This is a genomic window from Oceaniferula flava (genome assembly GCF_016811075.1).
Classification (GTDB): Bacteria; Verrucomicrobiota; Verrucomicrobiia; order Verrucomicrobiales; family Akkermansiaceae; genus Oceaniferula; species Oceaniferula flava.
The window spans coordinates 286,479-344,149 of sequence record NZ_JAFBGL010000003.1; the positions used below are offsets into that span (position 1 = coordinate 286,479).

The window sequence follows — 57,671 nt, forward strand, 5'->3', positions numbered from 1 at the left end:
CTGGATGGTCGCCGGATTGATTTGTATCTTGATCATGCCGCTCGGTGGTTTGGCGCTGATGGGGCAGGAGCTGGAGGAGGGGAATCACGAGCTTTTGTTGATGACTCCGTTGACTCGGTGGCGTGTGGTTCGTGGCAAGTTCCTTGCGATGTGGGGGCTGTGTTTGGTGACCTTTGTGTCGCTGCTGCCCTACATGATCGTGCGCTATTTCATCGGCGGCATCGATGCCTGGCGGAACATTGTGATGTCGCTAACGGTGATTTGCGCCTCGGCGGTGGTGTGTTCGGGCGCGATTGGAGCTTCTTCTTTTCGCACCATTTTAGGCCGTATCGTGGTGATGCTGATGTTTCTCTTTTCGCTGGGGCTCTCGGGGGTGGCTCCGCTGATGTGGAGTTCCAGCCAGACCGATGGCTGCGGGATTCTTTACCACCTCAATGCCCTGGCCTTTGGGTTGTGTTATGTGATTTTTGGCCTGAGTCTGGCGCGTTCGCGGATTCGGTTGGTGGTGCATAACTACGAGGTGAAACCCAGCTGGATGGTGATCGGGTTGCTAATTTTCACGCCTCTGGTGGTCTCCATGGCGACGGCGATGACGATTGGTTACGGTGGCTTTGTCGGTCTGCTGGGAATGGCGGCGGTGGCTTGGTATGCCGATGTCACCCCGACTGCTCCCAAGTGGGTGGCTGCGCCCGTGCCGAACATTCCGCCCCAGCAGCCGATGCCGCCCCAAAGGTGAATCGCGCGTCATTCTGGGTTTGCCACGTGGACTCACCGCTGCTAGCTCTCAGCGCGGATGCACATGCGATTCACAGACGAGGAGCTGCTCACCCTAGCGGAAATGTTGACGCTGGCGTGCTGGGCGACTTTTTGGAACCATAAACCGGGGGCCGATGAAGGCGTGGCGCGCTACGACGACATGTTGGAAAAAATTCTCACCCGCCTGCAGCACAATGGCCAGGGCAAGGAGGTGGAGCACGACCCCGAACGGCAACGACTCAGACTCAGCAAGCAGAAGGAAGAAGGATCATTCTACGCGCAATGCTACGATGAAATGCGCAACGAGACCTTCTGGGAAGAACTGGTCGCCCGCATGGCCGAGCGCGAGCTGCTGGCGAAGTATGGCGACAAACATCTCAACGCCCTCAGCGACGAGGAACGCAAAAAGATCACCGAACCAGTGAGCAAAAAATACTGGGAAGAGTTCTCCAGAAACGGCATCGGCAACCTTCATGTCATCGCCCGCCGGGAAATGGGATAGTTCACGGCTGCGTTCACCTGCCTGAGGTGCGGGGGTAGGGCAGATTGGCTCAATCTGCCGGATGGTAGCTGGGATGTTGGCACATGGGGAAATGGTTTACGAAGCCACCGTCCCCTCACTGGTCATGCCGAGGCTTAGCGCTCCGATCCGGAGGATTGCGGCCAATCCTCCCTACCATGATGTCGCTCGTGGTGGCAGCTGGTTAGGTGTGTCACGGTCACCTGCTTGTGGTGCGGCGGTAGGGCAGATTGGCTCAATCTGCCGGATGGTGCCTGGGGTGGTGGCGCATGGGGGAATGGGCTACGAAGCCACCATCCCCCTCACTGGTCGCGCCAAGGCTGAGCGCTCCGATCCGGAGGATTGAGGCCAATCCTCCCTACCGTCTGACATCATGGGCGGATGCTTATTTGATGCAGGTGATCGGCTTCTTGGGTGATGTGAATTGGCTCATTCAAAAACGCTTGGATCACCTTGATGTTGGTTTTGACATGATTGCTTGGGCTTAGCGTGATCATGCTGCCATCGCCTGCCAGGGCCATTGGGAGCAGCAGCTGATCGGCGAGGTGCGTTCCGACCACAGCGCCTGAGTTGAGGTAGTTTTTCATCGATTTGGCGGCGGCTCTCGCGACGCGTTCCGATGATTTTCCGTAGGTGCCGTGCGAGGTGACCATCTCGGTGACATGGCTGAATTGCATCATCGCCGATAGGCAGTTCCCCGGCGCTGAGGAGTCGCTGGCATCGATCGTTTCGCCACAGTCGGGATCCCAGCTCAGCGACTTGCAGGCCGCGGTGATTTCGCGCTCGGCGACGCTCTCCTGCACGTGAGCGAGGTGACACAGCACACGCCGCGATTGCTCCTCGCCTCGCTCGTTCAAATGCAGCGGTTTCAGCTCGGCGCAGGGTGAAATTCGGCAGCGGATCGCACCTCCACCGGCCGGCGCAAAACCATGACGCTGCAAATCCAGCTCCACCTTCGCCCCCATCTTGGTCAACTGGGGGAGGAAAACGTGTTGGAGAAAGCAGGCGCTTGGAGCCAGGGGATTATGAGTCCCTCCTTCTAACAAAATTGTCGACCCCTCACCGGCGCGCAGCAGGGCTGGAATCAATGTCTGGGCTAGCAGCGTGGTGCTGCCAGCGGTGCCGATCTTGAAATGGTAGTCGCCCGCAGTGATCGAGCCGGGGTTGAAAATGAGCTCGGTAGATCCCATCTCCGCGCCATCTGCCGAGCCGCCGGAGATTTCAAGCGCTGCCTGCACGCAGGTGAGGTGCTGGCGCATGAGACCTGGCTTTTTACGCAGTCCGCGAATGTTGGAAATGCGAAAAGCTTCCCCAGTGATCATGGAGAGCGAGAGAGCGGTGCGGAGGATCTGACCTCCGCCGTCTTGACCGTTGAGTGTTATCATGGTGTTAGAAAAGATCCGTCAGATCAAACCGACCTGACGGATCTTGGTTTAGTTAGTCATCCGCCTTACTGGCATCCTTAATCACGAAGCGGGCGTCGAGCTTGGCCACGGTGTGGGCGAGCTCAGCTTTTTCCACGCTTTTGAGAACTTCGCTGAAGTCCTTGTAGGCATCGGGTGCTTCGTCACGGGGATACTTTCGGCAGTTGCTGAGGATGTCATGGGCATCGAGTTCGGTATCCACTTTTTCCTGATCGAGCGATCGGAATGCCTGTCCGCGTCCCAGACTGCGGCCGGCGCCGTGGTTCACCGAGTAGCAGGATTTCTCCGCTCCCGGCAGGGCGGCCATGACTACCGAGCCGTCGCGTGGGTTTCCAGGCAGTAGGATCGGGTGTCCGGTTTCGGAAAACGGCGTGTCTTTCAGGCTGTAGTGACCGGCAGGGAAGGCACGGGTCGCTCCCTTGCGGTGCACCCACTGGAACTGATCATTAACCTTCTCCTGACGCGCGATGTTATGGCTGATGAAGTAAACCAGCTGCCCGGTGGTGCCGGGGAGGATTTCTTGAAAAGCTTCTAACACCAGCGCGTTGATCAGCAGGTGGTTGACGGTGGCGAAGTTCGCTCCCAGCGACATGTCATCAATGTAAGCATCGGCTTCGGGTGTTCCCAGTGGCGCGTAGCAGAGGTGTTTGTCGTTGGCTGGGAAGGGGGTTCCCCAGGTATCGAATTTCTTCTGCAAACTACGGAACTGCGAGCTGGCGAGGTCGTGACCGAAACCACGAGACCCGCAGTGCGAGAGGAAGGCAATATTGCCGTCCGTTAGACCGAAGGTTTCGGCTGCGGTGCGTGCCTCGGGGGTGTCGGTGATGCTCACCGCTTCGGCCTCACCGAAGTGATTGCCTCCGCCGTAGGATCCGAACTGCTGCACCTTGCCTCGGAAGCGATCCGCGTAGCCGCCGCTGAGCATGCGGTCGAGCCGATCTTCCAGCGCGGCCTGTGATCGATCGTGACCCACGTGGAAGCTGTCTTCGCAGCGCTCTGCCCACTCGGGTGGGATCCCGATGGCTTCGCAAACTTCGTGAGACGCTCCTTGAGTCACCGCGAGCTTGCCGGTTTCGGCATCGATACTGCGTGATTTTTTTGCCGACCGCTGACCTTTTCCAGCCCCGGTGGGAGTGCGTTCGCAGATGGCGTTGATCAGGGCGCGGCGGGTGCTTTTGTCAGCAATCGCCTCCTGCGGCACGTTCATCTGGATCAGGCTCATCGAGCACTTGATGTCCACGCCCACGGGGCCTGGGTAGATGTGTGTGGGCGAGGCCATCACACAGCCGATGGGTGCGTCGTAGCCGACGTGGGCGTCCGGGTTCAGCACCACCTCGGAAACGCCGGGGGCGGAGCGGGCGTTGAGGGCTTGAGAGAGACATTCGGACCCGAAGCCTTCACGGATCGCCTCGGTGCCGATCACGGTGATCGGTTTACCTTTGTTATCGCGTGCGGGGAGGAAGCCGGTGGCTTCGCCGGTAGGGTGGATTTTCATGATTTTGTTAGTGGAGTATGAGTTGATTGGAAAGTGGTGACAAGGAGTTGAGAAACATTCTACTGCTCTACCAGGCTGAGCTACTGCGCGCTTTGTTAGAAACGGCAGGCCGGATTCGAACCAGCGACCAATGGAGTCATGTAGTTCCTCTGGCATTCACCAGATGGGTTTGATTTGGCTGTGGTTGGCGACAACCGGTGGGTGAGACATTTTCAGCTTCGTTAGAAGCCCACGGGGTTCGAACCCGCTCAAGCGTGTTTAGCGCTCTTGTCCGATGTAGTCTCACCCGCATTCGCCAGGTGATTGGATTTGAAAAATTTTGGTAATGGATGGCAACAAGGGGGAGTGAAACGTTTTCGCGCTCTGCCTCTGAGCTACCGGGCCATAATTTGAAAAATGGTGGGCCCGGGTGGGACTCGAACCCACGACCTCGCCGTCCATAACGATGTAGTTCCACAGGCATTTGCCAGCCATTACCAAAAGAATCTGTTTGCTGTGAGTTGCTGGCGACAAGGGAGTCGATGTGACGTTTGACATAGGGTAAGATGTAGTCACGATCTGCATTCGCCAGCGAGGTATCCGTTTTACGAAGTTTCACACACAGGTGTTAGATAGCTTGTTTTTTCATAGGTGTCTTGATGATGGTTTGATTGATTTCACCGATCCAGTGATCGGGGTGAAGTGATTTCGAAGCGAAGGCTGCGATGGTTTTGAAGACCTGGTCGGAAAATCCGCCGATGTTCAAGATGTCAGCACGTTCCTTCGCCTGGGTGGTTTCGTTCGGTGTGATATCGATGCAGACCATGCGGGCCTTGCTGTTACGCTGCTTGATCTGGTTCCACTCGCGCATGGTATTGGTCGCTCCGCCACCGAAGTATCCGTAGTGGGGAGAATCGATCCATGATTCGTTATCGGAAACAAAGATGACCATGTCCACTGGGCGTCGGTATTTGTTGAGCCAGGCGAGGGGCGCGCTGCAGTTGGTTCCTCCACAGGGGAGGCTGGCCAGCTTCGTCGCATTTGTCATCACCGAGTCGCGTGGGTTGAGATTCACCTTCACCACATCGTTCTCGAAAGGAAGTACGATGGCATTCGGGTTCTTTCTCAAGATCGCAGCGGTGGTGAGTGCCGCGACATCGAGGCAGCGGGTTTTCGACGTGGAACCCTTGCGGTAGCCGGTGACCGATCCGTGCATCGAGCCGGAAACATCCGTGCAGACAACGACGTTTCCCTTGATCTCAGGAACATTTTCCAAGGCGATTTCCATCGCATCCTGAAGGGCGTTCTTGATTTTGTTAGGAACATCATCCCCGGCATTGAGATACGCGGCCATGAGCTGATAGGGGAAAGCGCGAGCCTGTCTGATGAGTCGTGGATTCTTCAGACGGTTGGCGATTTTTCCACTCATACCGATCATCTTAAACACGCCCTGACGGGCAAAGGTGTTCAGGTTCATACGAGTCATCTGCCACGGCGCATTCTTGGCAATGGTGAGCCAGTCACGCTTTCCAAGCTCAAGCGAGGTGAGCATCTGGAAGGGGACCTTGGGAGGATTTCCCTCACGTGTGAGCTTCCAGTTTTCATACTGACGGATCACGGAAGGAAGGTTCTCCTCGCTGTAGGCCCGACCAATGAGGTAGGCGTAGAAGGCTTCACGCTGCGCGTTTTTAGGGCGAGGGTGCACCATCTTGATCACATCTGCTAGAGATGGTGACTGACCGATGGACGCGGCGAGCAGAGCTTCATCGTTAACTCGATTCAACCATGCCTGCACCATACGCTTGGGCGCACTTCCGAGCGACTTCCGACCGGTGATTCCGGAGCGAACGATCTGCACGAAGTTTCGCAGCATCTTGCCGTTATCGATGACCTGAGGGAAGATCTCGGCCAGCAGGGCGACATCGCGATTAGCTAACAGAGCACAAAGCAGGGCAGGGGTGTCCTTCATGTAGGCTTTGCGTCGGCTGTAAATGGCGGTCTTCGCGAGGAAGTGATCGTCCACCTGTCCGGCAAGCTCGATGATCTTCTCTAACTGCTCACCGGCGGTGGCGTAGAAGGTTCCGTTCAGGCAGCCGGTGGCCACGTATTGGGCCAAGGCGTGCTGGGGAGTGAAGGCGTAGGCACGACCTCCTGCCAGGTTGGTGGCATTGGTTTGCGGCAATTTTTTTCCGCGAGTGGATTGGAATAGGTTTTTGTTAGCCATCTTGTTTGTGGTGGTGGTTGAAAAACATAATTGCAGAGGCTGTGCCAAGTTTTTGATTGGGGTGTCTTGTCTATGTGTAACTAGTTAAAACAGAGGCGTATATGGTTGTCTTTGTTTTTTTATCGTGTAGTAGGGTGAAGGTTGTTTGTGAGTGTAAGGTAGAAAATTATCTGTATATATAGAAAATTATAGCGTATGAGGTGTTCATGAAAAAGCGTGTAGTGATGGGTTTCCTGGGGACCAAATTGGACATGGGCTTCGGTCCGGATCGTTGGGAGCGGTGGCGGCCTACGGTCTCGATCTGCTCGCAGGAGGGCTCGATGGTGGACCGCTATGAGCTGCTGTATGAGCAGCGCTATCAGAAGTTGGCAGACCGAGTGATGGAGGACCTCCGTCAGGTATCACCCGAGACCGACGTGCGCGGGCACATCGTGGGCATCAGGAAGCCCTGGGACTTTGAGGACGTGTTTGGTCACTTGCATGACTTCCTGAAGGGGTATGATTTCGATGTGGAAAAGGAGGAGTATGAAGCGCACATCACCACCGGAACTCACGTGGCACAGATCTGTCTGTTCCTCCTCACCGAATCTCGACACCTGCCGGGGAAACTTTTGCAAACCGGTCCGCCAAGAGGCCGCAAAGCCAAGACCGGTTTCGGCTCGGTGAGTCTGATCGATCTCGACCTCTCGAAATACGACCAGCTGGCCACCCGCTTCAATGCCGAGCAGTTAGAGGCACTGGATTTCCTCAAGTCCGGCATCGCCACGCGAAACAAAGCATTCAATGAGCTGATCGAAAAAATCGAAGTGGTCGCTCTCCGCTCGGCTGCACCGATCCTACTCACCGGTCCCACGGGGGCAGGGAAGTCTCAGCTGGCGCGGCGTATTTATGAACTCCGCCAGCAGCGCGGCGGCCTCGACGGTGGTTTTGTTGAGGTGAACTGTGCCACTCTGCGAGGCGACACCGCCATGAGTGCCTTGTTTGGTCATAAAAAAGGAGCGTTTACGGGGGCGCAATCTGACCGACCCGGACTACTGCGCCAAGCCCATGGCGGCATGCTTTTCCTCGATGAAATCGGTGAGCTAGGCGTGGACGAACAAGCAGTGCTACTGCGTGCGGTGGAGGAGGGAATGTATCTACCCGTCGGTGCGGACCAGCCGGTGAAAAGTAAGTTCCAACTGATTGCCGGAACCAATCGTGATCTCAGCAAGGAAGTCAGCAGCGGTGGTTTCCGTGAAGATCTGTTAGCACGAATCAACGTCTGGACCTTCCAGCTGCCTGGCCTCGCGGATCGGACAGAAGACATCGAGCCGAATCTCGACTATGAACTACGTGAGTTCTCTAACAAAAACGGCCGAGCCGTCACGTTCAACAAAGAAGCCCGACAAAATTTCCTGCAATTTGCCAAAAGCCCTCAAGCTCCCTGGCGAGGAAACTTCCGAGATCTCAACGCCGCCATAAGCCGGATGGCCACCCTGGCACCGCAAGGACGGATCAGAGCCGAAGAGGTGGCAGACGAATGCAAACGCCTCACCCAATCCTGGCACCGACCCGAAGAGGCTTCCATCGCAAACGACTTAAGCGAGGTATTGGAGCCTGACGTGTTAGAAAACATCGACCCCTTCGATGCCGTGCAGCTCAGCTATGTCGTGGAAGTATGCAGGAAATCCAAAAACATCAGCGAAGCCGGACGCACCCTCTTCGCAGTGTCCAGAGCACAGAAAAAGACCTCCAATGACTCAGACCGATTGAGAAAGTATCTCGCCAAGTTCGAGCTTCAGTTTGGTGACCTTTGAGGTCTTAGCTGTCTGAAACCAATTTCTTTTCCTCTTCGGGGATCATAGGACTCGCCATGATTCCTGTGATGAGTTGCTGCAAGATCGTGTCGCTCAGGTCTGCTTGACCTCGGATCTCTTTGCGTTTCCATTGGTCTGCTAGTTCGACAAGGGACTTGGTGAAGACCGTGTTGCAGTTGACGCAGCTATCCACCTTGAAGTCCTGATAGTCGCTTGGGCTGATTTCCACGACGGTTTCAGGTGGCAAGCTCTTACGCTTGCGGCGTGCGCGCACCTTCTCGACTTGTGATGATGCCACTGCGAGCAGGAGTAGCTTGTCGCCGTATGGATCAAGATTGAGAACGATGAAGTAGTGAGGTTCTGTAGACGACAACCGCCGATCCACCATGTAGAAAACCGCCCCTTGGCGAATGAATCTCAGCTCAATGGGTAATTGCACGCCTCCAGAAAAAATTAACTCCAAATACTTTCCACGGCTTGGAGAGAATGCAGTTCCTCAGCCAAATCCTCTTTGACCTCCTCGGTGAGCAGGGGAAGTCTTTCCACTCCCTTTTCAGGGTTTTCCAGGAAATCAAGATAGCTCATAAATCTCCGGGTAGCCTGTTCGGAATCCAAGGCTGCTTTGTGCTGCTGCCATTCAGGAAACCGATGGGTTTCCTCGGCGAGTTCGAACTGGTCCTTATCTTTGTAATTTTCCCAAGCGTAGTTCAGAGATTCAAGATCGGTCTGAGAGAGCACCGTTTCATTGACGGCAGCCTTGGATGCGTAGTGCTCATTGTTTTCCCGTTCGAGGAATGCTTGGCGGTATGTATTTTCCTCCGGTGCCGTGTAGTCTTCGTTTTCGTTGAGAAGGTTGAGGCACTGCGACGCCACCGGCCCAAACTTCATGGCGAAGTAAGTGTCGTTGGTAATCGGCCGACCGTAACTGCGGAGGTGATAGCGATCTGCAAAATAGATCAGCTTGAGAGCCTTCATTTTGTTGATCTTTCCACCTGCAGCACGAGCGAAGAAGTTCAACGCTTGAGTAGCCTTTTTATGGGAAAAGGAGAGTTGCATGGCGGTTTTAACATGGACATGAGTGGAGAGTTACCCCTCTCACTGTTCAAGAGAGTATATGTGAGAGTGACGATTTGCAAGGAGAGATAACTGGGCTAAAAATCACTCTCAATTATTAATCGATAGGTCTTTGTTTAGCGAAGTGGGGCTTTGGGGGTCGGACGATAGGTGTTTTTTTAGGGCTGTACAGTGAGCCATGGAATGGATCCCTTTGTGACACTCATTACCATACAAATTTGGTTATTGCGGTGACTCCTCGTCAATGTCCTTCTGGTCTTCTTGATTTGTAGCGGGAAGGAATTTGGCATGTGCTTTCTCTAGGTATGCTCGAGAACTATCCCTGGTCGCTTTGTAGTCGAGGGATTGGTTGATGAATTGAAGCCGTGTCCGTGCATTAGCGATGATCTCAGTCCATTCAAATGCCCAAACCTCGATATTTAATTCACCGTCATCAAAAACCATTCCCCGAGGCTTATCACGCTGTCGCGCTTTTCTTTTTGCGTGCTCGTCCATATCGTTGGATACAGCGATGAACTTCCAACGCGTTTTGTCTGTTAGGAATCTAGGGTCTTTAGCGACGGCGATCGCGTAGCTCTCAATTTGTCCTAGAACTTTCGATGAGATTTTCTGTGATGGTCGTTTTAGTTCTACGATCAAATGGTCATACTCGTCTTCTCGCGGTTGAATCGTTCGACTTAACATTAGGTCAACCCGGCCTTGTTGGTCGTCTTCCCGTAACACCGGTTTGTCCTCAGCATCCGAATCCTCTCGTTTGCCTAGCTCACTGAGGTGGATTTTAAGCACGTCTTCTAGAGTTTCTTCACTACCAGCTAGTGTAAAGTTATCGTCGAAGATCCACGACTCAGTTTCAAGGATTTTGTGTAACTGATCACGCTCTAACAATTTTTTCTTAGTTGTCTTATCGAAAAGTAGGTTTTCTAGTGCTACTAGAAAATTTAGACGGTTTGCTACAATGCTGGCCGAACTAATAATGTTAGATAGAGGGGTTTCTTCTAGGAGTTCAGCCAATTCGTCTTGTTCGTCTTGTTTCAGAGATAATACGTCTGTAATAATCTTCCTAACGGAACTGGGGTTGTCTCGAAGAGCTTGCGCGAGAAGAAGAAATGTGAATTTTCTGGCGTTATGATCAGCTTCCTCGAATTTTGGGAGATATTCTTCCAATGTCACACCGAGAATATCAAAAACTTGACGCTCAGTTTCCTCGACAGCGGTAATCGCGCCTTGATCCTCGTAGGGGTAGATTTTTTCAGTTTTCCATCTCTGGACTAGAGATCTAGCTCGTTCTGCCGTTCGCTTTCGAAAGTAACCTCGTAACTCGTTTCGAGCGCTATTCAGAATGCAATTAACGTCTGGGACGAGATCATCCATTGATAGGAGGTTCTCCTTGTCGAGTTCTCGAAAATGGTCGCAATTTACGTATGCTGTAAATTGGAATCCTGGAGCCTGGATTCCTGCATCTGTCGTGTGGAGAGAGACCCCTGCTTTGTCACAGAGATGAATTGCACGTGGTGTTGGAACAGCCCATTCAATTATGGTTACCATGGCATCTACTTTATTACCATTAGCAAGGGTTATCCCCTTGATGAAACGGTCCTCTTTTTTCCTTTGAATACTTGCAGGGTCAATTGTTTCACCATCTAGTATAATTGAAACTTGAGGGTATTGACTTAAGTAAGCTGCAAAAAGCTTGGCAAACTCAGTTGGTGCTTTGTCCGAAGTCAGTGCTCCCAACCCTTCACTGATGCCTGAAATAACAACTGTAGTTCCTAGGTGGGATTTATTAGTTTCCTTGGGGGTAGTTGTATGCATGCGGTTGAGGGAGCTAGCATCACCTACGATTTGATAGCTATTGAATGAATCCTTTACCTTATAAGTTGTCTTCCACGTGACACGGCTACCTAATGCAAATGCGTGGAGGCGGCCTTGACCATTTTTACCGTGTAATGCTCGGCCGTTCACCTTTCCGTGGTTCTTCTTCCAAGAGTCGCCAAGTTTACCAAAAAATAATTCGGACTCTTCGTAAGAAATGCCAGAGCCTTGATCAATGACTCGAATTTCGTCAATCGCTCCAAGCTTGTTTTTTGAGAATTCCACTTGGACCGAGTCCGAGCCTGAATCTAGGCCGTTCCAAATTAGTTCAGCAAGAGCTTTTATCGCTCCTGTAGAGCTAACTCGTTGCAGGAAGTCTTTTTCGACGGTCAGTGAAATAACACCGTTCTTAGTTGTTTCAGGCATGCAGATTTGTGTTTTTAAGGATTGGCGAGTTTGGTATATCCGAGGCACCGACATGATTTTCTAGCAGTAGTCACCGTTGCCATCAAGGGATAACAAGTGGGAGGTAGCTATCATGGGCAATCGTTGATAGCGCTGATCGGCATCAATGTTCAATTTAGTCTTAGCGTTTCAGTTTAACTCTCTTTAATTTCCTTGAATTCTTCGTAGGCATCGAGGGCGCGTTGGCGGCCTTCTTTGTGGGTGACGATGGGTTTGGGGTAATTTTTTCCTAATTCGACGCCTGCGGCTTTGAGTTCGATGGGGGTGGCTTCCCAAGGGGAGTGGATGAACTCGGTGGGGAGTTCGGCGAGTTCGGGGATCCATTTTCTAACATAGTCGCCGTCGGGATCGAATTTCTCGCCTTGGGTGATGGGGTTGAAGATGCGGAAGTAGGGGGAGGCATCGGCACCGCAGCCGCCAACCCATTGCCAGCCCATGGAGTTGTTAGGGAGGTCGGCATCGACCAGGGTATCCCAGAACCACCGAGCTCCTTCTTGCCATGGCTGGAGCAGGTGTTTGACTAACAGAGAGCCGGCGATCATGCGGACGCGGTTGTGCATCCAGCCAGTGTGCCAGAGCTGGCGCATGCCGGCATCGACGATCGGGAAGCCGGTCTCGCCCTTCTGCCAAGCTCGGAGAAGCTTTTCGTTAAAGTCCCATGGGAACTGTTCGTATTCCGGCTTCAGCGCGCTGTCTTGGCTGTGGGGGAAGTGAAATAACAGGTGAGCGGAGAACTCGCGCCAGTAAAGCTGGCGGATGATGCCGGTGTCGGCTTTTTCTTTGCTCGGGGCATTGTCGCGGATGTGGTGGAAAAATTCACGCGGACTGATCTGGCCGAAGTGGAGGTAGGGGGAGAGTCGGCTAGTGCCATCGTCGCTGGGGATGTCGCGCTGGGCATCGTAGTCTTTGCTTTTTGATGTGGCTGATTCTAACAGTTCGATGGCTCCGTCTCTAGTTGGGGTCCAGAACTCAGCCATGCCTTCGTGCCACGGTATGTTTGGGAGTAGGTTTAGCTCGGTTAGGTCGAGGCTTTTGACCGAGTGAGACTTGGCGGATTTCAGCTTTTCGGTTTCCGGTTTTCTAACTTCGATATCACGGCAGTGTTTCCAGAATGGCGTGAAGACCTGGTAGGGCTTGCCGGATTTATTCGTGACCTTCAGCGGGTCGAGCAGGAGTGAGCCGTTGAAGCTGTGGGTCTCGATACCGGCCTCTTGCAGTTGCTTTTTCACCTCTTTGTCACGTTTCACCATGGCGGGCTCATAACAACGGTTCCAACAGACCGCTTCGGCGCCCGATTCATCGATGATGTCCGTGAGAGTCTGCAGAGTGTTTTTCGTGTCACGAATGACGAGATCCAGTCCGTGTTTTTCCAACTGGCTGGCAAGATCTTCGAGCGCATGGTGCAGCCACCAGTTCGACGCTTCGCCGCGTTGCCACGGGCATTCTTCTTTAGGGCTGTGAATGAAAACGGGGATGATGGCCGAGCCTTTGCCCACGGCGTGATTCCAGGCGGGGTTATCATGCAGGCGGAGGTCGCGACGGAACCAGACGATGGTTTTTGATGGCATAACTTAGGAGGTGGTGAGTGTGTGAAGGAGATTGCGCATGCGCTGGCGGGTGTGGCGGAGGTTGAAAATGCAGGGCGCGTTCGAGATGATGGCCCATAGAACCACGATAAGATTTCCAGGCCAGGGAGTCCAGGTGATGAAGATGGAAATGGTGACCATTTGCAGCCAGTGAGAGAATTCACCCCGGCGGGTTTCAGCGATGAAGTTGCGTAGGTAGTCGGGCTCTTTCGATTGCATGCGGGCCTTGGGAAACCCACGGAACATCGGCGCGGCATCGGGCAGGTGTTTTTTCCATCGGCGCACGAGGAAGATGCGTTCTAGCAGGAATTGCTGAAGCTTTCTTTTGTCTGCCGTGGCTTCGGGTGTTTTCTGAAACCATTGCTGAGGCAGGCGGGTGCTGGCCCAGGCGATGATGAGGTGGGTGGCCGGGATGCCGAGGGTGTTGATGACGGCGATCCAGATGTTGGGGATTTCAATCCACATATCAGCTAACCTCTCGTCCTTTCCATTGGGTGGTTTTGCCGCGTTTTTGATCAATGATCGCGGTGAAAAACAGCAGGTGATAGAAAATCAGGGAAACGGGAAATAGTAATGCGTTATACCAAGCAAAGGATCCTACACGCCTGAAAACGATCCAGCACTGCATCGCGTGGATCAGATAAGCGGAGGCGGATAGTGTGAGGAACAGGGGAGTTTGTTCAGCTGCTACGAGCGCAAGCGCAACCGTTGCCGTGACCATTCCGGTGATCCAAAGCGAAGTCCAGAAGATGGTCATGCCGGGAACTTCGGCGGCACCTGAGATGAATCCTTTTTTCCAGCTCCGCCACAGCTCTATCAAACCTCCGGGGAACATGCGCATGGTGACGCTGTTTTTTCCAAGGTAACAGCACCGCTTGATGCCCATGGATTTGAGGACTTTGGAAAGCTGGTAGTTCTCGAGAATTTCACCTCGGACGGAGGCGTGGCCACCACATTCCCTGTAGATGCTGCTGGGGATGAGTATGCACTGACCGACGAGCCGGGTATCGTCGATGGATTTTCGGTCGAGGCTGAAGGCGTTCATGCCGACCACCATCAGTAGGTTGAAAAATGCGGAGAGCTGCTCGTAGGGTCGTTTGACGGTGTGCCATGGGCAAATGGAGAATACGTGATTTTCGTGGTCGGTTAGGTGTCGAAGCTGGGCGATGGCTTTCGGTTCTAGTCGAGTGTCCGCATCGAGAAATAAGAGCCATTCGCCGGTGGCGAGCTCTGCTCCTTGCTGGCATGCCCAGGGTTTGCCTTTCCAATCGGTGGGCAGAGGTTTGGAATCAAATACCATGGCCCCTAGGTCACGGGCGATCTCTGCGGTTCTGTCCGTGGAGCCATCATTGACCACGATGACTTCGTGCGCTTTTACTGATAGTTCATTCAGTGATGTTAGCAGCGTGTGGATGTTTTTCTCTTCATCTCGCGCTGGGATGATCACTGAGATGGGCCTGCATGGTGCTTTTCCCCAAATGGGCACATAGCGTGGTCGACCAAAGATCACCCAGATCGCCGGGGCGCAGAGCAGTGAGATGATGGGAATCAGCAGTAGCATGTTAGAGAGTGACGGCTCAGCTGATGGGGTGGCGTTTGATGATGCGATCGGCGCAGTTCTGGCCTGACAGAATCACCATCGGCATGCCTCCGCCCGGGTTGGTGCTGCCGCCGGTGAAGTAGAGGTTTTGATACTTGCTGCTGGTTTTGGGAGCCTTGAATCCGTGGTTCTTTTTCCAATCGGTGACGACGCCGTAGATGGAACCTTGGTTCGAGCGATACATCCTTTCAATATCCAGCGGTGTCAGCAGGTCCTCGGTGACGATGCTCTCGCGCAGGGCGGTGATGCCGCAGCGCTCCATCTTATCGATGCAGCGGTCTTTCAGCGCCACGTAGTCCTCGTGGGTGATGCCGGAGCCATCTTGTAGCGGTGGGATGTGGGGCAGGATCTTAATGTTGTCGCAGCCTTCGGGTGCTTTGCTGGGATCGGTTCGCGTGGGGGCGACCACATAGAGCGTGGGGTCCTCGGGAATCTGGTGTTTGTGGAAAACGGTATCGAAGTGTTTGTGCTGATTCTCGGAGTAGAAAAAGTTGTGGTGCGCGAGCTGGGGAAACTTTTTGTTGGTGCCGAGGTGCAAGACGATGCCTGAGCAGGCCGGGGCGAACTTTTCTAACTTCTTGGTGAACTTCTCTGTTTCGTGCAGGAGATTTTTGTAGGTGGGGATGACCTCCATGTTGCTGACTACGATGTCACTGGCGTGCACGCTGCCATCGGCTAGACGAATGCCGCTGACTTTTTTGCCCTCCTTTTCAATGGCAGCTACGTCAGCGTTCAGGTGGACCTTTACGCCCATTTCTTCCATCAGCTTTCCGAGTCCCTTGGCCAGATTGTACATGCCGCCGCGGACATACCACAGGCCGTAGTCGAACTGGATGATCGGCATCAGATTCATGTAGCCGGGGGAATCGAGCGCGGAGGAGCCGACGTATTTGATGAAATACTCGAAGATGGTGCGCAGTTGGGGATCGGTCAGCCGTTGGTGAATCGACTCCGACATCGTATTGCGGTAATCAATTTTCCCACCTAACAAACTGAAGCCGTAGTGGCGGATGAACTCCCAGAGGTTGTCGAGGCCTTTGTCGAAGTAACCGCTGTTGACGATTTCATATTGGTCTCTGCCGTATTGCAGAAAATCCTGGAGTTCTTGCCAGTGCTTGTCTGGATCGCCTGGCAATTTGCTCAGCTCGGACTTCATCAAATCTGACTCCTGATAGAGGTCGATGGTTTCCTTGTGTTCGAAAAAATTCCGCCAGTGCGGGGTCACCGCATCGAGCTGTACATAGTCCTCCATCTTCTTGCCAGCACGCGCGAAGAGCTGTTCGAAAAACTGCGGCAGGGTGAAAATCGACGGTCCGAGGTCGAAGGTGAAGCCGTCCATTTCCATCACGTTCAACTTGCCGCCGATCTGGGCGTTTTTCTCGAAGACATCGACCTCATAGCCGGCTGCCCGAAGTGAGATGGCGGCGGACAGACCGCCAAGGCCCGCTCCAATAATCGAGACTTTGGATGTCTGCATAATGGTATCATTCCATCGGAAAAGATCTTGTCAACGGTTGCAGGACAATGATTTCAGGCTATAGTCGTCTATCGTGGCTAAAGATAAAACGGAGGATAAGATTGATGAGTTGCTAGAGCGTCAGAAAACGTTTTTTACCGATGGCGGAACGCGATCTTATGTATTCCGAATTGAAGCCTTGGAGTGCCTAGAAAATCAGCTGACGGATCACCGGGATGATATTCTTCAGGCGCTGGCGGATGATCTTGGCAAGCCGGGGATGGAGGCATTTGTAGCGGAGTATCACTTTCTCTTGGAAGAGCTACGGTTGATTAAAAAGTCGCTGCGGAAATGGCTGAAACCGAAGCGTGTTAGCAGCGCGTTCTACCTCCATCCTTGTCGATCCGAAATTCGCAACGAGCCGTTTGGTGCTGCGTTGATCATGGCTCCATGGAATTACCCGATCCAACTTTCCTTCAGCCCCCTCATGGCCGCGATTGCCGCTGGAAATACCGTGGTGCTCAAGCCTTCTGAGGTGAGCACCGCTTGCGAAAAGCTGATCGTGAAGATCGTGCAGCAAAGTTTTTCACCGGAACATGTGGCGGTGGTCACTGGTGATGCGGATGTGGCGGAGGCATTGCTGGAGCGGCCGTTCGACTTTTTCTTCTTCACCGGAAGCACCGCGATCGGGCGCATTGTGGCGAGCAAGGCAGTCGAGCAGTTAGCGCCCTGCGTGCTTGAACTCGGTGGCAAATGCCCGGCGGTGGTGGATCAGAGTGCCGACCTGGAAGTGGCGGCTCTGAGGATTCTAACGGGTAAATTTTTCAACGGTGGTCAGACCTGTTTCGCGCCGGACTTCATCGCGGTGCACGATTCCGTCAAAGATCAGCTGATCGAGGAAATCCGCAAGGTGCTTGATGCGGTGCGCTGGAATGGCGAGATGGCGCATGTGATTAACAGCAGGCAGTATGACCGACTCAAAAAGCTCACGGATGGCGTCGCCAATATGATCCAGCAGGGAGATGACCGTGAGGCATCGCTCGAAATGGCACCCCGTGTGATGCCCGATGTTGGCTGGGAGGACGAGGTGATGGAAGAGGAAATCTTTGGGCCGATTCTGCCGGTTGTTCGTTTTCAATCGGAAGCCGAACTGATTCAGCGGCTCTCCAACTACGGCTCGCCCTTGGCCCTATATTTATTTACTAACAGTGATTCCTTCACGCAGAAAATGACCACGGCGATTCGTTCTGGTGGTGTCTGTGTCAATGACACGATGAAACAAGGCGCGCATTTGAAGCTGCCATTTGGTGGAGTGGGGGAAAGCGGATATGGTCGCTATCGTGGTCGGTCAGGACTGGAAACTTTCACCTATCAGCGCGGCGTGGTGAAGAAACCGACATGGGGGCCGGATTGGTTCGATCCGCGGCCACCCTATGGCGATAAGCTCAAGTGGCTGAAGCGCTTTTTGCGCTGAAGACCTCGGCCACGAGCCGGCGGCGTTCGTCGAAAATGTGGGTCAGCTGACGTTTGACAAAGAGCGCGTGCACCAGCTCGCCGAGGATACCAAAGGGCATCACGTAGGCGACATCATCGGTCATCATCACGCCGTTTTCATTTTCCTGAAAGCGATGGGTGTGGTGCCAAACCTTGTAGGGGCCGGAGAGTTGGGAATCGACAAACATCACGCGATTCTCCACCTGACTGATTTCGGTCAACCAGCTCACCCAAATCATCGGAGCGACTTTGATTTTGTAGGCGATGATCTGCCCTTGATGCATGGTTTCGGAGGCGCAGTGGGTGATTTTGAACCCCACGGACTTCGGCGTGAGGCGGTCGAGGTTGCGGGGTGTGGAAAAAAACTCCCACGCCTCAGCCATGGAGCAGTCCAAGAGCTGCTCACGGTGTAAATGGTGAATGGCCATGGTGAGGCGGTGTTAGCCGGCGACGGCACCTTCGAGGATGGCGGTGGCGAAGTCGACACGGTCGGGTTTTTCCCCATTGGCCTCGCAGATCATGTTTGCGGAAATACGGGCACTTTCGTAAATCGTCGGCAGTCCGCTGCCAGGGTGCGTGCCTCCGCCGACGAGGTAAATGTTATCGAACTCCTTCATCTTGTTCTGCGGTCTGAGGTAGAGCATCTGGTCCATCGTGTGGGCGAGGTTAAAGGTGGCGCCGAGGAAGATGTCTGTATTTTCCCAGCCCTGCGGAGTGATGCAGCGCTCTTCCACAATGTGCTCACGGAGGTCCTTCATGCCGGTGCGTTCGATGATTCTATCGAGCACCTTGTCGCGGTATTCAGCCTGAGTTTCTTCCCACGAGTGACCGTTCCGGGTGTTGATAGTGGGCACTAGAATGTAGATCTGCGAGTGGCCGACGGGGGCGACGGTGGGGTCGGTGACGCTGGAGTTCCGGACGTAGATCGACATGTCATCGGAGACTTTCACCTCGTCTTGGATGTCGCGTAGGTTCTGGTGGTAGTTGTCGGCAAAGATGACGTGGTGGTGCGGTTCGTCTTGGTAAAGGGTGTCCAGACCGAGGTAGAGCATGTAGGTGGAGCAGGAGTATTTTTTCTTACGCAGCGACTCCTCGGATTCGTTGCGCTTGCCAAAGATGGTGCCACGGGCGTGGGCGTAGTCGGCGTTGACGATCAGGTCGTCACAGGTCATTTGCTCGCCGTTTGCCAGTGAGATTTTGGTCGCGCGATCACCGTCATAATGAATCTCGGTGACCTCGGTGTTGAGCATGATTTTCCCACCTTCCTCCTCGAAGGCCTTGGCCATGCCGGCGGATATGTTAGACAGACCACCTTGCACGTGATAGATGCCGTGGGCGTATTCGATATAAGCGAGGATACTGAACAGGGCGGGGCAGGTCCACGGCGACATGCCGAGGTATTTTGCCTGGAAGGTGAAGGCGAGTTTGAGGTCGTCGTTTGAAAAATACTCATCTAACACGTCCATCACTGACTTGGTGGTGGCGACGTAGGGGAGCGCCTTCAGCATGTGTGAGCGGAAGTAGCTCGAGATCTTGTTGTATGGGCTGAGCAAGCAGGGGAAGATCTTCTTCAGCTTCTCCGCGTGGTCGCGCATGAAGCGATCGTAGTTCGCCGATTCGCCGGGGAACGCCTGCTCGATATTCTGCTTCATCTTTTCCTGGTCGTAGCTGGTTTCCAGAGAAACATCTCCCCAGCTCAGGGTGGTCATGGGATCGAGTTTGACGAAGTCCATGTAATCGGCGGAATCCCGGCCGGTTTCGGCAAAGACCTCATCCAGGGTGAACTTCTGATGGAGAAAGGTGGGGCCGGTATCGAAGGTGTAATCGCCAGCCTGAATGGGCGCATTCCGACCACCAATCACGGAGGATTTTTCCACGATGGTGACGTCGTATCCGCGATGGGCCAGGATCATGCCGCTCGTCAGTCCGCCCGGCCCAGCGCCGATGATGAGGATTTTTTTATTCATGTGTGTTGGGCGAACATTTTATCTTCGCATCAGCTATCATGCCACAGCCTTGAAAGCTCACAAATGGAAAAAAGATGAATCGTGCCGAGCGTGGCTTTATGGCTGACAAGCTAGTCCGCATGCTGTTGGATACGTGGGCGTATGAAAATTCCTCATTGGGCGTCGGAGATTGTTAGCAGCTACGAGAGTGGAGCGGCTGGATGTTTTGTCCTGCACGGCAACGTGAACGATCGATTGTTAGTGCCGGAGAAAAATGGCGCCCGACTCGGCTCACTGCAGGAATTTATCATGGAGACCTTATTGCCGCGCTTTGATGTGGTGCTCAGTTACGATCCTGGGCAAGGACTGAGGATCGAGCGTGGCGGGGAGGTATTTTCCCAGTGGCCGAGTGTGAAAGATGATATGGATCTGCCCGATGCCCCACTCGCTGCGGTGCGGGTGCTGACGCATTATCTGAAATACTGCAAAAATCTGCAGGCGGTCGGAGCCGAGAGCCCGAAGGTGGCGGTGTTGATCCGACAGGCGCATTTGATCTGCCCGGCGATCCCTAACTCGCACAACCACGAGCTCAATGCCATGGCGTCGATCTTGCGCAGCTGGGCGGCGGAGATGAGGCTGCAGGAGCACGGTCAGGCGGCCTTCTTGATTTCTGAAAACCTCAACGGCCTGCACCCGCTGGTGGGCCGCAGCCCGAGGGTGAGTGAGGTGGACGTGCCGCTGCCGGAAACGCAAGAGATGACGGCGGCTTTAAAGATTCTTTATCAACGCTGCCCGAACGCATTGATCAATTTCAGGGAGGATTTCTCACGACCGGCGCGTCGACTCACAGGATCGACACTGAGTTCGGTGGAGATTTTGTTATTACGCAGAGAGCATGCCAAAAAACCGCTCGAGGAAGCCGACCTCTCCGAGCTGAAACGGGCTCTGGTGGAACGCGACTGCGGGGGCTTGATCGACTTTGTCGAGCCGGACCGGAATTTTGACGGCGTGATCGGTTTACAAGGTGTGAAGGAGTGGCTGCGACAAGATATAGCTCTCTGGAAAAAAGATGATCTTGAATCGATGCCGATGGGTTACCTCTTCTGCGGCCCGGTCGGCACGGGTAAAACTTACCTCGTGGAATGCCTGGCGGGGGAAGCGGGGGTGCCGGTGGTCACCCTAAAGAATTTCCGCGATCGCTGGGTGGGAAGCACGGAGGAGAATTTGGAAAAAATCTTCGCTCTGCTGCATGCCTTGGGTCGCTGTATTGTGTTTATTGACGAGGCGGATCAGGCGCTTGGTCGGCGGGCATCGGGCTCTGGAGACTCCGGTGTTTCCAGTCGGGTCTACTCCATGATGGCGAAGGAAATGTCCGACACGCGCAACCGTGGAAAAATCCTCTGGGTGCTAGCATCGAGTCGGCCGGATCTGATCGAGGTGGATCTCAAGCGGCCGGGAAGGATCGATGTGAAAATCCCACTTTTCCCCTGTGCCTCACCAGAAGAAGCGTGGCAACTGCTCCGAGCGCTGTGCAAGCGTAGGGGGCTGGAACTGCCTGCTGATCTGGCGAATGAAACCACGCTCAACGGTCACATGCCGGAGCTTCTAACACCGGGAGCGGCTGAGGCGATCGCGGTGAAAGCTCGGCGACTTACGATCACGGAGAATTGTTCGGCCGTGGAGGCGCTGGAGCTATGCCTGCGAGGATACCTGCCGCCTATTTCCACGGCGGTAATCAACGCCCAGATTCAGCTGGCGGTGGAGGAAGCTTCGGATGCCTCTTTCATACCCAAGACCTTCCAGCGCTAGAGGCGGCTCTTTCGCGCTACGCGTGGCGCTTTCGCAGATGGGACGGCAAGATGCCTAACTGATCGCGGTATTTGGCGATGGTGCGGCGCGCTACCTTGATGCCTTTTTCCTTCAACTGCTTTTCGATGGCGGTGTCGGAAAGTGGCTTGGCGGTATTTTCATTGGCAACCAATTGTTGGATCGCCTCGCGCACACCGGTGTTAGAAATCTCGGTGCCCTGCTGGGTGGTGTAGCCGGAAGCGAAGAATGCCCGGAGGTCCATCAGTCCGTGTGGTGTGAGCACATACTTGCCTGAGACCGCGCGGGAAATCGTAGCCGCGTGCACGCCGATGGTTTCCGCAATATCATGCATCGTCATCGGCCGCATTTTCGAGCGACCATGCAAGAGGAATTCAGGCTGGCGTTGAATAATTTCCGTGCCGATTTTAAGCAGTGTTTCTTGTCGCTGACTCACCGCATTCATGATCTGTCGGCCTTCGTGAATGTTGTCGCGCAGGTATTTCCGAGCTTTGGGATCGGAGTTCAACTTGGCCAGCAGGTCCTTGTAATGATTGCTGATGCGCAGGGTGGGGAGGTATTCGTTAGTGAGTGATGCAAAGAACTGACCGTCGCTATCCTTGCGAATTTCCAGATCAGGTAGGACATGCGGGTTGGATGTGGGGTCAAAAGCTGCGCCAGGGTCCGGGTTCAGCTCGCCTATGCGGTCAGCCGCTGCGACCACTGCCTCCTGGGAGACTCCGAGGTCGCGTGCAATATCTGAGAATCGGTGCCGGGCCAGATCCTTGAGATGTTCATCGATGATGCGGCATTCAAGCGATCCGCCACGTCCTAACAGCTGGAGCTGAAGCAGTAACGACTCGGAAAGGTTCTCCACCGCCACACCGGCAGGATCGAACTTCTGGATTAGCGCCTGAGCAGCTCGTAATTCCTTAAAATCAAAAGGGGAGACGGGTGCCAGATTTTCTAACGGCTCGTCGAGAAATCCACGATCGTCGATGCAACCGATGAGATACTCGGCCGCGGCATACTTTTCATCATCCACCGCCGCACGGTTGAGTTGATCGATCAAGTGCTGCTGCAGGCTCTTCGGGGCGACGATGGAATTGTAGAGAAACTCGCGGCGTTCTTCATCGTCCGAGCTTTGCTGCCGACTGCCCATGGTCATGATCTGGTCCTCTCGCCAGGTGTCGTCAAACTCGGAGAGGTTCTCGAGGTCGTGTTCGGCATCTGGTTCCGGTGTGTCATCAAGACGTTCTGCCTCGTCATTGACCTCCAAGGTGGGGTTCATTTCCGCCACTTGCCCAATCAGCTGGGAGAGCTCCATCGTGTTCGCCTGCAATATCTCAAGGCTCTGACGCATTTGTGGCGACAGAGTTTGCTGCTGGCTTTGGGTCTGACCTAAACCTTGTTGGAACGCTGATGGTGGCATTGTCTGGAGTGCTACTGGGTAGTGCGTACCGGAATCTAGCGTAGGTTGATAATTATATTAAGCAAATACTGTGCCATTATCTAAATAAGTGTTTGAATCCTCAAAAATAAGAGTTCGGCTTTCCGTCATTTCGTGATTGGCGTTTGCCTGCGGGCGATTAAAAACAGCCCGTGTCAACGATGTTTGTGAAGCTCGGAAAAGGAGGGACGTGGTGGATCGCGGCCGTGTTTTTTCTGATTTCCGTGGCTCCCGGATTGTGGATGACCTCACTGCCGAATGTGCTGAAATCGCAGGGTGCCGAGTGGGCGTTACCGTATGCTTTTGCGGCCAGTCCTTTGGCCTCTCTGTTCTCGCCCTTGATCTTTGGGGCCATGGCCGACAATCGATTCTCCGCGCAGAAGCTGATGGGTGTCCTTTCGATTCTAGGTTCGGTGTTTCTGGGGCTATCATTTTACTCGCTCTACAGTGGTTGGGGCGCTTGGGCGTTCCTGACGTTTCAAACCATCAATGCACTGATCTCCGCGCCGATGTGGGCGCTGCTGAGCACCGTGGCGCTGGCAAACCTGGAAAACCCGGAGCGGGCATTTCCTCTCTATCGGATTTGGGGCACGGTGGGGTGGATTGGTGCCGGCTTGCTGGTGAGCTTCTTTCATTGGGATGCCTCGGCGATCGCTGGGATTGTGGCTGCCGGGATACGGTTTTTGTTAGGTTTTGTGTGTTTCATGATGCCCGAAACTTTACCTCAGGGGATGCCGGGGAAAGTGGCGGGTGTTAGGAATTGGCGGCGTAGCTTTGGCCTCGATGCTCTGACCTTGTTTCAGGACAAGGCCTTGAGGGTTTTTCTCCTCACCTCGATCTTTTTCTCCATCCCGCTCGCAGCCTTTTACATGTATGCACCGATTCACTTGCGGGAGTTGGGTGATGGCCATCCGGTGGCTTCCATGACCTTGGGGCAGGTGACTGAAATTGTTGCGATGTTGATGCTCAGTGGCTTATTGGCGAAGTGGCGTTTGCGCTGGGTCTTGCTGATTGCGATTGGTTTTGCCCTGCTTAGGTATCTCCTGTTTGCCCTCGGCGGGTGGAGTGAGGGACTGACGTGGATTTGGTTGGGTATCGCCATGCACGGACCTTGTTACACCTTCTATTACATCACTGGACAGATCCTCGTGAGTCGTCGGGTGCAACCGCAGATCAGAAGTCAGGCTCAGGCTTTGTTGGGCACTTTGACCAATGGTATTGGCGGCTTGTTAGGTAGCTTGCTCTGTGGCCTTTACTACAGCCAAACCATCGGCATGGTGAATGGTTGGGTGTTCTTCTGGAGTGGCTTGGCTGCAGCGGTGTTAGGCTGTGGCGTCTACTTCTTCTGGCGGTATGACCGACCGGGCGACCCAGGGGACGCCCGGTTCTGAGTTTACTGATCGACCACTTGATAGATCTGTCCGCTGTGGGAAATGATCAGGAGGTTGCCCTCGTGGTCTTCGCCGAAGGAGGCGATCGCTGACAGGCTGCCCTTGGATGGTTTCAGTTCATCGGTCCAATCCTGGAAATTCTCCGACTTGCCGTCTTTGACCTCGATCGACCAGACACGTGGATTGGCGTAGTCGGCGAAGAAATACTTCCCTTGGAGCGACTTGATGGGGCCGCGGTAGACGTAGCCTCCAGTGATCGAAAAGCCTTCATTGTTGCTGCCTCCGTGTTTGTAGACGTAGACTGGATCGGTGGCATTTTCCGGCTTGCTGCCGCCGACTTTTTTCTTGGGCGTTGCGATGTCACCCTCGCGCAAGCGCCAGCCGTAGTTTGCGCCGTTTCCTTGGCCTGCGGGCATGAAGTTGATTTCCTCCCAATGGTTTTGGCCCACATCCGCGATGTAGAAATCGCCGGTTTTACGATCCCAGGAACATCGCCAAGGGTTGCGCAGGCCGTAGGAGTAGATCTCGGTTTTAGCTCCGATGTTAGAAGTGAACGGGTTGTCGTTAGGCACCTTGTAGCCGGTCTTCGGGGAGACATCGATGCGAAGCAGCTTGCCGAGATAGGAGGAGAGGTCTTGGGCTCGTTTGTTGGGATCGTTCGCCGCGCCACCATCTCCGGTGCCGATGTAAAGATAGCCGTCCGGGCCGAAACCGATCCATCCGCCGTTGTGGTTTTTGTAATCTTGCTTGAAGGTGATCAGCAGCTCACGGGTGTCGGCATCACACTGACGTTTGTCATCGCCGTGGGCCGTGAATCGGCAGATCTCGGTGTCGCCCTTTTGATTGGTGTAATAAACGTAGAAGCGTCCGGATTTCAGGTAATCCTTCTCAAAGGCCAGTCCTAACAGACCCTGCTCGTTCATCTTGATCTTGATGTGTTTTCTGATGTCGAGAAATTCGGTTTTCTCACCTGTGGAGGTGTCGAGCATCTGGATCACCCCTGGTTTTTCCAGCACCCAGAGCATATCCTCAACGCCTTCAGGCGAGCGGGCCCAGACTGGTTTGTCAAAACCTTCACCGATCAGTTCGGTGCCGATTTTTGCTTGCAGATCGAGGGTTCCCAGGGCGGCGAGAGACAGTGCGATGGCGGACAATTTATGCGTCATGATGTGACACTATTCCAGCCTTGGCAGATTGCAAAGTGAGAATGGGTAAACCGTCGTGACTATTGGTCCAGATAGCTCTGCAGTGACTCCCGGAGGGAATTGCGAGCGCGGAATAGCTGGCTCTTGACAGCCGGCACGGAGAGATCGAGCACATTGGCGATCTCCTCGTAGGGCATATTCTCGTAGCGGCGGAGGACCACGGCGAGGCGTTGTTTTTCAGGGAGGGATTGGATCGCACGATCGACGGCGCTCTGCAGCTCGGCGTGCAGGAGGCCCTCATCCGGCTGGGCCTGATCGGTGTCGGGCGTTTGCAAGTGGTAGTCGTCCTCGCGCTCATCCATCGAGTATTCCTTCTTGCGACTTTTTCTCCGGCTTTCATTGAACACGAGGTTGCGTGCAATGGTGAACATGAAGGTGGTGAACTTGGCGGTGGGTTTGTAGCGGGGCGCGCTTTTCCAAAGTCGGATAAAGACTTGCTGGGCGATGTCTTCCGCCTCCGATGCATTGCCCAACATCTTCGCCACCGTGCCAATCACGGCGCTCTGATGGCGCGTGATGAGCTCTTCAAACGCATGCTCGTCACGTTGGCCGACACGCAGCATCAGCGCGACGTCGATGTCGTTGTCCGATTTCGAATCTGAGTTGGAGACGCTGGAATCGGACATATAGGCGACGGTTTGCAGCTGCTTGTTCGCGGTGCCAGTCATGAGCATAAACGTAAAACCCGTCTGGCAGCGAAAGGTTGCAAGAATTGTTCCCATGGATGGAAGGCTTGCAAGTTGATTCCGTCATAGATGCCAAAAAACCTCATTGCCATTTGATGGTGATCCTGCAACTTGGGTGAATGATGAAAAAAGTATGGTTATGGATGGTGGTGATGGGCTGCTCAGTGGGGGGCGTCTCCGCGGCGAAGAAAGAAACCTCGACCGAGAAGATCACTCAAGCGGTGTCTGGTCTGGAGGTGGTCAAACCCAAGCAGAAGCGCAAGATGTTGGTATTTTGTCTTACACGTGGCTTCCATCATGCTTCCATTGGAACCGGCAAAATCGCCCTCAAGGTCATGGCGGAGAAGACCGGCGCATTTGAAGCGGTCATCAGCGATGATTTGGCGAACTTTGAGCCGGACAAGATCCATGGGTTCGATGCCATTTGCTTTATGAACACCACCAAGGAGGTGTTTAGTCCGAGTAAAAAACAACTCGCCAAGATGTCTGGCCAAGAGAAACAGGCCGCGGCTGAGCGCGAAGCTCGTCTGAAGAAGAGTCTGATGGATTTCATCAAAAGTGGTAAGGGCTTTGTCGGGATCCATGCGGCAACCGACACCTTCTACCAATGGCCGGAATACGGTGACATGATCGGTGGATACTTCGATGGTCACCCGTGGAGAGCAAAAACTCAGGTCAGCATCAAGGTGGAGGATGGTGAGGAAGAGCATCCGTGCTGTGCCCATCTCGACGGCAAAAACCTCAATTTTAAAGAAGAAATCTACCAGTTCAAGGACCCCTATGATCCGAAGAAATTACACATCCTCTTGCGTCTCGATCCCAAACAAACGGACATCAGCATCGGCAAACGTAAGGACAACGACTACGGGGTGAGCTGGGTGAAGCACCACGGCAAAGGCCGCATCTTCTACAGCTCGCTGGGACACAACCACCACATTTTCGAGAACCCGAAAGTCCTGCAGCACTACCTCAAGGGCATGCAGTGGGCACTGGGGGATATTGAGATGGAGGTTAAAACAGGCAAGTAGACTGATGCTTAACCGAAGTTTTACAATTAAGCGCCAATCCGAAATACGTGCTTAACGAACTCATGGTCAATTAGGGCTGTCAAACAACCCAAACGACTATGAAATCAGAACACAAATTCATCAAAACATTCCTGCTTGTTTCCGTATTCGGATCGAGCTTGTCACTACTCTGCCTCGCTCAAGGACCGGGTGGAGGTCGACCTCCTCAGGGCCCGCCTCCGGGTGGCGGTGGCGGCGGTGGCGGCGCTTTCATCCCTGAAGATGCCGAAGAACCGCCAGCTCCACCACTCATGGATGCTCTGGACCTCGACGACGACGGTGACATCTCCGCTGATGAACTCACCGCTGCAGCCACATCATTGAAAACCTTGGACGCCAATAACGACGGCGTGCTGAGTGCCGATGAACTGGCTCCTGATGATGCCAAGGCTGACGACGATCGCAAAAGCCGCCGCAGACCGCATGTGCCACCGGTAATGAAGGTGCTCGATGCTGATGAAAACGGCGAGATCTCTACCGAAGAAATGGCCGGAGCTCCTACATCGCTAAAGGTTCTGGACAAAAATGAAGACGGAGTTCTTTCCAAAATGGAGACCCGCCCGAATCGCCGGATCAAAACCTAACGAGGGACAGATTTCGATCTGCAACAAACAAGCCAGCATGCCCGTGGGGATGCTGGCTTTTTCGTGTGGTCATGACTCATGCGAATGAGTCGTTAGGCCGAGGGCTATGCTTTGCGCCGCGCCTGCACGGCCGCGGCGAAGGCCTCGAACATATTTTCCGTGGTCTGCCAGCTGACACATTGGTCGGTCACCGATTGGCCGTAAGTCATATCGGCCAGATTGCTTTGCAGCTTCTGAGCACCTTCTACCAAGTTGCTCTCCACCATGACGGATGTGATGGCCTTGTTGCCGGCGGAAATTTGCTCGCACAGTGCCTGCACCACACCTGGTTGGTTGCGGTAGTCTTTCAGCGAGTTGCCGTGTGAGCAATCGATCATGACCGACTGCTTGAGTCCGGCCTTTTCCAGCTGTTCGGTAACTGCCGAGATGCTTTCGGCATCGTAGTTAGGCCCCTTTGACGAGCCACGGAGAATGATGTGGCAGGCCTCGTTGCCCGCTGTCTGCACGATAGCGGAGACGCCTTGCTTGGTCACCGAGAGAAAGTGGTGGGGGCGGGCGGATGCCTGGATCGCATCCAGTGCGATCTGAATCGAGCCGCCGGTGCCGTTCTTGAAGCCAACGGGCATCGACAGTCCGGATGCCAGCTCGCGGTGGATCTGAGACTCGGTTGTGCGTGCGCCAATGGCACCCCAGCTAATCAGATCGGCATAGTATTGCGGAGAAATGGTATCGAGGAACTCGGTGCCGGCAGGCACGCCCATCTCAGCCAGCTCCAGCAGCAGCTCACGCGCGATGCGCAGGCCGCGGTTGATATCAAAGGAATCGTCCAAGTGAGGATCGTTGATCAAGCCCTTCCAACCCACGGTGGTGCGTGGTTTTTCAAAGTAGACGCGCATCACGATCACCAGGTCATCGGCGTAGCGGGCGGCAGTTTCACGCAGTCGGGTGGCGTATTCGATGGCCGCTCCGGTATCGTGGATCGAGCAGGGGCCGACAACGACCAGCAATCGGTCGTCCTCGCCGGCTAACACCGCTTCAGATTCCTTGCGGGCTTTGGATACCACTTCGGATGCCTTGTCGGAAATAGGCAGGTAGTAGGAAAGCACGGCAGGAGAGATCAGTGGTTTAATCTCGCTGATGCGGAGGTCGTCTGTCAGAAAATGAGTCACGTCTTGGTTCTAGTAGCCCCGCAGCAAATGCCAACTTTAATTTGCCGCCACGTCATGCACCGAGGCGAATTCTGGTCCGATGGATGTGGGGAACGTGCTGTCTCCTTACTTGGTCGCAGCCGCCCGATACGCTCCCGGCGCCATACCGACGGTGGCTCGGAACTGGCGGGTGAATGCCGACTGATCGCCGTAGCCACAATCGAGTGCGATCTCGATGATCGGCTTGTCTGTGATCGCTAACATGCGGGCGGCATTTTCGATGCGGATTTTCCGAATGAATTGGGAGGTGCTTACCTTAAAGACCTTACGCATGCGTCGATCGAGCTGAGTCAGGTTCAGGTCAGCCTGTTTGGCCAAGTCACTGGTGCTGATTTCCTCGGAATAACCACGCTGAATGGTGTCCACCACCTGCGCCACGCCGGCGAAGCGGAGGTCGGTGTCGCTGGGGGTGAGCAAGTCTCTGGAAATGGATGCTAGGCCGATGATGTTTTTATCGACATCGAACAGGGGGATTTTTGTCGCCAAATACCAGCCTTCGCGACCGTGAGGGTTAAAATTGAGTTCGAGTCGGTTTTTAATTTCCTCACCCTTCTCCAGCACATTTTTATCCTGCTCTTCGTACACCGCCGCCAGATGCGGAGGGAAGATCTCGGAGGCGGTTTTGTCGATGATTTGGTCGACCGATGCCACTCCCAGGCGCAGGGCGAAGGCCGGGTTCACTGAAATGTAGTAACCGTTCAGATCTTTCATGCAGAACACAATGTCCGGAACTTCCGCAAAAAGCTGCTCAGCCACCATTGGGGTATCGAGTATTTTTAGGAAATCATCGCGCCTGCTCATCGGTGTGGAATTTAGATTCGGCGGGCGAGAAAAAGCACGCTTTTTATGCCGAGATTATCACCGCCTGTGTCGGTTTCGGTCAAGACGAAGGACACAAGAAAGACTACTTTAACGTCATGAAATCCACCAAGATTCAATCCCAGCTCGCCAACATCAAAACCCAGCCGCTCAGCGGTGACTCACTGGCCGAAAGCGCTGTTGAGCTCGCCGCCGAAATTCTCGCGGTTGCCAACCGTAAACAGAAACTCTCCGAACGTTATCAAGGCTGGAAAATGGCCCGGATGATGAAGGATCCGCTGGGGAAAACGCTGACCCTGGCACTGGCAGATCAGGTTTTCCGTCCCAATACCGACGCCCGTTCCGCCTCTCAGTTCCGTTATCTCATCGATGATTACGGCATCCCGACCTACCTGCCACTGCACGAACAAATTGCCATGCGCGTGGGATCAATGGTGTCGGCGGTGGCACCGGAGATTGTCATGCCTGCCGTGACCGCGAAGATGCGCGCCGAGAGCTCGGAAGTGATTCTGCCGAGTGAGGACGCCTATCTCAAACCTCACCTGCACAAACGCCGCCAACAAAAGACCCGGATGAACATCAACCAGCTGGGTGAAGCGATCCTTGGCGAGGAGGAGGCTCAGCACCGGATGGATCAGGTGCTTGGTCGACTCGAAAGCCCGGACTGCGAATACATCTCGGTGAAAATCTCCGCCATTTTCAGCCAGATCAACCTGGTGGCCTACGAGGACACGTTGGACAAAATCAAAGAGCGCCTGCGTGTGCTCTACCGCACTGCCCAGCAGCATACCTTCACCCGCGAAGATGGCAGCAAGGCGGCGAAATTCGTCAACCTCGACATGGAGGAATACCGCGATCTGCATCTCACCTGCGATGCTTTCCGCGAGGTGCTGATGGAGCCGGAGTTCCTGAAGATGAAGGCGGGGATCGTGTTGCAGGCCTATCTTCCCGATTCCTTTGAGGTGCAGAAATGCCTCACCGAGTGGGCGCGGGAGCGGGTTTCCCAAGGCGGCGCAGCGATCAAGATCCGCATCGTCAAAGGTGCCAACCTCGCGATGGAACAGGTGGAAGCCAGCGTCCACGATTGGGAGCAAGCGCCGTATTACACCAAGGCTGATGTCGATGCCAACTACAAGCGCATGGTCCACTACGGCTGCCTGCCGGAGCATGCCGAAGTGGTGAACCTGGGCATCGCCAGCCACAATTTGTTTGAGATCGCCTACGCCATGCTGCTGCGCGCCAGCCACGGTGTGGAGCAGGATGTGGAGTTTGAGATGTTAGAGGGCATGGCGAACCATCAGGCGCGTGCCGTGCGTGATGCGGTCAACGGCCTGCTGCTCTACGCACCCGTGGTCCGCAAAGAGGATTTCCACTCGGCCATTGCCTACCTGGTGCGGCGTTTGGATGAAAACACCTCGGAGGAGAACTTTTTACACGACCTTTTTGGCATGAAGGTCGGCAGCGCTTCCTGGCAGAAGCAAAAACAGATGTTCCTCACCGCGTGCCGTCGCCGCGACGAGGTGAGCACTGTGCCGAACCGAACTCAGGACCGGAACCAGGAAAACCCGCAGCTCGATCTCGAGCGTGGCTTTGAGAACGAGCCTGACACCGACTGGTCGCTGCGCCACAACGTGCGCTGGATCTTGCAGGAAATCGAAGGGATGAAATCGCGCAGCATCGCCACTGTGCCGGTGCAAATTGCCGGGGACACTGAGCTGACCGAGCAGGTGCAAATTGGCAGAGATCCGTCGCGTCCCGGCGTGGAAGCCTATCAGTACAGTCTCACGGATGCTGCGGGAGTCGATCGGGCGCTGACCTGTGCTGTCGATGCCCAGCCTGACTGGGAGGCGAGGGGAGTGGAGGCGCGCCGCGTCATCTGCAAGCAAGTTGCTGTGGAGCTCGCCAAAGCCCGCGGCCGCTGCATCGCCACCATGGTGATGGACGGTGGAAAAACCGCCGCAGAGGCGGATGCCGAGTTCAGTGAGGCCATCGATTTTGCCAACTACTACGCCGACGGCTTGAACAAGCCCGGCTTCTTCGATGGCACGAAAATGGAATCCCTCGGCACCATCGTGGTCACTCCTCCCTGGAACTTTCCCTTTGCGATCCCTTGTGGCGGTATCCTCGCAGGGCTGATGGCGGGCAACACCGTCATCATCAAACCTGCCCCCGAAACCGTGCTCACGGCATGGGAAATGGTGCAGATCTTGTGGTCGGCCGGCATTCCCAAGGAAGTGCTGCAGTTCGTGCCATGTCCGGACAATGAAATTGGCCGGGCGCTGGTCACTGACGACCGCACCTCCTGCGTCATTCTCACCGGTGCCTTTGAAACCGCTCGCATGTTTGAAAGCTGGAAGCCGGAGATCCGTCTGCTCGCCGAGACCAGCGGCAAGAACAGTTTGATCATCACCGCTGCGGCGGATCCGGATCAGGCGGTGAAGGATTTGGTCAAGAGCGCCTTTGGCCACGCCGGTCAGAAGTGCTCGGCGGCATCGCTCGCCATCATCGAGGCGGAGCTTTACGACAGCCCCTTGTTCATGCGCCAGCTGCGCGATGCCGCGGCGAGCCTGCAAGTGGGCTCCGCCTGGGACCCGGCGTCCGTGGTGACTCCCGTGATCCGCGAACCGGATGCCAGTTTGCACCGCGCCCAAAGCCAATGCGACGACAATGAAAGTTGGTTGTTAGAACCGCAAATGGTCGACGGCAACCCCTGTCTCTGGTCGCCCGGGATCAAACGCGATGTGCAGCCGGACAGCTGGTATCATCGCACCGAGTGCTTCGGGCCGGTGCTCGGGTTGATTCGTGCCACCGACCTGGATGATGCCATCCGCATTCAGAACGATTCCCAGTTCGGGCTGACCGGCGGGATCCACTCGCTGGACGCCCGGGAGATCGCCATCTGGCGAGACGAGGTGGAGGTGGGAAATGCCTACATCAACCGCAGCATCACCGGTGCCATCGTCCAGCGGCAACCGTTCGGGGGCTGGAAAAAATCCTGCTTTGGACCGGGGGCGAAGGCGGGCGGACCGAACTACGTGCCGCTGATGGCCAAGTGGTCGCAGGAAAGCTTGCCGAGCATGGCCGCCACTCCCAGCCAGCCAGTGACCAATCTTCTGGACGCCCTCATTCAGCAGCTGCCGCAGCAGGCCGAGACCCTGCGAGCCTCGGCCGCGAGCTACGCACACTGGTGGCAGGCGGAGTTCTCCATCGAACACGATCCGTCCCAACTGCACGGTGAGAGCAATCACTTCCGCTACCGTCCGCACGAGCGGATGCTGCTGCGGGCCGATCACTTTTCCGAGCTGGCGATCGCACAAATCGTGCTCTCCGCCGCGACTTGTGGAGTGCCGGTGGATCTCAGTGTCAGTGAAACCAGCGACTTCATCGCATCGCTGCCCTGTGCCGTGGTGGTGGAATCGGAGGCGACATTGGCCAAGCGACTGCCTGACAGCGAGGTGCATTACGGCGTGCTGCGCATGATTGGCGCGGGACGGAGCCTGCTGGCGGCGGCCAAGGAAGCGGCATTCCGCGTGATCAGCACGGAGCCACTGGCCAATGGTCGACTCGAATTGCTGGCATGCCTCAAGGAGCAATCGATCAGTGAAACCACCCACCGCTACGGCAATATCATCCCCAAAGCGTCCGAATTATTAAGCGCTGAGGAAGCGTAAATCATGGTGATTCAATTACTTAAGACAAGTTAAGTTTTCTCTTGAGCTGCAGAGGGTTGGTATCTATAACATTCATTGTTGTCATGAATGACATCAATGTGATGATTGTTGATTCTGATAAGGATCTGCCGATGGCAGGTGCGAGATCATGAATTTTCAGTCACTCCCAACAACCCAAAAACCAGACAAAACCATGAAAAGAACAATGATTGCTGCAGCCACCGTCGCTGCACTTGCCGCCCCAGCGTATGCCGAACTTGAGGGTGACCTCAGCCTTACTTACCACAGCCAGTATAACTATCGTGGTGTGAACGGTATTCTCGAGAACGCCCTCGGCACGGACCTGACCGAAGACACCTTCGAAACTGAAATCAATGCCGCCTACAAGCTCAACGATCAATGGAGCCTTGTGGCCGGTGGCACCATTCATTCACTGACTGATACAAGCGTAGATCACGATCGCATCCGTGGAGGTGTGCGTTACACCACCGATTGCTACACGGTTGAACTTGGATATCAGAGCCAAGATTTCCGCACTGTCCTGGGGAACCTGGACACCAGCGAAATCTACCTGAACGTGGGAACTCAGTGCCCACTCACGGGTGCTGATGTGAACCTCTTCGTCGCACATGATACCGACATGCTCGAAGGCACCTACGCTGAGCTGAGCTTCCACAAAGGATGGGAAGTCGCTGAGAACGCTACCTTTGGTGTGACAGCTGGCGTTTCCTACTCCTTCGATTACTGGGAAAACCTGATCGGCACTGGCAGCGATTGGAACCACGGTTACATCACGCTTTCTCTGGCATACCAAGCCACTGAAAACCTGACCCTGACTCCATACGTCACCTTCAGCCAAGGCTTCGATGCTCTGGATGCCACATCCACCGTTGGACCAGGCGTTGAGGAAGAAGACGAGATCACATACGGTCTCAAGGCTTCGGTGCAATTCTAAGCTTAGGGTAGAACTTGAAGTCACCCATTGTTAGCCTGGCATGCTGTTTCAGCGTGCCGGGTTTTTTGCTGGGTTGAGGATTGTTTTTCTGAGCTTAGAAGCTGGTGCCGATGGTAAAGTGGAAGGTTCCACTGGGCTCACCCTCTCGGCGGTTCAGGTTATGACCGTATTCCAAACGAACGGATCCGATGGGAAGGTCCACGCGGACGCCGGCGCCAATGGCATAGCTTGGGTTGCTGAAGCTCATCCAATCGCTCACATCACTGTAAACTTGGCCCATATCAAAGAACAGCACACCCTTGATCGGATCTTTGATCGAGTGAATGTATTCGGCACTGGCGTTCCAGTAGGCCTGCCCACCCAAGGCGTCGTCCGAGAGCGATCGCGGACCGAGTTGTCGCTGTTCGAAGCTGCGCACGGAGTCAGGACCACCACTGAACAGGCGGAGATCGATGGGTAAATTCTCACTGCTGGCAGGCTGGATTGCTCCGGTGCTGATGCGGGTGACGAAGAAATGCTCCTCGCCGAGGACAAATCGATACGAACCGTCGAGGACACTTTTCACATAGGTGGTGGAGGCATCACCATTAATGCTGCCAAATTCCAAAATCCCACGTGCATAGAGCCCCTTGCTGGGTAGCAGGGGATCGTCTCTGAAATCGACGGTTTGTTCGAAGCCTATCCGCGAGTTGAGGTAGCTGTCCGGTCCGAGTTCCAAGTCCGTGAGCGAGCTGGTGCTGGTGCTGACGCTGGAGACACCCATGTATAACCGGCTGCTGTAGTGATCGTAATATTTTGCCAGTAAACTGAGCTCCAGACCGGCTTCGGTTTTGTCGTAGCCCTCATAAAGCCGCTGCAAGATGAAGCTGCGCAGAGTTAGCTGGATGGCTTCACCGGCGAAGTGAGGCTCGGTGACACTTAGTTCGCCGAGAAATCCTCGACCGCTATATTCGCCACGGGCGTTGAGTTTCAGGAGGTTGCCCTTGAGGTTTAAATCGGTGTAGGACATGCCGATGATGCCGCCTTCAAAAGATCCCAAGCCCAGATAGCTTTTCAGCGATTTGGCCTTGGTTTCCGTGACTTCGATCTGCAAGTCCAGCATGCCTCCGGGCACAGGCACCGGGTTGAGTGTGGCGCTTTGGAAGGCCCCGGAGGACAACAGGTTGTTGAGGGCCTTGTCCGCAGCATTGCTATCGTAGTGGATGTCTTTCAGCCCGTCAAAATAGCGGCGGATGCGCTTGGTCTTGGTCTTTTCATTGCCGCTGATCTTGAGGTCGTTGACCATGTATTGAATGCCTCGAGCGATCTCAAAAACCAGAGTGGTCACACCGCCACGGTGGTGAGCATCCACAAAGACTTTAGCAAACTGAAAGCCTTGTTCGCGGTAGTAATTTTCCACGATGCCATTGATCTTGGTCATGTTGCCACTCTCCGCAGTGAGACCGATGTAAGATTGCAGTAAGGGGAGGATAGCCTGTTGGTCTTCGGCCGGGATGCCATTGAGAACCGGGCGTGCGAGGGTATGGAGTGGGCCTTCGTTCAGCTGAAGCTGAATACTGACCTGCTTGTTAACTCGGTCGAATGTTTCATCGCCGATGGCGGCGTTCGCCTGCCAGTATCCTTGGGATTTCAGGTAGTTTTCTACGTTGGCGGCTCCCTTGAGACTGTATTCCTCAATGTAGGGGGCTTCATCCGCTGCTACCGCTTCGGTTTCAATCAACGGTTGTAGGAAATACTGCCTGAGGTCCTCCTCGGTCAGAGGTCCGAGACGATTAGCCTGAATGTTGCCGTAGGTGTAGCGCGGACCAGGGCGGGCGTTGACTTCGATCACATTGCCACCGGGCAGTTTCCAGTCGACCTCCGCATCGGCGTGGCCGGCGCGGATCAGCAGGCGTTTGAAGAAGAACGCAGCGTCGTCGGCACGCCAGCTTGAAGCTTCCCGGGTCTTGATGAAGTCGAGACGCGGTTTTACCTTCGCCACGAGCTCTTCGCGTTTATCGATGGGAATGCCATTGATTCGCACCTCGGCAGCTCTGCCGTTCATGACCGATAGGCCGGTGAACGTGAGTGACAGAGCAAAGAGCAGGGATGGGTGACGAGTAGGCATCTAACGAAAACGGATCACGTAAACAATCAAACCGCGCGTCTGTTGGGTATCGTCCACCTGTGCGGTGAAGTTCCAGTGGCGATTCATTTCAATGGTGGCGGAGGAGAATTTACGACCGGTAAAAGGGTCGGTTTCCCCGACGTTGAGGTTAAGGTCTTCGATGCCGGAGAGTAAGGTTTTGAAGAGCTTGTTACCTCCAGGCTTTTCATTGCGCTGCTGCAATTTCATCAGGAAAACCTGAAAGGCCTTGAAGGTGGCGACACTTTGGTTCTCCAGTCCACTGGTGGTGGTTCCGGTGGCTAACAGAGTCATAACTTCATTCTCAGGAAGCGGTGGGTAGGAGGTGAAGGCGGTCTTGGGCGCGTTGGCTGAGCCGTAGACAAATACACTAACATCGTAGGAGCCGACGGTCGATTTCCCTCGGATATTTAGAGTCGGGTTGAGGCCGTTTTTAGGATCAAAGTTCACTTCGCCCCGGCGGATTTCTAGGATGCTGAAGGGGAGCTTGGCCCGGACGCGGTTGATTAGAATGGTGCCCTGAGGGGCGGGTTTTTCCAGTGTTCCACCTACCTTGATCGATCCGCTGAGGTTGCCGGATGCTACATTACCCCGAATCAGCACCGGGTCGTCCGTGCGCACGGTGAGATCTAACTTCCAGCGATTGAAAGGCTCGGGGATAGGTAGTCGATCATCGGCTTTTTTCTTAGAGAGCGCCGGCATCTGCACCTTGGCCACCTCGGATGAGGGAACGCCAATGGGGATCAGCTCGATGTCTTTGTAAAACAAGGATTCTGCTATACCGATGCTGCCACTGAGCGTGGCGTCTTCCAGGTTGCCGGTGAGCTTTAGGTCTGAGTTCGCTCGCACCGAGACCATATCATCGCGGTGAATTAGCGCGTATTGCGTCCGCAGAAAGAGGTCGAAGCCCGGCTTTTGGTAATCGCTTAAATCGACGCTGCCGCCGGCTTCGAATTTCCCACCATTGACTTGTGCGGTGAGCTTCAGTGTCGCTTTTTGCTGCTGGTCAAATTGGGTATTGAGCTGAATGTCTTTGATGTCGCCAATGCCCTTTTCCTTGAGTTGGATCAGGGGCACGTTGGCATCGAGGTTCACTACGTAAACAGGGTCTTCGATGGTTCCTTTGAACGATGCCTTGCCGCTTACTGTGCCGGTGAGTTTTTCCAACTGGGGGACGAAGCTTTTGAATCGGCTGAGGTCTAGCGTGTTGATTTGCAGCTCGGCACTGAGTGCGGCGTCCTTGGCGAATTGATCGATGAAATCTGGGTCGTTGAGCCAATCGGATGGCTGGAATGGCGCTGAACCTTCGAGGGCAAATCGTTCGGTTGTCCCTTCTAACAATTTACCGTTGATCTTCAGGAGTCGCTCGTCCGAGGCAAGGCTCAGTGACACATTCAGAGGCTGTAGACTGCCATCGTCGACGCCCTTCACATCGTTCACTCCCACGCTGCCGTTGATGCTCGGTTGGGAAGGGGATCCGGCGATTTGCAGATCGAAATGGCTGCTGCCGTTGATGTCTTTTAATGCCTCGATATCGAGCCATTGCTGCCATTTTTTCAGCGCCAGAGGTTTGGATGCGATCGTAAGCTTCCACGGGGTTTTCTGGGCAAAAAATTGCTGGGCATCGCGGATATCTGCACGGTAGGGGGTGGTTCCGGACACCTCTGCCACCAGTTCCTCGCCATGCCAGAGCTTGACCTGTGAGATGTCCACCTCCTTACCGTTCCATTTCAGTGCAGCCTGACCTTTCCATTCACTCTCAAGCACGGTGAGTGATTCCAAGTGAATGGCGTCCGGCCACTGGTAGTTCGCCTCGGTGGTCACCGCGATGGCGGGGGCATCAGCGACCTGAAGGTGTAGTTTTTCAATCTTAAGCGATCCCTGATGCTCCGTTTTCGGATTGGACAAATCTGCAGCATTGCCACGGCCGGACCAGCTGAGATTGATGCTTTCTTGCAGGCGGATTTGGGCATCGAAGACCTCCGCCAAGGCGTTCATCCAGGCGGTGTTCGCGGTGTTGATCTCGAAGTCAGCCTGGTAATCCTGACTCTTGAGGTCGTAGGAAGCGTTGAGCGCCATGACGGTTTCGTCTTGCTGGCTGCCGGTGAGTTTCACCGTGCTGGGCCCTTCGCTTTTGTAGTTTGCTGTTAGGTTGAGTTGGGGGAGTGTGGTTTGTTGCGCCTGAACTCCGGAAATTGTGCCTGTAAGCTTGCCTTGAGACAGCGTGTTTTGATCGAGGCTGAGGCTGCCGCTGGCATCGATGCCAGTCGTTTCCAGGTCCAGTCCGGAGGGGAGACCGTCGATGAGTTGAGTGAGGCTGCCAAGTTCCGGGACGCTGACATGGTAATCTGCTTTGGTATGACTCCACCAAGTTTCCGATTCAGGGGATAGCCACGTGCCTTTGAGATCGATCACAGAAGCCGTGTTATTGAGCCGACCCTTCACCGTGACCTCGTAGTCCAGGCTTTGCTGACGCAGGCTGAGAGTGGTGTTTTTCAAATGATAGTCTTCGTAATCCGCTGATGCGATTTCAGCGTCGCCGCGGATGTCCCACTCGGGGATCGGCTGCTGCCAGTCCTTGATAGTAAGTTCCAGCCCAGCGAGCGAAAACTCGGCAGGTAGCTCCAGATCGAAGCGCTTGCTGATGGATTTTGAATCGATGTTCCCTTCGGAAAGGCGTGCCGTGATGGTCTCGGCGACCTTGACGTTGAGCTGCGACTGAAGAAATTCCAGTTTACCCTCACCTTGAAAATCGCCCGTCCAGTCGATGCTGACATTTTCTACAGCCACCTCCGGGAGGATTTCCAAGCGGTCGATGCTCGCTGCTTCGGGGCGCCAGACGATGTGGATGTCTTGCTCGGGAGTCGTCCGACCCGCCTGATCGGTGGCAACGAATCCCCGCAGATCGAACTCCTGGGAATCCGCCTGATGGGAAAATTCATCGAGCGTGAACTGCGCTTGCAGCTTGGATGACTTGAGGATGGTGACGTCTAACTGGTCGATTTGGATCGTCGATTGATCAATCCATGGATGAATCGTCTTCAGCGTGTCCTGCAGGGAGCTGGGCTCTTTTTCCTCCTCGTCGGCGGAGGGTTGAAAGCGATCGATATCGATCACCACCTCACCCTGGCGGAGGCCAATGTCTCTGACCTTGCCGCTGAAAAGTTCAGAGAATTGATAGCGCGCTGAGACCTCGGAGATGTTTAAGGTCTGGATACCACGCTCGCCTGCGTAGGAGAGGTCGTGGATAACAAAGCCTGACGACAAGGTGCCGCTGACTTCGGCACGGCCGCTCATTCCTTGGGCCGCGAGTCCCTTGTCGAGACCGTAGAGCACCAACCATCGAGCGAGAGGGCCGTTGACCACGAAGCAGATCGCCAGCAGAACCACCAGCACCCAGATTTTTTTGCGCGTCGATTTGCGCCGACGCGAAGAGCTTTCCTCGCTTTCGTTTTCAGGAGGAGGCTCCACTTCGGAGTCGATGATGGTGGTGTCGGTCATTCGGCGTGCAGGACTATGATGCAGGTAGGGTGGAGATGCAAATAGCGATTGCTCTGCAAAGTGCGAAGTGCTCCCTTTTCAGCTAGAGATAGACCCGAGTGACCCTCGGGGTGATGCCTGTTAGGATCGACCAGGGAATGCCTCCAGCCAGCTGGGCAATCTCGCTGACGAGAATGTTTTCCCCAAAGAGCTCCACCTCATCGCCGCTGGTGCAATCGGGGATTTGGGAAACGTCCACCATGATCTGATCCATGGTCACTCGGCCTAACAAAGGGCAGCGTTTGCCTCGGATCAACACGCTGGCACCAGTCATCGATAGCTCGCGCGGGTAGCCATCGCCATAGCCAATGCCCACCGTCGCCACCAGGGTGTCTTTTTGCAAAACCGTCTGTCTGCCATAGGAGATGCCATGTCCGGCTGGCAAGCTGCGCACCAGGGAAACTCGGGACTTTAATGTGAGTGCCGGGCGTAGACTGCTTTGATGGGCGGGCAGGGGAGAGATGCCGTAGCACATCAGCCCGGGGCGATAGAGATTGGTGTAGCGGCTGTGGTAGCCTAAGAGTCCCGCGCTGTTGGAGAGATGCAGATAGCGGAATCGGTCAGGCCCCAAGGCCTCGATCAGGGCATCATAGCGTGCAAACTGAGCCTTGGTGAAGTCCTCGTCTTCGTCGGCCGATGGTAGGTGTGAGCCGAGACCCTCGATGCTGAGATGGGGAAGTTCATCGAGCTCGCTGATTTGCTCGATGAGCTGCTCCGGCAAAAAGCCGCCGCGGCCCATGCCGGTATCCACGGTGATGTGCACTGGTAGAGGATCGCCGCCGTGGCTTTGGACGAGTCGGTCAAAATCGCGCGCTTCTTCCAGGTTGGACACCGATGGCGTCCAGCGGTGGTAGACTATTTCCTCTCGCTCGAAGGGGCAGGTGGGGCCTAACAGGTAAATTCTGGTGCTGACTCCCGCCTTGGCCAGTCGTCTCGCCTCAATGACGCTGGCGACCCCCAGAAATGTGGGCGCTTGGTCCGCGGGGAGTTGCTCTAAAAAGCAAGCAATGGCCTCCAGTCCATGCCCGTAGGCTCCGGCCTTGAGCACCGCCATGAGTTCCCCATGCGCACGAGCCACGGAGTAATTGTGGCGTAAATTCTCGTAGCTAACTTCGGCAGATGCACGAGGTGGGGATACGGGAGCGGCGTGGGTGGAACCAGTCATGCCCTGCATATAGGCAACTATGCCTCGGATGCCCAACCGGAAAATCAGTTGGGCGCTAAGTTATGCGCTAGTAGGGGCGAGAAGATGCTATGGGTGGCCTCAACTTAAATAATATTTGACATTTTAGGATCGTTAGCTAGTTTCTTAGTTGTTCATTAAGTCAATGTTCTATTCTCCCCCAGAGATTAACTGACACACTAAAAAATACATAATGAAAATTACATATCTGTTAGGCGCCTGGGGGGTGCTTTCTACTGGTGCACTCATGGCTCAGCAAGATCCGCCTGTGCCGGTTGGGCAACTTAACGTTAATGCTGCAATGGTTCGAGATGGAGTCGCTCCCGTCTTGAGCTGGGAAATTGAATATCCTTCGACAGTTGAAGAGGTGATCGATATCGACCCGGAAGACGAACAGCTGACAGCCAAAACTCGTCTCCGTGTGCAAGTATCAGTAGTGGGAGTCGGTCTCACTGATCAGTATGGCAAAGAGTATCCCGCTAAGTCTTACATCAATTTCTCTTCTGTCGGGTGGAAGCATATTTTCACAGGAAAAGGAAGCCAGGTTGATCCATTTAACCACTACATTGATCGCGTGGTCGATGAAGGGGAGGTGATCCGTTTTGCCGCTAAGGTTGATGAAAATGGCTATGACTATTTCTACAACGAGTCATCCAATATTCGAGTTCTGAAAAATGGGGACAATCCTCCAGGTGTATCTGCTGGTTACACCAGTCAGTCGAGTATTGCAGATTACCTGGAGCCATACATTCAGAATGGTAAATTGTCGCTTGGGCCGATGGACTTGATCTATGCGGCGGAACTGACCCATACGGACACGAGTCATACTGGCTATGATATGCAGGATGCGGTCATTTTGGTTCGCTTTACCCGCGTTGAGTAATCCTGACCCTCTAGAGACTATGAGAAATTATTTATCCGCCGTCAGCCTTGGTCTGATGGTTTCGGTGGTGCCAGCTATTGGCGCAGCGCCCGATGCAAGTGCGATTGTGGTGAGCGAGCGTCCCACCCACGCGCAGCTGGCTAAGAAGCAAACTGACTACCGCACGCAACGACACGGCTCTGCAGAGGTGAGATCGGTGAAGCCCATTGTGACTGTGAAAAAACGCAGTCTCATGGGCATGTCGACCTTGCTCGCATCCAGAGGTCATTGGGCTTTGGTTCCCAAAGGTTCCATCATCCACATGCCTCAACAGCTCAAAGGAAAACTGGTAACCTCACCACAGGGTAAGCTGCAAGATTGGCCTGTTTTCTTACGCGAGAACGCAGGCTGGATTCATCTATTCCCCGTGGACTTGGCGATTGCTCGAGGGCACAAAACTATCGATGAAAAGCAAATGAAAGCCTATCAGACGATGGGAAAAATGGTGATTGCTACGTCAGGAGGCTATCCTGTGTCTGTTTCAGAACAGGTACTGGTCCCGCCGACTGTAGAAGGCAAGGATAAGTAAAACGTCACTCTCATAAGAATGACCCAACTTAATAAAAACATGATATCTCCTAAAATTCATCAAAGTTTGTCCGCCTTGCTGCTGTTGTCAGCCACCGCAATGGCGGATGATAGTTATCGCAACCGTATCGTCCAAATCATTGAAAATCCGAGCGATGCGAACAATCCCACCTACCGTTATCTGAACCCCATTGCGGCCAGTGGTTCGCAAAATGCTCCCGAAGGGGTCAATGGAACATCCGTGTTCCAGCTCTGGACCGTGCATGAAACGACGGGGGCCGATTACCTCTTGGATGAGAAAACGGTCTCCAGCTATCATCCGCAGGCCACTGTCACAGTGACCAGTCAGGATCCCTACGAGGCTGTTCCTCGCACGAGGGTCGATCAGCCATTTAATGTGAAGGTGAATATTTCTGGCATTGTGACGAATGATCCGGATGTTCAAGATGCCGCCAAGTCGGTTATTTTTGATCATCAAGTGATCGCTTATGAGCAAGGTGAGACTGAAGCTCAAGAGGGTGCTCCATCTACTACGCATGATCACGATCCGATTACGCAAAATGGCGATCACGAGATCAATGGAATGACCACACTCTTGAGTGGGTCTGACCTAACGCAGGTAAGGGGAGAGGAAGTTTTCTCCATCTATGCCAACCCTGATTTCGGTGTTGTCGGTGCCTCATTATTGGCCACTCAGCGCGTGCAGATTTGGCCTGTTGCCAGCGGGGCTTTATCTGGAGTCGATGAGACCCAGAAATACGCCGCAGTGCCTACGATATCGATTGCGACGACTGATCTTTATCCAGAGAGCGATACCTATCTTCGCTGGTATAAGACATCAGATCCAAGCAATGCGAATACCTCAGGAATTGCAGGTAATTACACTCCGAATACAACGGTTCCTGTCACAAGAAATTGGACCATCAAGAATCTGAATGCGCAGATTGACGAAGATGGCGTCTACACCCTGGAGCTATTGCATACCACTGTGTTCGATACCATCCGCTTGGGGGATCCAATTCAACTGACGCTGGACCGTTCCATTGAGATCAATGGAGGGGTAAACACGTCTGAATAATTGTGGGTCAAGAGCTGGGTAGTTGTTTGATTGGCAAATACCGAGCTCTTGACACCGCTAGTGCTTGCATCTCCGGCTGGCCCCAGTTACATCAGGCCAACACGATGTTTGACGCAAAAAAACTAACCGAAGAGCAGGTCGATAGTATCAAGTCCTGGGCCGCAGAAGGTGCCCAGCTGGCGGATATTCAGAAACGGATGGAGGACGAGATGGAAATCCGTCTGACGTACATGGACACTCGCTTTCTAGTTCTCGACCTCGGTATCGAACTCCGCAACTTGGCGGAGGAAGCAAAGCAAAAAGAAGCCGAGGAAGCGGCAGCTGACCCAGCCCAGGCAGGCAACGCTGACGATCTGACCGAGGACGATTTGGAGATTTTACCTCCCACCCCCCAGGGCAGTGGTGCAGTGCGCGTGACGGTCGACGAAATTGCTCGTCCCGGTGTCATGGCCAGCGGCCGGGTTACCTTCGCCGATGGTAATGGTGGTATGTGGTATGTCGATGAAGGTGGTCGCTTGGGGATCGATCCTGATGTCGATGGCTACCGCCCGACAGAGGCTGACGTTTTGGCCTTCCAGCGTGAGTTGCAGGCCACCATGGAGAACCGCTAATCGGGTCGGTCCTGCCGCCCCAGCTTCCCCCTTGCTTGCCAAGTGAATTTTGCTACCTTGCGCCCCATGAAGAATCACAAGCGCCTATTGCCCAAGTTCCTCTTGGGTTTGCTCTGCTGTTCATCGGTAATGGTGTTATCGGCGCAGGCCGCCACGGACGCCCAAGCCAAAGCGATCACTGCCGCTTATCAAGCGGCTTACGATCAGTGGGCCCGCGAGCTGGAATCCGCCACGGATGTCCGGAGTCGGGAAGCTGTGCTGCAAAAACGTCCGGACCCACGGACCTACGCACACAAACTGAAAAATCTGTTGCGCTCCGATTTGGCCAATGACTGGTCGCTTAAATACGGAGCCTGGCTGCTGGAGAATGACTACGATATTTCTCCCGAATCCCAGCGCGCCTTGTTGAATGCCGTGGAGAAATACCACTTGAAGAGCCCGGAGCTGGGACCGTTTTGCATCAGCATGGTGCATCTCAATCAGCGCGGTGAACAGCCTCGCCCCGGCACGATTCCCTTGGAATCACGCGGGATGAAGTTGCTGGAAGAAATTAAGAAGCAGAATCCGAAACCTGAAGTTCAAGGGCAGGCAGCACTGGCCATATCGATCATGCTGGGTGGCCTTGGCGATCACGGCAATATCATGCGCCAGCGGATGACCAATCTGAAGGAGGCCATCATCAAAAGCGCGGATGTCCGCATCGGAGATATCACCGTGGCGGATGTCGCCCGCGATGAGCTTTATAAAATCACCCACCTCACGAAGGGGCGCATCGCCCCCGAGATTAGCGGATTGGATTCCGCGAGTCGACCGCTCACGCTGTCGTCGTTTCGCGGCAAGGTGGTGATGCTCGTTTTCTGGTCGAGCTGGGACAAGGACACCGCCCGTCTGCTGCCCATGTTACGCAAGAGCGTGGAGAGCCAAGCGGGGAAACCCTTCGTCGTGCTTGGAGTGAACCGTGACACTCTGGCGAATCTGCGTGCGCTTGAGGGCGATCGCTTGGTCACTTGGCGCAATTTTTCCGATCCCCAACAGGATATATCCAAAGCCTACCGTATTGCCTCCTGGCCCTACTGTCTGGTGCTTGATCAGGAGGGTGCGATTGCCTACCGTGGAGCTCCCGGCTCATTTGCAGACGCAGTGGCGAACAACCTGCTGCTGACCGAGTCATCCGCGCCCGCTACCCAACCTGAGTGAGTTCTGCTCATCGATCGTATGACTAAGTGGCTGAAAACTGACAACTGTTTGTCTTGATGATGCCCTCCATCCAACTATCATTTCCCACCTTCCGCCTCAGCGATCATTGGCCCCGGATGAACCGGTGGCAGCGTGTGGCGGTCCAATTTTACTTATGAAAAATCCGTTTCGAAAGGACTTGGTTTCCCGCTCCCGTCCAGAAGCTTGCACTGTGGTGATCTTTGGCGCCACTGGTGATTTGACTCACCGGAAGCTGGTGCCGGCATTGTATAACTTACAGGTCGAGGGCGCACTGCCCGCTGGCGTGAAAATCATCGGCTTCGCCCGCCGCGATAAATCTGACGAGGAATTCCGCAGTGGCTTGGAGGAGCTCAACAAAAAGGTCTCGCGCAGTGGTCACGACGACAAAGTCTGGGCCGATTTTGAGCAAAACATTCACTACCATCAGAGCGAATTCCAGGACCAAGAGGGCTACGACCGCTTGGCCGAGAGGCTTGATGAGATCGATCGCGAACGCGGAGGCAAGGGCAACCGCCTGTTTTACATCGCCTCGGCACCTTCATTTTTCGATGATGTGCTGGAGCATTTGAAAAAAGCCGGCCTCAGCGAGAGCGAGGACAGTTGCTGGTCGCGCGTGATCGTAGAAAAACCTTTCGGCACTGACCTTCCCACCGCCCAGCACCTCAACCAGGTGGTGAACCGGACGTTTAACGAAAAGGATACTTACCGGATCGACCACTACCTCGGTAAAGAAACCGCGCAGAACATCATGGTGCTGCGTTTTGCCAATGCCATTTTTGAACCACTGTGGAATAACAACTACATCGATCACGTCCAGATCACCTGCGCCGAGAACCTCGGCATGGAGGGCGGACGCGGTGGCTATTACGATAAAGCCGGAGCCCTGCGCGACATGGTGCAGAACCACTTGCTGCAGCTGCTCAGCCTGGTGGCGATGGAGCCGCCGACCGATCTTTCCGCCGATGGCGTAAGGGACGAAAAAGTCAAAGTCCTGCGCTCGATGCGCCAGTGGGACACCCCAGAACTCGTTGCCGAAAATGTGGTCCGCGGTCAATACATCGCCGGTCACGTCGATGGCGAGAAGGTGGTGGGCTATCGCGAAGAAGACCGGGTCGACCCGGAATCCATGACCGAGTCTTACGTGGCTCTGAAAATCATGATCGATACCTGGCGCTGGAGTGAAGTGCCATTTTACGTCCGCATGGGCAAACAGCTGCCGAAGAAGGCGACCGAGATTTCCATCCACTTCAAGGAACCACCGACCGTGCTCTTCAATGCCTTGGCCGGGGGAGTCCCCGGCGGCAATGTGCTGGTGATCCGCATTCAACCCGACGAGGGGATCTCGCTGCGCATGGTTTCCAAGATTCCTGGAGCCAACCTCAGACTCGAGCCGGTGAAGATGGATTTCCATTACGCCACCAGCTTTGGTAAAGGTAGCCCGGAAGCTTACGAACGACTCCTCTTGGACTCGATGGCCGGTGACGCTACGCTGTTCGCCCGCCGCGATGAGGTCGAGGAGGCGTGGAAGTTTATCGATCACATCGAAAACGCATGGCACGAATCGAAAAATCCACCGGAAATGGCCGAATTTGTCGCCGGCTCTTGGGGGCCGAAAGAGGCCGATGAACTACTCGCTAAATCCGGCCACAAATGGCGCAGACTCTAAGCATTTAACTGAACAACTTCGTGACGGAAACTACGCAAGACGAATACGCCCGGGCGCTCGGAAAAGAGGTCGCCATTGGCTCCGTGGACAAGGAGCTGCGACAGCTCTGGGAGGAGGACAAAGCCAGCACCAATGCTTCTTTGGTGAATCTCGCCGTCTACTCGGAAGCGGAGGGTGCGATATTGAGAAACTCGGAAATTGTGCAAGCGATCACTCGCGAGCACGCCTGCCGGGCGATCCTGATCGGTATCGACCGCGATGCTCCGGAAGCCTCCATTCGTGCCTGGATCACCGCGCATTGCCACCTTTCCCAACAGGGGAGTAAGAGCGTCTGCTGCGAGCAGCTGGCATTCCAACTCACCGGCAAGGCGACGGGTCGACTGCGGAACACCGTGTTCGCCCATCTCAATAGTGATCTGCCACTGGTGTTCTGGTGGCAGGGTGAGCTATCGCCTATTTTTTCAGAACGCCTCTACAGCCTGATCGATCGCTTTGTATTCGATAGCTCGGAGTGGTCGCAGCCACTGGAGTCGTTCCAGAAGATCAACCAGGTGATGGAAGAGTCTGATGAACTCTACCCACTGGATCTCGAGTGGACACGGAGTTATCCAATGCGTCTTGCCCTGGCTGGATTATTTGATGACCCGCTCGCCGCTCAGGCGCTGGAGCATTTTAATCAGATTCGCATCGTCGTTCACCCGGACCACGCCATGGCTGGGCTGCAAATTCTTGCTTGGCTGGTGGACAGCACCGGTTGGCAGCGTAGCCAAGAACTGGGGCTCTGCGGTGAAACTTCGCCGGAGTCATCCCAAGGCTACTGCTTCCATTTTGAAACCAACGAAGGATCGAACGTGACCGCCACGGTGGAATGTGACGCATCAAGCGCACAGATCGGATTGGTGGAGCTCTCCGGGGCTGATTGCACCGTGCGTGTTCTTCGCAATGCAGGTTCCAGCTACCAGCACCAACAACTGGAAGCCGGCGATCATCAAATTGATCAGCTGATGCCAGCAGCCAGCACCGACGCCTGTGAACTGGTGGCAGATCAGCTGTCGCGCGGTGGTAAAAACACGCTATACCGCACGATGATGCCTCTGTTCCTTGATCTACTCGCTTGTCAAGGGGGCTAGTCGATACCTACCCATCTCAACTTCACATTTCGGGCGGACTTCCATGCAGAAGTCCGCCCGTTGTGTGTGTATGGTGTTGTGTGTGTGGGTGAGTGATTAAGGTTAGAAAAGTAGAGCTGTAGAGCTCGATGACCCGCTCCAGCGTCGAGGTTTAAGGCATCCTAGAAGGTGCCGCTGATACCGATGCCGAAGATGTCGACGTCGCCGCTGGCCGTGCCGCGGAATTGACCCTCATTACCGCCGGTGGATTCGAAATCGACGTGTGCATCATCCGCAAAGACATGGGTATATCCCACATCGAGATTGTAGCATTCGTTCAGTTTGATCGTGGCACCGATACTGACCCAGAGACGGTCGGCATCCGGTATGCGCAGGGTGCGGTGGCTGTGCGATACTGGGCTCTGGTCCAGAGCAACTCCAGCTCGGTAGGTCACACGGTCGCTATGGCGATAGGTTACCCCGATGGCATAGCGGAAGGTGTCTTCCCAATTTTCTTCGACTAACAAGCTGCCGTCGATTGCAGGGTGGACCACTGGTGCCAGTTCTTTAAACTTGCTCCAATTGGTCCATAAAACATCACCATGGATCGACCATTGATCGTTGATTTCATGGTAAATACTCAGTTCCACGGTGTCGGGAAGCTCAACTTCGAGGGTGGCGTCACGTTCGTAAACTCCTGTCAAAGATACGAGATCGCCTGAGGCTTCGCCCTCGATTTCCAAGTCAAAGGATGATCGATAATGTAAACCAATGCGCGTTTTCTCACTGAGTTCGAACAGGACCCCAATATTCCAGCCGTAGGCCCAGTCGTCACCTTCAAGATCAAACAAGGTTGCTCCCACGTCTCCAGGAACCATGTCGGTGCTGGTATTTAGTGCGGTGAGTTTGCCTTTTACATACGTGAAGTCGAGTCCCGCACCAATGCTCCAGCGATCATTGATTCGGTAGGCTAGTGATGGATTGATGGTAACGGTAAGGATCTCGCTGGTTTCTGTGCCAGCCTGGGAGGCGAAGCTGGTGGAGTAATCTGTGGCTAAGCCAAATCCGGAAAACATCCCCAAGCCAATGCTCCAGTCTTGGTTCAACTTACGAGTGTAGTAAAAATACGGCACCAGTGCATCCTCCGCGATATTGGAGTCGCTTGTCGACCCGCTGGGGGTGATTCCGTAGGCATCTACCGAAGGGTGGATATAATGTAAACCAGTGGAAAGAGCTCCGTCTTCCAGCAGAATCATGCCAGCTGGGTTGGATGCGAGGACGGATGCGTCATCGGCGATAGCTGCTTCACCGGAAAATGCCCGACCCAGCCCCGTGGCGGAGCGCTCCGCTAGCTGGAAACCGGCGCCGAGGAGAGGGGCGCATGTGGCGCCTAACAAGACGGCTGATAACGTGAGAGAGGGGGGAGATGTGCGTTTCATGATTGTTATTCCTGTAACGAATGAGTGTTGTGATTGGTAGGATACCACATCCATTCGATTTTGTCACAAAACGTTAACTCTTATCTAATAAATCTTCCTTTCGCACGTTGGGTTTGGATTTTACATGTTTGCGATGAAGGGGTTGTGTTTCGTCTCCTGAGCCAGAGTTGTCATGGGCCCGTGGCCCGGACAAATGACGGTTTCCTCCGGCAGCGGGCGAATGTGGTCGTGGATCGTTTTGAGTGCTTGGCTGTAGCTGCTTTGGCTGCGAGCTCCACCGATGGATCCAGCGAAAATCGAGTCTCCGACCACGCAGAGTGGGCTGCTTAGTTCTTGATGAAAATAGGCGCGTGCCGGTTGTGCGTGGCCGCTGACATCAAGGGCTGTGAAATGCATTCCCCCACACTCAAACTCTTGTTGGTGCTCCGTGTCCTCTGGGAAAATCACGGGAGTGTCGGCAAATGAATCCAAGCCGGCAGTGTGATCCGAATGGCGATGAGTGATGACGAGGGCTGCAGCCTTCAACTGCTGGCTCGCTAGATAGTCGAGGATGGGCTGGGCATTGGTTCCTGTATCGAAAACTACCGCCTGTTTACCCCGGCTGACGACAAAGGCATTGACCCCGGCGTGTCCGAAATCACTGACGATCTGAACAAGGCCCTCTACGGCAATGGGAGAGGGTCGATAGGACTCAAGTCCGCTGAGTGCCTGTGGCGAGAGGTTCAAGGCAGTCGCCAGTTTTTCAAGCACCGCAGCGGTGTGATTTCCGTTCACAGCTTGCTGCACTTCACTCGTTGTTAGGCCTGCTTGCTCTGCCAGATAGCTTTCGTTCAGACCCATGCCTCGCATGGCCTTGCTGATGACATCGCAGGGGTCGTCTTCAATGGGAATGTGTTTCGTGTTAGGAATACTCATGGTCTTGGATGTTTTGGTGTTGTCGTTGATTCCTAATTAACGCTAGATCTGAACTATGATCAACGTGGTTTGTGCAGTGCTGATGGATGCCGAGGGTAGGTGGCTGTGTTGTCAGCGTCCCGAGGGGAAGTCTTTGGCTGGAAAGTGGGAATTTCCCGGTGGGAAAATTGAACCCGGTGAGACTGCGCCTGAGGCTCTTCGTCGAGAAATCGAAGAAGAGTTAGGTTGTTTGGTGCACGTGCAGCAGGAGCTTTCCACCGTAGAACATCATTACGAGGATTTTTCCATCCGGCTAACGCCCTACCTGTGCGTCCTTGAAGAGGGCGTGCCTGTCGCGCGCGAGCACACTGAGATTCGCTGGGTAGCTGGAACTCACCTCGCTGCGCTGGATTGGGCTGCTGCGGACGTTCCTATCTGGCAGGAGGTGCTTGCCAGAGGTTAGAGGAGAGCACTTGCTATCGACCAAAGGCAATGCGTTCAGCCAAGGACTCTGGCAGTCCGGCATCACGGATCTTCTTCTGAGCTGTTTCCAAGTCATACTCAACTCGGCGAAATGAGATCATTTTCGCATCGAGGTCATAAATACAATATGAGGCCCGCCAGTCCCCGTCGCGAGGTTGACCGACCGATCCGGCATTGATGAAATACTTCAGACCATCTTCGATTTGAATGGATTCAGCGGGCACTTCTTGCACGCGCTCGTCTCGAATGAAGACCCGAGGAACGTGAGTGTGACCGTAGAAACAGACCGGGGTCACCTGATAGGAAAAGTTGGCCATAGCATCGAACTTGTTAGTAACGTAGTTCCATGATGTTGGCTGATCGAGGGTGGAGTGCACGATGGTGAAGTCGTGCACCTGGCGCACCATGCGCAGACGCGCCAGCCATTTTCTTTGATCGGGGTCAAGCTGCTCGCGTGTCCATTGCAGCGCCTCGGCGGCTACCGGGTTCATCATTTCCAGAGAAGTATCGTGACCGCAGTCGAGATCGTGGTTGCCCTTGACCACTGGGCAGCCCATTTCTTTGACTTTTTCTAGGCAGGCTGCTGGGTCGGCATTGTATCCCACCACGTCTCCGAGGCAGATATAGCTATCGCATTGCTGGGCCTCGGCATCGGCTAAAACTGCCTCAAGAGCCTCGAGGTTGGCATGGATATCACTGAAAATGGCTACTTTCATAGTAAATGGGGGACGTGAACGTCGTGAACTGAAAAAGCAATGACTTCATCTGACGCTTTGGGAAAGAAAAAAAAGGAAGCTGACAGAAGCTGGCAAGCGACTAGAAATTGGGGGCTTGCTCCAGGTATTCGATTTTCGACTTCACCCCAGCCATCGGGTAGTCGTGTTTGCGGTGTTTCCAGTAGTTGCTCAGCCACTTGAGCTGGCGTTCCTTATCGGGAAATAATTCGTCCTCCGGAATGCGGGCCATCAAGGGGGTGTTGAGCTCGTTCTGCAGAGCAAAAATGCAGCACACAAGGTTGGGGGTGTGATTGCGATCACTCGTGCGGAAGATCTCTCGGCCCAGTTCAAGTGCTTCTGCGCGGCGCTCCGGGATCTTGCACATGACGTAGAAGGTGAAGCGTTTGAGCTGGGCTTTTTTGTAGTCCGGTGTGGTGCTGCTGGCGGAGGTATCCTGGTAGTGGCGCACTGCACGTGGGTAGTCGGGGAGCTTGTGAGGATCGCTCCAGATGCGTGCGAGGGCGAGGTGAAGTCGCCAGTTGTCCGGGTTCTGGCGCAGGCCTTCTTCGAGAAGTTCCGAGCCTTTGTTGATGTAGAGTTGTCTTAGGGCGCGCCGACGGAAAGGGGGGAGGTCTGGGTTCTCGTTGTAGTAGACCGAGGCGTTGGTGTGCAGGTGCCAGGCGCCGGTGTCCCAGTATTGGATGGTCTGCGGCTGCAGCGAGGTGATGATGCCGTAGCTTTCTTCGAGTTTGATCCAATCGAGGTCTTCAAACTGTAGGAAGGCGCGGAAGTTCCAGGCGGAAGCCACCAGTGATCGCAGCCCGCCGAGTGCCACCGCCGCGCTGGTCTGCCCGAGCCGCAAGCTGGTGCCTTTTTTCAGCGGCGGCTGGATCAGTTTGTTCTCCACCATGTCTTGGCTCAAGGCCGCTTCAAAACGCAGCTTGGCCGCGCCGAAACCGAGCAGGACGCCGAGGATGATCAGAAGCTGGAAGACAATACGCACGATGGTGAGGATGAGTGGTTCGCAGGGGGCTTAGAATTCTTTTTTCCGGAAGGTGAACCACGAGAGCACACTGTAAATGCCGGTGTAGAAAAGCGTCAGCACAAGCAGGCGGTTGAAAATGCTCGCTCCGATCTTTTTGCCTTCAATGGAGGCGTCCACAATGTTGTAGAGCTGGAAGTCGGGGAAAATCAAGGAGATCGCCTGGGAGAAGATTTTCGCCTGGAACGAGATTTCCGCCCCCTCTTTGTGCAGCCAGTAGTTGCGGGCGTCCGCTGTGAAGTGACCGATGAAGTAGATCACCACCGCAATCACAATGGTAAACAGAGTGGAGCTGGAGAAGGTGGAGATCAGGAGGGCGATGGATGCCATGATCATCGCCTTGAAAAAGATCGCGCCAATACCGGCCTGAAGATCCCAGGTCGGACCCTGTTGGGCGATCTCTTGTTTGCGGATATCAAGGTATTCCTGCGGCCAGCCGAGGGACATGCCACGTTCCATTTCCGCTGCGATTAGGCCATCGGTGCGGACGTGTAGGATCGCAGTTAGGAGAACGTCCATGATCAGCAGTGAGGAGCCTACCAAGAACAGCACGCCTAGCAGTTTTCCTAACAGGTAGTCCAGTCGGGGCACTGGCTTGCTGAGGATGGTGTATAAGGTCCGGTCTTCCAAGTCCTTGGGGATCAGTAGGGCTGTGGCCGCGATGGCAAATAAGACCGAGAACATCGCCATCGCCCCCATGGCAGTGCTTTTCAGAATCACCAGCTCTTGCTCGGCGGTGTCCTCCGTGGTGCGGCTCCATGGCATTTCAAAGTAGCTGGCCACCAGCATTAACACGGCGAAGACCGCGAGGAAATAGAACACCTTCATGCGCACTAGTTGGGTGAAGGTGTGACCGGCGATGACGCCGATACGACTCGGTGAAAATATGGCGTTCTTACGCATCTTGCTCTCCTTCCTTGGAGGTGGATTCGACAGGCTCCTCGACCGAGACTGCGGCGTCGGAGCTGGGTTCGGATTCTTCATCGGACAGCCGGGCTTCTTCCAGGAACAGTCGCTCGAGGGTGGTGCGAGGTTTGCCCATGCGAATGAACTCGGCATTTTCGGAGTCGGCAATGACTGCTCGCAGACGAGCCAGAGCGCGAGGGGTAGCATTGCGGACCACGATCTCGGTTTGGTCTTCGATGGCGATGAGGTCTTCGAGTCGACCTTGCTTCACCAGCTTGCCTTTGAAAATAATGCCAACGTGATCGCAGACCTCCTGCACCTGCTCCAGCAAGTGGGAGCAGAGGAAGACGGTGACGCCGCGTTCTTTCAGGTTCACAATCAGATCGCGGATCTGGCGTGAGCCCACGGGGTCGACACCGGCGGTGGGTTCGTCGAGGATGACGAGGCGGGGATCGTGGATCAGTGCCTGGGCGAGACCGATGCGTTGTAGCATCCCTTTGGAGTATCCGCCGATCCGGCGTTTGCGGGCATCGGTGAGGGAAACTAAGTCCATCATCTCGTCGACGCGCTCTTTGAGCAGCTTGCCGCGCAGACCGCAGAGTTTGCCGTAGAACTTTAAAGTTTCTTCACCGCTGAGGTGTTTGTAAAAATACGGGTTCTCGGGGAGGAAGCCGATCTCTTGCCGGGAGTCGGTCCGCATCGAGTTCTGGCCAAAGACATAACAGCTGCCGGCGGTGGGGCTCAGCAGGCCGAGCAGCGCCTTCATGGTGGTCGATTTTCCGGAGCCGTTAGGTCCGATCAGACCATACACCTCTCCGGGCATGATGGTGAGCGAAACATCATCGACGGCGCGAACCTTCGATTTTCGAAAAGGCGAGGCAAACTCCTTGACCAGATGGTTGATTTGAACAGCGGGTGTGTCTTCCATAGCGGGACTGGAAGCCAACAATAGCGTCAATGCATGGCTGTGCAATGGCATTCAGCGGACGGGTGCCATTTTTTAAACATGCCGTGGCATTGAGCTCATTTACTTGCCATTGATCAGACAATGGGGCAGGTTGAGAACGTTCTAATTATTCTATGAAAACCCAACTACTTATCATCGCCACCAGCCTGCTGAGCCTCTTCGGACTCACCAGCTGCTTCCAATCAGAAAATACCATCACCGTGAACAAGGACGGTAGTGGCACCATCGTCGAAGAAACATTCTTCGGCGAGCAAATGCAAATGATGATCCAGATGGCCGAGGCCCAAGGCGGCCAAGGCGGCAATCCGCTGGATCAGATGACCGATCCAACCAAAGCCAAAGCCCGCGCTCAAGCGATGGGTGAAGGGGTGGAGTTGGTCGGGATCGAGAAAATCAATGTCGACGGCAAGATCGGCATGCGTGCGACTTTCAAGTTCGCCGATATCAATAAGCTGAAATACTCCAGCGCAGGAGCCTTGGATATGGGCGATCTCCCAGGCGGCGCTGCCGGGGCTGCCAAGGAGGCGGAAGACGCAGGGGTCACCTTCAAGCTGGCCGACGGCAAGCTCAGCATCATTCAAAAAACGCCCGAAGCAGAAGGGGCGGACAAAGCGGAAGACGGAGGTGCAGCCGAGGTCCCTGAAATGGATCCCCAGCAGCTTGCTATGATGCAAGGTGTGATGAAGGACATGCGCATCACCATGAAGGTGAAAATCGCCAGCGGCATTGCCAAGACCGACGCCACTCACGTGGATGGCGACACCATTACTCTGGGCGATATCAAAATGGACAAGTTGCTCGCCAACCCAGAGAAGCTCAAAGCCCTGCAAGGTGGCGACTTCGATCAAACCAAAGAAGCCATGAAAGGCGTCGAGGGGGTGAAATTCGAAGGCAAAGAAGTGGTCGAGGTTGAGATGAAGTAATGCTCAGGTCCTGATTTTAACGAACCAACGCCATGCGGAGTAGATCTGCATGGCGTTTTTAATGTGGAGCGGAGCCCTGGTAGAGGCCTCGCAGGAGTAATTACACGCAAGGTGGTAGGGGGTGCCTCCGAGAGCGCGTTTCTGTTGTGTCTGATTGGGCTCTCGGCTCAGACTTGGTCTGTTTCCGATTTGGCGTGGAGCTTGAGGCAGTAGGCACGAAAAAACGCGCTAGTCACGAAGACCAGCGCGTTTAAACAAACACGATATGAAAACAGGGGGAAATGATTAGGCTTCAGCCTGCATGGATTCCTTGCGAGCCTTCTTGATGATGTCGCGCACGGTATCAGATGGCTGAGCACCCTTGGAGATCCAGTCGTCAGCTTTAGCGACGTCGAGAGTGTAGTTAACACCGTCTTCCATTGGGTTGTAGGAGCCGATCTGCTCGATGTAACGGCCATCACGGCGCTTGCGGCTGTCCACAGCTACGATCTTGTAAAAAGGACGGTCCTTGGTGCCTTGGCGGTTGAGTCTGAGAGTAAGCATGATCTGATTATTTGAAAAATTGGCCCGTCCAGCGCGGCGGGGGCGGGAAATTGTACGATCTTAAGCAATTTGCCAAGCGAAAAATCACCCTTTCCTTCGATTTCGCATTTTCTTTCCTCTATTTGGTGCTAAATAGTGCTCCGCCCAGAGTCTATCTTACAGCTTTGGAGCTTGGAATTTAAAACTTAGAAGTTTTCACCACATGTTCATCGATCACATCAGAATCTACGCCGAGGCAGGCGATGGCGGCAATGGCGTCGTCCATTTTCGCAGGGAAAAATTCAAACCCAAAGGCGGCCCGGATGGTGGTGACGGTGGTGATGGCGGTAGCGTCATCCTGCGCGTGGACCCCGCGGTCGACAATCTCAAAGCTTATTCCTACGATCCCAAACTGATCGCCAAGCAAGGCCAGCACGGAGCCGGAAACCGCAAGCACGGAAAGACGTCCAAGGACCGGATCGGCCTCGTGCCTCCCGGCACTGTGGTATACCGCAGTAATGCTGAAACCGTTTCTGACGCGGTTGAGCTCGAACGTGGCGACGGCATCGATCTCGAGCCGATTGCTGACCTCACTGAGTATGGTGAGGAATTTGTCCTCTGCCAAGGCGGCAAGGGAGGCAAGGGGAACTGGCACTATAAAACATCCACCAACCAGGCTCCGGAAGAACACACACTGGGCACCGAAGCTGAAATTGGTGTGTTTTACCTCGAGCTACGCCGCATCGCCGATGCCGGCATGGTCGGATTCCCCAACGCCGGTAAATCCACCCTGGTCAATAAACTTTCCCACGCCACACCGAAGATTGGTAACTATCCCTTCACCACGCTGAACCCGATGGTGGGAGTGGTGGAGTTTCCGAAATACCGCCGTTGCACGGTCGCCGATATTCCCGGCCTGATCGAGGGCGCGCACGAGAACCGCGGACTGGGTCACGAATTCCTCCGTCACATCACCCGCTGCAAGCTGCTGCTCTTTGTCATCGATATGGCAGGCAGCGAGGGGCGCGACCCCATTGAGGATCTGCAAACCTTGCGGACCGAGGTGAAGATGTATGATGAGGACCTTTCCAAATTTGAATGGATCATCGTGGCCAATAAGATGGACATGGAGGGTGCCGAGGAGAATCTCGAGATGTTCAAGCAACGCTTCCCCAAGCAAACTGTCATCCCGCTTTCGGCTGATACCGAGGAGGGCTTGGAAGATCTCCGCCGTGAGCTCGACCAGCGCGTGGGCTACCGCAAGGACAAGGCACAATAAAAAACCATTGGCGCGGCGATACGATCGCGTCCACGGTCTCTCATCGAAGAT

Annotated in this window: 48 protein-coding genes (1 of these 48 only partly in view); 21 read left to right on the forward strand and 27 right to left on the reverse strand. The window is 54.7% G+C overall.

Features of this window, described 5'->3' with window-relative positions:
• The 3 genes from JO972_RS06585 to JO972_RS06595 form a co-directional block, all read left to right on the forward strand.
• On the forward strand, window positions 1-736 hold the 3' portion of the coding sequence (locus JO972_RS06585) for an ABC transporter permease (RefSeq protein ID WP_309489222.1). Its footprint begins 230 nt before the window's first position; only the last 736 of its 966 coding nucleotides appear in the window; the start codon falls outside the window, past its left edge; it ends in the stop codon at window positions 734-736.
• A 63-nt stretch (window positions 737-799) separates the two neighbouring features.
• Complete coding sequence (locus tag JO972_RS06590; RefSeq protein ID WP_309489223.1) at window positions 800-1,258, forward strand: hypothetical protein; 459 nt, start codon at window positions 800-802, stop codon at window positions 1,256-1,258.
• A gap of 124 nt (window positions 1,259-1,382) precedes the next feature.
• Window positions 1,383-1,622, forward strand: a complete 240-nt coding sequence (locus JO972_RS06595; protein WP_309489224.1) for a hypothetical protein — start codon at window positions 1,383-1,385, stop codon at window positions 1,620-1,622.
• Between the two features lie 25 nt (window positions 1,623-1,647).
• Here the strand turns inward: JO972_RS06595 and rtcA are convergent, their stop codons facing one another.
• The 3 genes from rtcA to JO972_RS06610 all read right to left on the reverse strand — a co-directional run bounded on the left by rtcA (window position 1,648) and on the right by JO972_RS06610 (window position 6,398).
• Entirely contained in the window at window positions 1,648-2,661 is a 1,014-nt protein-coding gene (rtcA, locus tag JO972_RS06600; RefSeq protein ID WP_309489225.1) for an RNA 3'-terminal phosphate cyclase, read from the reverse strand.
• A gap of 52 nt (window positions 2,662-2,713) precedes the next feature.
• Window positions 2,714-4,195: an RtcB family protein gene (locus JO972_RS06605; RefSeq protein ID WP_309489226.1), complete on the reverse strand. Its 1,482-nt coding sequence runs from the start codon at window positions 4,193-4,195 to the stop codon at window positions 2,714-2,716.
• Window positions 4,196-4,802: 607 nt separating this feature from the next.
• The gene (locus tag JO972_RS06610) at window positions 4,803-6,398 is read right to left on the reverse strand and encodes a vWA domain-containing protein (protein ID WP_309489227.1); all 1,596 of its coding nucleotides are present in this window, start codon (window positions 6,396-6,398) and stop codon (window positions 4,803-4,805) included.
• 206 nt (window positions 6,399-6,604) lie between these two features.
• On the opposite strand from JO972_RS06610, the gene rtcR reads away from it, so the two are divergent.
• Window positions 6,605-8,194, forward strand: a complete 1,590-nt coding sequence (gene rtcR / locus JO972_RS06615; protein WP_309489228.1) for an RNA repair transcriptional activator RtcR — start codon at window positions 6,605-6,607, stop codon at window positions 8,192-8,194.
• A gap of 4 nt (window positions 8,195-8,198) precedes the next feature.
• Here the strand turns inward: rtcR and JO972_RS06620 are convergent, their stop codons facing one another.
• The 7 genes from JO972_RS06620 to JO972_RS06650 form a co-directional block, all read right to left on the reverse strand.
• Window positions 8,199-8,633 carry a hypothetical protein gene (locus tag JO972_RS06620; protein ID WP_309489229.1) on the reverse strand — a complete coding sequence of 145 codons (435 nt, stop codon included), beginning with the start codon at window positions 8,631-8,633 and terminating at the stop codon, window positions 8,199-8,201.
• A 14-nt stretch (window positions 8,634-8,647) separates the two neighbouring features.
• On the reverse strand, window positions 8,648-9,250 hold the full coding sequence (locus JO972_RS06625) for a Panacea domain-containing protein (protein WP_309489230.1): 603 nt from the start codon (window positions 9,248-9,250) through the stop codon (window positions 8,648-8,650).
• Between the two features lie 240 nt (window positions 9,251-9,490).
• Window positions 9,491-11,506: an ATP-binding protein gene (locus JO972_RS06630; RefSeq protein ID WP_309489231.1), complete on the reverse strand. Its 2,016-nt coding sequence runs from the start codon at window positions 11,504-11,506 to the stop codon at window positions 9,491-9,493.
• A 173-nt stretch (window positions 11,507-11,679) separates the two neighbouring features.
• Window positions 11,680-13,113, reverse strand: a complete 1,434-nt coding sequence (locus JO972_RS06635; protein ID WP_309489232.1) for a cryptochrome/photolyase family protein — start codon at window positions 13,111-13,113, stop codon at window positions 11,680-11,682.
• A gap of 3 nt (window positions 13,114-13,116) precedes the next feature.
• The gene (locus JO972_RS06640; RefSeq protein WP_309489233.1) at window positions 13,117-13,596 is read right to left on the reverse strand and encodes a glycosyl-4,4'-diaponeurosporenoate acyltransferase CrtO family protein; all 480 of its coding nucleotides are present in this window, start codon (window positions 13,594-13,596) and stop codon (window positions 13,117-13,119) included.
• A 1-nt stretch (window position 13,597) separates the two neighbouring features.
• Entirely contained in the window at window positions 13,598-14,692 is a 1,095-nt protein-coding gene (locus tag JO972_RS06645) for a glycosyltransferase family 2 protein (RefSeq protein WP_309489234.1), read from the reverse strand.
• A 16-nt stretch (window positions 14,693-14,708) separates the two neighbouring features.
• Window positions 14,709-16,208: a phytoene desaturase family protein gene (locus JO972_RS06650; RefSeq protein ID WP_309489235.1), complete on the reverse strand. Its 1,500-nt coding sequence runs from the start codon at window positions 16,206-16,208 to the stop codon at window positions 14,709-14,711.
• Between the two features lie 73 nt (window positions 16,209-16,281).
• Here JO972_RS06650 and JO972_RS06655 point away from each other — a divergent pair, with 73 nt between their 5' ends.
• Entirely contained in the window at window positions 16,282-17,661 is a 1,380-nt protein-coding gene (locus JO972_RS06655; RefSeq protein ID WP_309489236.1) for an aldehyde dehydrogenase family protein, read from the forward strand.
• On the opposite strand, the gene JO972_RS06660 is transcribed toward JO972_RS06655, so the two are convergent.
• Both JO972_RS06660 and JO972_RS06665 read right to left on the reverse strand, forming a co-directional pair.
• On the reverse strand, window positions 17,633-18,109 hold the full coding sequence (locus tag JO972_RS06660) for an SRPBCC family protein (protein ID WP_309489237.1): 477 nt from the start codon (window positions 18,107-18,109) through the stop codon (window positions 17,633-17,635). The two genes, JO972_RS06655 and JO972_RS06660, sit on opposite strands and share 29 nt — an antisense overlap.
• 12 nt (window positions 18,110-18,121) lie before the next feature.
• A complete protein-coding gene (locus JO972_RS06665; RefSeq protein WP_309489238.1) occupies window positions 18,122-19,648 on the reverse strand; it encodes a phytoene desaturase family protein in 1,527 nt (508 codons plus the stop codon).
• 141 nt (window positions 19,649-19,789) lie between these two features.
• Between JO972_RS06665 and JO972_RS06670 the strand changes: the two genes are divergently transcribed.
• Window positions 19,790-21,436 carry an ATP-binding protein gene (locus JO972_RS06670; RefSeq protein WP_309489239.1) on the forward strand — a complete coding sequence of 549 codons (1,647 nt, stop codon included), beginning with the start codon at window positions 19,790-19,792 and terminating at the stop codon, window positions 21,434-21,436.
• A gap of 16 nt (window positions 21,437-21,452) precedes the next feature.
• On the opposite strand, the gene rpoN is transcribed toward JO972_RS06670, so the two are convergent.
• Entirely contained in the window at window positions 21,453-22,865 is a 1,413-nt protein-coding gene (rpoN, locus tag JO972_RS06675; RefSeq protein ID WP_309489240.1) for an RNA polymerase factor sigma-54, read from the reverse strand.
• A 179-nt stretch (window positions 22,866-23,044) separates the two neighbouring features.
• Here rpoN and JO972_RS06680 point away from each other — a divergent pair, with 179 nt between their 5' ends.
• The gene (locus JO972_RS06680; protein WP_309489322.1) at window positions 23,045-24,274 is read left to right on the forward strand and encodes an MFS transporter; all 1,230 of its coding nucleotides are present in this window, start codon (window positions 23,045-23,047) and stop codon (window positions 24,272-24,274) included.
• Between the two features lie 2 nt (window positions 24,275-24,276).
• Here JO972_RS06680 and JO972_RS06685 read toward each other — a convergent pair whose 3' ends face one another.
• Together JO972_RS06685 and JO972_RS06690 are read right to left on the reverse strand one after the other, a co-directional pair.
• Window positions 24,277-25,440: a PQQ-dependent sugar dehydrogenase gene (locus tag JO972_RS06685; protein ID WP_309489241.1), complete on the reverse strand. Its 1,164-nt coding sequence runs from the start codon at window positions 25,438-25,440 to the stop codon at window positions 24,277-24,279.
• Between the two features lie 59 nt (window positions 25,441-25,499).
• The gene (locus JO972_RS06690; RefSeq protein WP_309489242.1) at window positions 25,500-26,147 is read right to left on the reverse strand and encodes an RNA polymerase sigma factor; all 648 of its coding nucleotides are present in this window, start codon (window positions 26,145-26,147) and stop codon (window positions 25,500-25,502) included.
• Between the two features lie 137 nt (window positions 26,148-26,284).
• Here JO972_RS06690 and JO972_RS06695 point away from each other — a divergent pair, with 137 nt between their 5' ends.
• Together JO972_RS06695 and JO972_RS06700 are read left to right on the forward strand one after the other, a co-directional pair.
• A complete protein-coding gene (locus JO972_RS06695) occupies window positions 26,285-27,193 on the forward strand; it encodes a ThuA domain-containing protein (RefSeq protein ID WP_309489243.1) in 909 nt (302 codons plus the stop codon).
• Between the two features lie 98 nt (window positions 27,194-27,291).
• The gene (locus JO972_RS06700) at window positions 27,292-27,816 is read left to right on the forward strand and encodes a hypothetical protein (RefSeq protein ID WP_309489244.1); all 525 of its coding nucleotides are present in this window, start codon (window positions 27,292-27,294) and stop codon (window positions 27,814-27,816) included.
• Between the two features lie 104 nt (window positions 27,817-27,920).
• On the opposite strand, the gene JO972_RS06705 is transcribed toward JO972_RS06700, so the two are convergent.
• Window positions 27,921-28,985: a 3-deoxy-7-phosphoheptulonate synthase gene (locus JO972_RS06705; protein WP_309489245.1), complete on the reverse strand. Its 1,065-nt coding sequence runs from the start codon at window positions 28,983-28,985 to the stop codon at window positions 27,921-27,923.
• 105 nt (window positions 28,986-29,090) lie between these two features.
• Complete coding sequence (locus tag JO972_RS06710; protein ID WP_309489246.1) at window positions 29,091-29,825, reverse strand: AraC family transcriptional regulator; 735 nt, start codon at window positions 29,823-29,825, stop codon at window positions 29,091-29,093.
• Window positions 29,826-29,827: 2 nt separating this feature from the next.
• On the opposite strand from JO972_RS06710, the gene JO972_RS06715 reads away from it, so the two are divergent.
• Complete coding sequence (locus JO972_RS06715) at window positions 29,828-33,514, forward strand: proline dehydrogenase family protein (protein ID WP_309489247.1); 3,687 nt, start codon at window positions 29,828-29,830, stop codon at window positions 33,512-33,514.
• Between the two features lie 193 nt (window positions 33,515-33,707).
• On the forward strand, window positions 33,708-34,469 hold the full coding sequence (locus JO972_RS06720; RefSeq protein WP_309489248.1) for a hypothetical protein: 762 nt from the start codon (window positions 33,708-33,710) through the stop codon (window positions 34,467-34,469).
• Window positions 34,470-34,563: 94 nt separating this feature from the next.
• Here the strand turns inward: JO972_RS06720 and JO972_RS06725 are convergent, their stop codons facing one another.
• The 3 genes from JO972_RS06725 to alr form a co-directional block, all read right to left on the reverse strand.
• Window positions 34,564-36,576 (reverse strand): BamA/OMP85 family outer membrane protein, encoded by a 2,013-nt coding sequence (locus JO972_RS06725; protein WP_309489250.1) that lies wholly within the window; start codon window positions 36,574-36,576, stop codon window positions 34,564-34,566.
• Entirely contained in the window at window positions 36,577-40,095 is a 3,519-nt protein-coding gene (locus tag JO972_RS06730; RefSeq protein WP_309489251.1) for a translocation/assembly module TamB domain-containing protein, read from the reverse strand.
• A gap of 82 nt (window positions 40,096-40,177) precedes the next feature.
• Window positions 40,178-41,299 (reverse strand): alanine racemase, encoded by a 1,122-nt coding sequence (gene alr / locus JO972_RS06735; protein ID WP_309489252.1) that lies wholly within the window; start codon window positions 41,297-41,299, stop codon window positions 40,178-40,180.
• 211 nt (window positions 41,300-41,510) lie between these two features.
• On the opposite strand from alr, the gene JO972_RS06740 reads away from it, so the two are divergent.
• From JO972_RS06740 to JO972_RS06770, 7 genes are all read left to right on the forward strand, one after another.
• A complete protein-coding gene (locus JO972_RS06740; RefSeq protein WP_309489253.1) occupies window positions 41,511-42,200 on the forward strand; it encodes a hypothetical protein in 690 nt (229 codons plus the stop codon).
• A gap of 19 nt (window positions 42,201-42,219) precedes the next feature.
• A complete protein-coding gene (locus tag JO972_RS06745) occupies window positions 42,220-42,768 on the forward strand; it encodes a hypothetical protein (RefSeq protein ID WP_309489254.1) in 549 nt (182 codons plus the stop codon).
• A gap of 39 nt (window positions 42,769-42,807) precedes the next feature.
• Entirely contained in the window at window positions 42,808-43,845 is a 1,038-nt protein-coding gene (locus tag JO972_RS06750) for a hypothetical protein (RefSeq protein ID WP_309489255.1), read from the forward strand.
• A gap of 104 nt (window positions 43,846-43,949) precedes the next feature.
• Window positions 43,950-44,456 carry a hypothetical protein gene (locus JO972_RS06755; RefSeq protein WP_309489256.1) on the forward strand — a complete coding sequence of 169 codons (507 nt, stop codon included), beginning with the start codon at window positions 43,950-43,952 and terminating at the stop codon, window positions 44,454-44,456.
• Between the two features lie 66 nt (window positions 44,457-44,522).
• The gene (locus JO972_RS06760) at window positions 44,523-45,653 is read left to right on the forward strand and encodes a peroxiredoxin family protein (RefSeq protein WP_309489257.1); all 1,131 of its coding nucleotides are present in this window, start codon (window positions 44,523-44,525) and stop codon (window positions 45,651-45,653) included.
• Between the two features lie 154 nt (window positions 45,654-45,807).
• Window positions 45,808-47,340, forward strand: coding sequence for a glucose-6-phosphate dehydrogenase (gene zwf, locus JO972_RS06765; RefSeq protein WP_309489258.1), 1,533 nt, complete (start codon window positions 45,808-45,810; stop codon window positions 47,338-47,340).
• A 20-nt stretch (window positions 47,341-47,360) separates the two neighbouring features.
• A complete protein-coding gene (locus tag JO972_RS06770) occupies window positions 47,361-48,470 on the forward strand; it encodes a glucose-6-phosphate dehydrogenase assembly protein OpcA (protein ID WP_309489259.1) in 1,110 nt (369 codons plus the stop codon).
• Between the two features lie 161 nt (window positions 48,471-48,631).
• On the opposite strand, the gene JO972_RS06775 is transcribed toward JO972_RS06770, so the two are convergent.
• Together JO972_RS06775 and JO972_RS06780 are read right to left on the reverse strand one after the other, a co-directional pair.
• On the reverse strand, window positions 48,632-49,888 hold the full coding sequence (locus JO972_RS06775; RefSeq protein WP_309489260.1) for an OmpP1/FadL family transporter: 1,257 nt from the start codon (window positions 49,886-49,888) through the stop codon (window positions 48,632-48,634).
• A 120-nt stretch (window positions 49,889-50,008) separates the two neighbouring features.
• Window positions 50,009-50,803, reverse strand: a complete 795-nt coding sequence (locus JO972_RS06780; RefSeq protein ID WP_309489261.1) for an MBL fold metallo-hydrolase — start codon at window positions 50,801-50,803, stop codon at window positions 50,009-50,011.
• Window positions 50,804-50,858: 55 nt separating this feature from the next.
• On the opposite strand from JO972_RS06780, the gene JO972_RS06785 reads away from it, so the two are divergent.
• A complete protein-coding gene (locus JO972_RS06785) occupies window positions 50,859-51,245 on the forward strand; it encodes a (deoxy)nucleoside triphosphate pyrophosphohydrolase (RefSeq protein ID WP_309489262.1) in 387 nt (128 codons plus the stop codon).
• 13 nt (window positions 51,246-51,258) lie between these two features.
• On the opposite strand, the gene JO972_RS06790 is transcribed toward JO972_RS06785, so the two are convergent.
• The 4 genes from JO972_RS06790 to JO972_RS06805 all read right to left on the reverse strand — a co-directional run bounded on the left by JO972_RS06790 (window position 51,259) and on the right by JO972_RS06805 (window position 54,857).
• Complete coding sequence (locus JO972_RS06790) at window positions 51,259-51,981, reverse strand: metallophosphoesterase family protein (RefSeq protein ID WP_309489263.1); 723 nt, start codon at window positions 51,979-51,981, stop codon at window positions 51,259-51,261.
• A 100-nt stretch (window positions 51,982-52,081) separates the two neighbouring features.
• On the reverse strand, window positions 52,082-52,984 hold the full coding sequence (locus tag JO972_RS06795; RefSeq protein ID WP_309489264.1) for a hypothetical protein: 903 nt from the start codon (window positions 52,982-52,984) through the stop codon (window positions 52,082-52,084).
• A gap of 30 nt (window positions 52,985-53,014) precedes the next feature.
• A complete protein-coding gene (locus tag JO972_RS06800) occupies window positions 53,015-53,926 on the reverse strand; it encodes an ABC transporter permease (protein WP_309489265.1) in 912 nt (303 codons plus the stop codon).
• Window positions 53,919-54,857 (reverse strand): ABC transporter ATP-binding protein, encoded by a 939-nt coding sequence (locus JO972_RS06805; RefSeq protein ID WP_309489266.1) that lies wholly within the window; start codon window positions 54,855-54,857, stop codon window positions 53,919-53,921. The genes JO972_RS06800 and JO972_RS06805 overlap by 8 nt, the downstream gene beginning before the upstream one ends.
• 152 nt (window positions 54,858-55,009) lie before the next feature.
• Here JO972_RS06805 and JO972_RS06810 point away from each other — a divergent pair, with 152 nt between their 5' ends.
• Window positions 55,010-55,819: a hypothetical protein gene (locus JO972_RS06810; protein ID WP_309489267.1), complete on the forward strand. Its 810-nt coding sequence runs from the start codon at window positions 55,010-55,012 to the stop codon at window positions 55,817-55,819.
• A gap of 285 nt (window positions 55,820-56,104) precedes the next feature.
• Here JO972_RS06810 and rpsP read toward each other — a convergent pair whose 3' ends face one another.
• A complete protein-coding gene (gene rpsP / locus JO972_RS06815; protein ID WP_309489268.1) occupies window positions 56,105-56,362 on the reverse strand; it encodes a 30S ribosomal protein S16 in 258 nt (85 codons plus the stop codon).
• Between the two features lie 202 nt (window positions 56,363-56,564).
• Here rpsP and obgE point away from each other — a divergent pair, with 202 nt between their 5' ends.
• Window positions 56,565-57,620, forward strand: coding sequence for a GTPase ObgE (gene obgE, locus JO972_RS06820; RefSeq protein WP_309489269.1), 1,056 nt, complete (start codon window positions 56,565-56,567; stop codon window positions 57,618-57,620).
• Window positions 57,621-57,671 lie beyond the last annotated feature (51 nt).

Coding starts and splice junctions, on each gene's coding strand:
- JO972_RS06800 (WP_309489265.1), bottom strand. CDS start 53,926: ATGCGTAAGAACGCCATATTTTCACCGAGTCGTATCGGCGTCATCGCC.
- JO972_RS06640 (WP_309489233.1), bottom strand. CDS start 13,596: ATGTGGATTGAAATCCCCAACATCTGGATCGCCGTCATCAACACCCTC.
- JO972_RS06680 (WP_309489322.1), top strand. CDS start 23,045: ATGTTTGTGAAGCTCGGAAAAGGAGGGACGTGGTGGATCGCGGCCGTG.
- JO972_RS06650 (WP_309489235.1), bottom strand. CDS start 16,208: ATGCAGACATCCAAAGTCTCGATTATTGGAGCGGGCCTTGGCGGTCTG.
- JO972_RS06630 (WP_309489231.1), bottom strand. CDS start 11,506: ATGCCTGAAACAACTAAGAACGGTGTTATTTCACTGACCGTCGAAAAA.
- JO972_RS06635 (WP_309489232.1), bottom strand. CDS start 13,113: ATGCCATCAAAAACCATCGTCTGGTTCCGTCGCGACCTCCGCCTGCAT.
- JO972_RS06605 (WP_309489226.1), bottom strand. CDS start 4,195: ATGAAAATCCACCCTACCGGCGAAGCCACCGGCTTCCTCCCCGCACGC.
- JO972_RS06710 (WP_309489246.1), bottom strand. CDS start 29,825: ATGAGCAGGCGCGATGATTTCCTAAAAATACTCGATACCCCAATGGTG.
- rpsP (WP_309489268.1), bottom strand. CDS start 56,362: ATGCTTACTCTCAGACTCAACCGCCAAGGCACCAAGGACCGTCCTTTT.
- JO972_RS06730 (WP_309489251.1), bottom strand. CDS start 40,095: ATGACCGACACCACCATCATCGACTCCGAAGTGGAGCCTCCTCCTGAA.
- JO972_RS06590 (WP_309489223.1), top strand. CDS start 800: ATGCGATTCACAGACGAGGAGCTGCTCACCCTAGCGGAAATGTTGACG.
- rtcA (WP_309489225.1), bottom strand. CDS start 2,661: ATGATAACACTCAACGGTCAAGACGGCGGAGGTCAGATCCTCCGCACC.
- JO972_RS06790 (WP_309489263.1), bottom strand. CDS start 51,981: ATGAAAGTAGCCATTTTCAGTGATATCCATGCCAACCTCGAGGCTCTT.
- JO972_RS06700 (WP_309489244.1), top strand. CDS start 27,292: ATGAAATCAGAACACAAATTCATCAAAACATTCCTGCTTGTTTCCGTA.
- JO972_RS06685 (WP_309489241.1), bottom strand. CDS start 25,440: ATGACGCATAAATTGTCCGCCATCGCACTGTCTCTCGCCGCCCTGGGA.
- JO972_RS06690 (WP_309489242.1), bottom strand. CDS start 26,147: ATGACTGGCACCGCGAACAAGCAGCTGCAAACCGTCGCCTATATGTCC.
- JO972_RS06670 (WP_309489239.1), top strand. CDS start 19,790: ATGAAAATTCCTCATTGGGCGTCGGAGATTGTTAGCAGCTACGAGAGT.
- rtcR (WP_309489228.1), top strand. CDS start 6,605: ATGAAAAAGCGTGTAGTGATGGGTTTCCTGGGGACCAAATTGGACATG.
- JO972_RS06595 (WP_309489224.1), top strand. CDS start 1,383: ATGCCGAGGCTTAGCGCTCCGATCCGGAGGATTGCGGCCAATCCTCCC.
- JO972_RS06805 (WP_309489266.1), bottom strand. CDS start 54,857: ATGGAAGACACACCCGCTGTTCAAATCAACCATCTGGTCAAGGAGTTT.
- JO972_RS06695 (WP_309489243.1), top strand. CDS start 26,285: ATGATGAAAAAAGTATGGTTATGGATGGTGGTGATGGGCTGCTCAGTG.
- JO972_RS06775 (WP_309489260.1), bottom strand. CDS start 49,888: ATGAAACGCACATCTCCCCCCTCTCTCACGTTATCAGCCGTCTTGTTA.
- zwf (WP_309489258.1), top strand. CDS start 45,808: ATGAAAAATCCGTTTCGAAAGGACTTGGTTTCCCGCTCCCGTCCAGAA.
- obgE (WP_309489269.1), top strand. CDS start 56,565: ATGTTCATCGATCACATCAGAATCTACGCCGAGGCAGGCGATGGCGGC.
- JO972_RS06725 (WP_309489250.1), bottom strand. CDS start 36,576: ATGCCTACTCGTCACCCATCCCTGCTCTTTGCTCTGTCACTCACGTTC.
- alr (WP_309489252.1), bottom strand. CDS start 41,299: ATGACTGGTTCCACCCACGCCGCTCCCGTATCCCCACCTCGTGCATCT.
- JO972_RS06810 (WP_309489267.1), top strand. CDS start 55,010: ATGAAAACCCAACTACTTATCATCGCCACCAGCCTGCTGAGCCTCTTC.
- JO972_RS06785 (WP_309489262.1), top strand. CDS start 50,859: ATGATCAACGTGGTTTGTGCAGTGCTGATGGATGCCGAGGGTAGGTGG.
- JO972_RS06740 (WP_309489253.1), top strand. CDS start 41,511: ATGAAAATTACATATCTGTTAGGCGCCTGGGGGGTGCTTTCTACTGGT.
- JO972_RS06645 (WP_309489234.1), bottom strand. CDS start 14,692: ATGCTACTGCTGATTCCCATCATCTCACTGCTCTGCGCCCCGGCGATC.
- JO972_RS06720 (WP_309489248.1), top strand. CDS start 33,708: ATGAAAAGAACAATGATTGCTGCAGCCACCGTCGCTGCACTTGCCGCC.
- JO972_RS06750 (WP_309489255.1), top strand. CDS start 42,808: ATGATATCTCCTAAAATTCATCAAAGTTTGTCCGCCTTGCTGCTGTTG.
- rpoN (WP_309489240.1), bottom strand. CDS start 22,865: ATGCCACCATCAGCGTTCCAACAAGGTTTAGGTCAGACCCAAAGCCAG.
- JO972_RS06780 (WP_309489261.1), bottom strand. CDS start 50,803: ATGAGTATTCCTAACACGAAACACATTCCCATTGAAGACGACCCCTGC.
- JO972_RS06660 (WP_309489237.1), bottom strand. CDS start 18,109: ATGGCCATTCACCATTTACACCGTGAGCAGCTCTTGGACTGCTCCATG.
- JO972_RS06610 (WP_309489227.1), bottom strand. CDS start 6,398: ATGGCTAACAAAAACCTATTCCAATCCACTCGCGGAAAAAAATTGCCG.
- JO972_RS06760 (WP_309489257.1), top strand. CDS start 44,523: ATGAAGAATCACAAGCGCCTATTGCCCAAGTTCCTCTTGGGTTTGCTC.
- JO972_RS06665 (WP_309489238.1), bottom strand. CDS start 19,648: ATGAATAAAAAAATCCTCATCATCGGCGCTGGGCCGGGCGGACTGACG.
- JO972_RS06625 (WP_309489230.1), bottom strand. CDS start 9,250: ATGCAACTCTCCTTTTCCCATAAAAAGGCTACTCAAGCGTTGAACTTC.
- JO972_RS06745 (WP_309489254.1), top strand. CDS start 42,220: ATGAGAAATTATTTATCCGCCGTCAGCCTTGGTCTGATGGTTTCGGTG.
- JO972_RS06755 (WP_309489256.1), top strand. CDS start 43,950: ATGTTTGACGCAAAAAAACTAACCGAAGAGCAGGTCGATAGTATCAAG.